Source organism: Tenacibaculum xiamenense (genome assembly GCF_964513065.1).
GTDB lineage: Bacteria > Bacteroidota > Bacteroidia > Flavobacteriales > Flavobacteriaceae > Polaribacter > Polaribacter xiamenense.
Genome location: NZ_CAZEQU010000005.1, coordinates 57,672 through 115,342 on the forward strand (window position 1 = coordinate 57,672; position 57,671 = coordinate 115,342).

General features: G+C 33.0%; 37 protein-coding genes and 1 pseudogene (2 of these 38 cut by a window edge). 19 read left to right on the top strand and 19 right to left on the bottom strand.

Annotated features, from left to right (window positions below):
- The 9 genes from ACKTTV_RS00760 to ACKTTV_RS00800 form a co-directional block, all read right to left on the bottom strand.
- Positions 1-3,699 carry the 5' portion of an amino acid adenylation domain-containing protein gene (locus ACKTTV_RS00760; RefSeq protein WP_408028892.1) on the bottom strand. Its footprint begins 6,948 nt before the window's first position, so the window shows 3,699 of its 10,647 coding nt (coding positions 1-3,699); the start codon lies at positions 3,697-3,699; its stop codon lies off the left edge, out of view.
- A 6-nt stretch (positions 3,700-3,705) separates the two neighbouring features.
- Positions 3,706-10,251: an amino acid adenylation domain-containing protein gene (locus ACKTTV_RS00765; RefSeq protein WP_408028893.1), complete on the bottom strand. Its 6,546-nt coding sequence runs from the start codon at positions 10,249-10,251 to the stop codon at positions 3,706-3,708.
- A 12-nt stretch (positions 10,252-10,263) separates the two neighbouring features.
- A complete protein-coding gene (locus ACKTTV_RS00770) occupies positions 10,264-16,722 on the bottom strand; it encodes an amino acid adenylation domain-containing protein (protein WP_408028894.1) in 6,459 nt (2,152 codons plus the stop codon).
- Positions 16,723-17,438: 716 nt separating this feature from the next.
- Entirely contained in the window at positions 17,439-18,716 is a 1,278-nt protein-coding gene (locus tag ACKTTV_RS00775) for an alginate export family protein (RefSeq protein WP_408028895.1), read from the bottom strand.
- A 31-nt stretch (positions 18,717-18,747) separates the two neighbouring features.
- Positions 18,748-19,566, bottom strand: a complete 819-nt coding sequence (locus ACKTTV_RS00780) for an ABC transporter ATP-binding protein (protein WP_408028896.1) — start codon at positions 19,564-19,566, stop codon at positions 18,748-18,750.
- A 10-nt stretch (positions 19,567-19,576) separates the two neighbouring features.
- The gene (locus tag ACKTTV_RS00785) at positions 19,577-20,413 is read right to left on the bottom strand and encodes an ABC transporter ATP-binding protein (protein ID WP_408028897.1); all 837 of its coding nucleotides are present in this window, start codon (positions 20,411-20,413) and stop codon (positions 19,577-19,579) included.
- Positions 20,414-20,431: 18 nt separating this feature from the next.
- Complete coding sequence (locus ACKTTV_RS00790; RefSeq protein WP_408028898.1) at positions 20,432-21,541, bottom strand: ABC transporter permease; 1,110 nt, start codon at positions 21,539-21,541, stop codon at positions 20,432-20,434.
- Positions 21,542-21,599: 58 nt separating this feature from the next.
- The gene (locus ACKTTV_RS00795; RefSeq protein ID WP_408028899.1) at positions 21,600-23,000 is read right to left on the bottom strand and encodes a CmpA/NrtA family ABC transporter substrate-binding protein; all 1,401 of its coding nucleotides are present in this window, start codon (positions 22,998-23,000) and stop codon (positions 21,600-21,602) included.
- Between the two features lie 360 nt (positions 23,001-23,360).
- Positions 23,361-24,077: a Crp/Fnr family transcriptional regulator gene (locus ACKTTV_RS00800; protein ID WP_408028900.1), complete on the bottom strand. Its 717-nt coding sequence runs from the start codon at positions 24,075-24,077 to the stop codon at positions 23,361-23,363.
- Between the two features lie 179 nt (positions 24,078-24,256).
- Here ACKTTV_RS00800 and nirB point away from each other — a divergent pair, with 179 nt between their 5' ends.
- The 7 genes from nirB (at position 24,257) to ACKTTV_RS00835 (ending at position 35,464) form a co-directional block, all read left to right on the top strand.
- Positions 24,257-26,782 carry a nitrite reductase large subunit NirB gene (gene nirB / locus ACKTTV_RS00805; RefSeq protein ID WP_408028901.1) on the top strand — a complete coding sequence of 842 codons (2,526 nt, stop codon included), beginning with the start codon at positions 24,257-24,259 and terminating at the stop codon, positions 26,780-26,782.
- Positions 26,783-26,806: 24 nt separating this feature from the next.
- Positions 26,807-27,184, top strand: a complete 378-nt coding sequence (gene nirD, locus ACKTTV_RS00810) for a nitrite reductase small subunit NirD (RefSeq protein ID WP_408028902.1) — start codon at positions 26,807-26,809, stop codon at positions 27,182-27,184.
- A 20-nt stretch (positions 27,185-27,204) separates the two neighbouring features.
- Positions 27,205-27,792 (top strand): DUF4202 domain-containing protein, encoded by a 588-nt coding sequence (locus tag ACKTTV_RS00815; protein ID WP_408028903.1) that lies wholly within the window; start codon positions 27,205-27,207, stop codon positions 27,790-27,792.
- The gene (locus ACKTTV_RS00820) at positions 27,782-29,608 is read left to right on the top strand and encodes a PAS domain-containing sensor histidine kinase (protein ID WP_408028904.1); all 1,827 of its coding nucleotides are present in this window, start codon (positions 27,782-27,784) and stop codon (positions 29,606-29,608) included. The genes ACKTTV_RS00815 and ACKTTV_RS00820 overlap by 11 nt, the downstream gene beginning before the upstream one ends.
- A gap of 66 nt (positions 29,609-29,674) precedes the next feature.
- Positions 29,675-30,322 (top strand): response regulator, encoded by a 648-nt coding sequence (locus ACKTTV_RS00825; protein WP_408028905.1) that lies wholly within the window; start codon positions 29,675-29,677, stop codon positions 30,320-30,322.
- 190 nt (positions 30,323-30,512) lie between these two features.
- On the top strand, positions 30,513-34,034 hold the full coding sequence (locus ACKTTV_RS00830; protein WP_408028906.1) for a molybdopterin-dependent oxidoreductase: 3,522 nt from the start codon (positions 30,513-30,515) through the stop codon (positions 34,032-34,034).
- Positions 34,034-35,464, top strand: coding sequence for a rubredoxin (locus ACKTTV_RS00835; protein WP_408028907.1), 1,431 nt, complete (start codon positions 34,034-34,036; stop codon positions 35,462-35,464). The genes ACKTTV_RS00830 and ACKTTV_RS00835 overlap by 1 nt, the downstream gene beginning before the upstream one ends.
- Positions 35,465-35,486: 22 nt before the next feature.
- Here ACKTTV_RS00835 and ACKTTV_RS00840 read toward each other — a convergent pair whose 3' ends face one another.
- Together ACKTTV_RS00840 and cobA are read right to left on the bottom strand one after the other, a co-directional pair.
- Positions 35,487-36,077 carry a precorrin-2 dehydrogenase/sirohydrochlorin ferrochelatase family protein gene (locus tag ACKTTV_RS00840; RefSeq protein ID WP_408028908.1) on the bottom strand — a complete coding sequence of 197 codons (591 nt, stop codon included), beginning with the start codon at positions 36,075-36,077 and terminating at the stop codon, positions 35,487-35,489.
- Positions 36,070-36,882, bottom strand: coding sequence for a uroporphyrinogen-III C-methyltransferase (gene cobA, locus ACKTTV_RS00845; protein ID WP_408028909.1), 813 nt, complete (start codon positions 36,880-36,882; stop codon positions 36,070-36,072). Before cobA ends, ACKTTV_RS00840 begins: the two co-directional genes overlap by 8 nt.
- A 465-nt stretch (positions 36,883-37,347) precedes the next feature.
- Between cobA and ACKTTV_RS00850 the strand changes: the two genes are divergently transcribed.
- From ACKTTV_RS00850 to ACKTTV_RS00880, 7 genes are all read left to right on the top strand, one after another.
- Positions 37,348-38,925 carry a vitamin K epoxide reductase family protein gene (locus ACKTTV_RS00850; protein ID WP_408028910.1) on the top strand — a complete coding sequence of 526 codons (1,578 nt, stop codon included), beginning with the start codon at positions 37,348-37,350 and terminating at the stop codon, positions 38,923-38,925.
- Between the two features lie 114 nt (positions 38,926-39,039).
- Entirely contained in the window at positions 39,040-39,231 is a 192-nt protein-coding gene (locus ACKTTV_RS00855; protein WP_408028911.1) for a hypothetical protein, read from the top strand.
- 91 nt (positions 39,232-39,322) lie between these two features.
- Positions 39,323-39,499 carry a hypothetical protein gene (locus ACKTTV_RS00860; RefSeq protein ID WP_408028912.1) on the top strand — a complete coding sequence of 59 codons (177 nt, stop codon included), beginning with the start codon at positions 39,323-39,325 and terminating at the stop codon, positions 39,497-39,499.
- 75 nt (positions 39,500-39,574) lie between these two features.
- Positions 39,575-39,751 carry a hypothetical protein gene (locus ACKTTV_RS00865; RefSeq protein ID WP_408028913.1) on the top strand — a complete coding sequence of 59 codons (177 nt, stop codon included), beginning with the start codon at positions 39,575-39,577 and terminating at the stop codon, positions 39,749-39,751.
- A gap of 25 nt (positions 39,752-39,776) precedes the next feature.
- Entirely contained in the window at positions 39,777-41,963 is a 2,187-nt protein-coding gene (locus ACKTTV_RS00870) for a peptidase domain-containing ABC transporter (RefSeq protein ID WP_408028914.1), read from the top strand.
- A 59-nt stretch (positions 41,964-42,022) separates the two neighbouring features.
- Complete coding sequence (locus ACKTTV_RS00875) at positions 42,023-43,312, top strand: HlyD family secretion protein (RefSeq protein WP_408028915.1); 1,290 nt, start codon at positions 42,023-42,025, stop codon at positions 43,310-43,312.
- A gap of 454 nt (positions 43,313-43,766) precedes the next feature.
- Positions 43,767-43,931: a hypothetical protein gene (locus ACKTTV_RS00880; protein ID WP_408028916.1), complete on the top strand. Its 165-nt coding sequence runs from the start codon at positions 43,767-43,769 to the stop codon at positions 43,929-43,931.
- A gap of 59 nt (positions 43,932-43,990) precedes the next feature.
- Here ACKTTV_RS00880 and ACKTTV_RS00885 read toward each other — a convergent pair whose 3' ends face one another.
- The 4 genes from ACKTTV_RS00885 to pabB all read right to left on the bottom strand — a co-directional run bounded on the left by ACKTTV_RS00885 (position 43,991) and on the right by pabB (position 49,530).
- The gene (locus ACKTTV_RS00885; RefSeq protein ID WP_408028917.1) at positions 43,991-45,967 is read right to left on the bottom strand and encodes a protein-disulfide reductase DsbD family protein; all 1,977 of its coding nucleotides are present in this window, start codon (positions 45,965-45,967) and stop codon (positions 43,991-43,993) included.
- Positions 45,968-45,978: 11 nt separating this feature from the next.
- Positions 45,979-47,304, bottom strand: a complete 1,326-nt coding sequence (gene tilS / locus ACKTTV_RS00890; protein WP_408028918.1) for a tRNA lysidine(34) synthetase TilS — start codon at positions 47,302-47,304, stop codon at positions 45,979-45,981.
- A 5-nt stretch (positions 47,305-47,309) separates the two neighbouring features.
- Positions 47,310-48,131, bottom strand: coding sequence for an alpha/beta hydrolase (locus tag ACKTTV_RS00895; protein WP_408028919.1), 822 nt, complete (start codon positions 48,129-48,131; stop codon positions 47,310-47,312).
- 82 nt (positions 48,132-48,213) lie between these two features.
- Positions 48,214-49,530 carry an aminodeoxychorismate synthase component I gene (gene pabB / locus ACKTTV_RS00900; RefSeq protein WP_408028920.1) on the bottom strand — a complete coding sequence of 439 codons (1,317 nt, stop codon included), beginning with the start codon at positions 49,528-49,530 and terminating at the stop codon, positions 48,214-48,216.
- 102 nt (positions 49,531-49,632) lie between these two features.
- Here pabB and ACKTTV_RS00905 point away from each other — a divergent pair, with 102 nt between their 5' ends.
- From ACKTTV_RS00905 to ACKTTV_RS00920, 4 genes are read left to right on the top strand one after another with little or no spacing between them, the layout of a single operon-like run.
- Positions 49,633-50,859, top strand: a complete 1,227-nt coding sequence (locus ACKTTV_RS00905; protein WP_408028921.1) for an Nramp family divalent metal transporter — start codon at positions 49,633-49,635, stop codon at positions 50,857-50,859.
- Positions 50,859-51,602, top strand: a complete 744-nt coding sequence (gene pxpA / locus ACKTTV_RS00910; protein ID WP_408028922.1) for a 5-oxoprolinase subunit PxpA — start codon at positions 50,859-50,861, stop codon at positions 51,600-51,602. The genes ACKTTV_RS00905 and pxpA overlap by 1 nt, the downstream gene beginning before the upstream one ends.
- Before the next feature lie 2 nt (positions 51,603-51,604).
- The gene (gene pxpB / locus ACKTTV_RS00915) at positions 51,605-52,333 is read left to right on the top strand and encodes a 5-oxoprolinase subunit PxpB (RefSeq protein ID WP_408028923.1); all 729 of its coding nucleotides are present in this window, start codon (positions 51,605-51,607) and stop codon (positions 52,331-52,333) included.
- Positions 52,330-53,181, top strand: coding sequence for a 5-oxoprolinase subunit C family protein (locus tag ACKTTV_RS00920; RefSeq protein WP_408028924.1), 852 nt, complete (start codon positions 52,330-52,332; stop codon positions 53,179-53,181). Before pxpB ends, ACKTTV_RS00920 begins: the two co-directional genes overlap by 4 nt.
- A 2-nt stretch (positions 53,182-53,183) precedes the next feature.
- Here ACKTTV_RS00920 and ACKTTV_RS00925 read toward each other — a convergent pair whose 3' ends face one another.
- The 3 genes from ACKTTV_RS00925 to ACKTTV_RS00935 are packed head-to-tail and all read right to left on the bottom strand — an operon-like array spanning position 53,184 to position 56,100.
- A complete protein-coding gene (locus ACKTTV_RS00925) occupies positions 53,184-53,756 on the bottom strand; it encodes a hypothetical protein (RefSeq protein WP_408028925.1) in 573 nt (190 codons plus the stop codon).
- Between the two features lie 7 nt (positions 53,757-53,763).
- A complete protein-coding gene (locus ACKTTV_RS00930) occupies positions 53,764-54,402 on the bottom strand; it encodes a hypothetical protein (RefSeq protein WP_408028926.1) in 639 nt (212 codons plus the stop codon).
- Positions 54,403-54,426: 24 nt separating this feature from the next.
- Complete coding sequence (locus ACKTTV_RS00935; protein ID WP_408028927.1) at positions 54,427-56,100, bottom strand: hypothetical protein; 1,674 nt, start codon at positions 56,098-56,100, stop codon at positions 54,427-54,429.
- Positions 56,101-56,433: 333 nt separating this feature from the next.
- Here ACKTTV_RS00935 and ACKTTV_RS00940 point away from each other — a divergent pair.
- Positions 56,434-56,685, top strand: a pseudogene (locus ACKTTV_RS00940) (allophanate hydrolase subunit 2 family protein); the annotation flags it as partial.
- 50 nt (positions 56,686-56,735) lie between these two features.
- Here ACKTTV_RS00940 and ACKTTV_RS00945 read toward each other — a convergent pair.
- Positions 56,736-57,671: the 3' portion of a sodium-translocating pyrophosphatase gene (locus tag ACKTTV_RS00945; protein WP_408028928.1), read on the bottom strand. Its footprint extends 1,458 nt past the window's final position; the window shows 936 of its 2,394 coding nt (coding positions 1,459-2,394); the start codon falls outside the window, past its right edge; it ends in the stop codon at positions 56,736-56,738.

The following is a 57,671-nucleotide window of genomic DNA, read 5'->3' on the forward strand; positions in this document are numbered from 1 at the left end:
AACAGCGTGTGGTAAACCTTCGCTTATAATAGATGTACGTAAAACATCATGACGGTTAACCACAAACTGTAACGCACTTATAAATGATGAGCGTTTTTCTTTGCTTGGAAATGATAATAAATGAGGTAAAATATAAGGGTCTCCTTCTTCTTCACTACTTAATAAATAATGAAAATAAATTCCTTCTTGTAAAGGAGCTAAGGGGTATATGTCTTGAATATTAGTAACTCCTCCTTCAACAGTATTTACAACTCTATCGATATCTTCCTGTTTAAAATCCAGCAGTGGGACCATTGAAGGAATAATACGTTCTGTAGTTGTGGTAATTCCATTTGCAGGTACTTTATATACCAACTCAGATGATAATAACTTTTCATTAACTCCTGCAATTGTTGGATTTAAAAAAATATCCCGGACTTCTATATGGTATCCTATTTTTTGCAAACGAGATATTAATTGAATAACCAATAAACTATGACCTCCTAACTCAAAGAAATTATCATGAATCCCAACTTTATTTACTCCTAACAAGTCTTGCCAAATAACAGCTAACTCTTCTTCTGTTTCGTTTCGAGGAGCAACATATTCCTTTGCAGATAATGTAGATAGCTCTATTTCAGGGAGGGATTTTTTATCTAATTTACCATTTGCTGTTAATGGCATCTCTTCCAACTCAACCCATAATAAAGGAATCATATATTGTGGTAAGCTTTCCTTTAATTGAGCTTCTATAGCTTCTTTATTTAACTCTCCTTCAATAACTACATAACCAACTAAACGCTTATTTCCTTGTACATCCTCTTTTGCCAAAACACAAGATTGATGTATTGATTCTATATTAGATAATGCTTTTTCTATCTCACCTAGCTCTATACGATAACCTCTTATTTTTACTTGATTATCTGCTCTTCCGACAAATTCAATGTTTCCATCAGGTAGCCATCTCGCCAAATCTCCTGTTTTATATATTGTATTACCTTCTTTAAACGGATTAGCTATAAACTTCTCTTTGGTTAGTTTTTCCCTATTTAAATATCCTCTAGCAACTCCTTTTCCGCTTACACATAATTCACCCACAACTCCAACAGGAACTAAGTTCATTCCTAAGTCGGTTATGTATATTTGCATGTTATCAATTGGCTTACCAATAGGAATTTTGGCTAAAGTGGTATCAACTACTTTGTAATTGGATGCTACTACAGTTGCTTCAGTAGGTCCGTAGTTATTATAGATTGTAAGGTCCGTAGCTTTATTTACAACCAAAGCATCACCTCCTGTTAAAATAGTTACATCAGGCAAACTAATACCTTCTTCTATAAAACTTTTACATAGTAGAGTAGGAATGTAGGCATGCGTAATTGCGTGTTCTTTTAAAAATCTTGTTAAGAAATTCAAATCGTATCTATCTTTTCTAGATATAGGGTATAAACTAGCTCCAGAAATTAAGTATGGGTATATTTCCCATATACTGGCGTCAAAACCAATACCAGCAAATAAAGTTCCTCTACTTGATTCGCTTACCGAATATTCTGATTGATGCCAAAAGCATAGGTTAACCAGGTTTTTATGTTCAACCATAACCCCTTTGGGTTTACCTGTACTTCCTGATGTATAAATAATATACGCGAGCTCTTTATTTGATAGAATGTTGTTTAGTTTCTTGGAACTAAAACTAGCAATAGTGTCCCAGTCTCTATCTAATAAGATTTTGGTAATATCTTCATTCCCCGTTAGTGTTTCTTTATTAACGGCTGTACTAGTTAATACTAGATTGATATTGGCATCATCTAGCATATAGTTGATACGATCTTGTGGATATTCGGGGTCAATGGGAACATAAGCCGCTCCTGATTTTAACACCCCAAGAATTCCTACGATCATTTCGGTACTCCGCTCTAGACAAACACCTACTAAAGTGCCTGATTTAACATCAAGGCTTTGTAAATAACTTCCTAATTGATTTGAGCGTTTATCCAGCTCGTTATATGTTAATACTTCATTTTCATAAACTACGGCAATAGCTTCAGGTGTTTTTATTACTTGTTCTGAAAATAAGTCTATCAATGTTTTGCCTGTTGAATAAGAGACTTCAGTTTTATTAAAATCTTCTAATAATTCAACTTCTTCCTTTTTAGTTAACATTGATAATTCACCAATAGGCTGAGTTATATCATCAACTATGCTATCTAATAATTGCTTATAATGCTCCATCATACGATGCATCGTTTCTTCTTTGAATAATGAAGCACGATAGGCTATGCTTAAATAGAATCTTGATTCTCTTTCAATAACACTTAAAGTTAAATCGAACTGTACCGATGCTTCAGAAGTTTCATATTCCGAAATTGAAAGTCCTTCCTCTTCTTCTGGAATTACCTCATGTGTGTACATCTCACTCCTTTTTGAATCACTACCATTATTTTGATAGTCAAACATTACTTGGAATAAAGGTGTTATACTCATATCTCTATCAGTAACTACACTATCAACAACTTTCTCAAAGGGAACCAATTGATTATCGTAACTCTTTAAAGTTGTTTGTTTGACTTGATTTAAGAATTCTTTAAAACTAGGGTTACCACTCAAATCACTTCGTAAGGCTAAGGTGTTGACAAAGAATCCCATCATCTCTTCTAATTCAGCCTGCGTTCGATTTGCTATAGGTGTTCCTACACAAATATCTTCTTGGCCACTATATCGGTATAATAACACCTTAAAAACAGACAACAAGAACATAAACGATGTTACTTTCTCTTGGTTGAAAAGAAGGCTAAGAGATTTATTCAAATTTTCATCTAATTCTAAATGAACTTCCTTTCCTCTATTATTCTGTACTGTTGTACGTGCATAATCTATGGGTAGCGTTAAGTTACTAACACCTTTTAGTTTCTCTTTCCAATATGATAATTGTCCCTCAAGAATGTTTTTTTCAAAATAACTACGTTGCCATATAGCATAATCAGAATATTGTAAATTCAGTTCTGGAAGACGAAAATCTTCTTCTGATGCCAAAATATCATATATTTCAACAAATTCATTTGTTAAAATTCCTGAAGACCAACCGTCACTTGCAATATGATGGAAAACAAAAGCCAATACATATTCATCTTCCCCTAAATCATATAAACAAGAACGAAACATATAATCTTTAGATAAATCGAAAGGAATACTAATGAAAGCATCTATTTCTGACTCTAAATCTGTTTCTCTGGAAATAAGTGCTTTACTTAATGACCAATTATCTTCGGAAAGAATTTTTTGATAACCAATACCGTTTTCTTCATAAATAACTGTCCGCAATACTTCATGACGACCAACGATTGTTTTTAGAGTTTGTTCTAATATTGGTATGTCTAAATCTGCTTTTAAACGGATAATACTAGGGATATGATATTCTTCACTACTTCCTTGTAGTTGGTCGATAAACCACAATCGTTCTTGACCAAAGGATAACGGGATATGCTCTAGTTTTTCTTTATTGTATGGCGTAATTTTTTCTAATAACTGCTCTGAAACACTATCATTTTCAAATGATCTTAAATAATCAATTATCAAATCTTTATTAGATCTTATTTCTGCAAGTATTTCTGGATCAATTTCAGAATTCGCCTTAATATTTAATGAACCATCTTTTAAAACTAATTTTATCCCTTCTTTATAAAGTTTTCGAAAGAAAGTTGTAATGTTTATAGTTTCCATAGCTGGTTAAATTTCAATATTTATACTATATTCTTTCTCTTCATTTTCAAGACTATGCTCTTTGTGCTCTAAATAACCGGCTATTTCATCAATGGAAGTAAACTTAAAAATGTTTTGAATAGCAATTTCAACTTCTAGTTCTCTTCTGATCATTGAAACCAAGCGCGTGGCTAACAAACTATGCCCTCCTAATTCGAAGAAATTATCATGAATACCTATCTTTTCTATTCCTAATAGTTCTTGCCAAATAGCAACTAGCTTTTCTTCCATTTCATTTCTTGGAGCTACATATTCAATTGTAGATAGCATGGTTCCATCTGGAGCTGGTAAAGATTTTTTAGCGATCTTCCCATTATTAGTTAAAGGCATTTCTTCTAGCTCAACCCATAAAATAGGAATCATATAATCTGGTAAAAGTTCACTTAATTCCTCTTGAATTATTTCTTTATCGAACTCTCCATTAGGAACTACATATCCAACTAAATGTTTGTTCCCGTGCGAGCCTTCTTTTGCCAACACACAACTGCTTTGGACACAAGATATTCCCGATAAAACATTCTCGATCTCTCCTAATTCAATTCGATACCCTCGAATTTTTACCTGATCATCTTTTCTTCCTAAAAATTCAATATTTCCATCAGGTAACCATCTTGCTAAATCTCCTGTTTTATATATTCTGTCCCCTACTTTAAATGGGTTGGTTATAAACTTTTCTTTGGTTAGCTCTTCTCGATTTAAATATCCTCTTGCAACTCCAATTCCTCCTATACATAACTCTCCTGTTACTCCAATAGGTAGTAATTCGTTAGTTTCATTTAAAATATAAATATGTGTATTGTCAATTGGCTTTCCAATAGGTACTAAGTCTTTTACTTCTCCATGAAATGTGGTTGCACAAATACTGGCTTCGGTTGGGCCATATGCATTTATATAATTGTACTGCTTTGAAAATGTTTTTGCCACACTTAAAGGAATTGCTTCTCCTCCTGTAACTAGTGTAGTTAAGCCTTCTAAATCTTCAACTTCTAATAATTGTAAAAATGCCGGTGGTAATGTTGTAAATGTGATCTTGTTTTCTTGAATAAATTCTTTGAAAAGCGAAGTATCTGATTTTCTTTCTTCTTCTATAATACACAAACTAGCACCACTTAAAAGTGAGATTCCCATTTCCCAGATAGAAGCATCAAATGAGGGATTAGCGAATTGTAAGCAGTTTGAATCAGGAGTGATTGCAAAAGAAGCTATTTGAGATAGTATGGTATTCACAACACTAACATGTTCTATCATCACTCCTTTAGGTTTTCCAGTGCTTCCAGAAGTATAGATAATATAAGCTAAATTGTTAGGTTTTATATCAATGTTGGGTGCCTTGGTTGGATAATCCTTACTATTTTCTTCAAACAGATTTAAAACCAAGTCATCGATTATAAAAATACTTTCACTATCTGTACGTATGTATTCTTTTCGTTCTTCAGGGTAGAATATATCTATAGGAACATAAGTTCCACCTACTTTTAATATTGCTAAGAAAGAAACCACTAACCAGTCACTTCGTTCTAAAGATACTCCAATCGGATTTTCGCTACTTATGGTATAATTAGTTAATAAGTAGTTTGCCAGTTGATTCGATAAATCATCTAACTCTTGGTAGGTTAATTTCTTGTTATCGTAAACCAATGCTATATTTTCTGGTGCATTTACAACTTGTTCATTAAAAATATCAACAAGTGTTTTGTCTTTAGGATGAGCAATGGCATTGTTATTAAAAACTTCTAATAATTGAACTTCCTCTTCTTTTGATAGCATTGATATATCTTCAAGAGTTTTTCCATTATTTAGACCCTCAATAAGTTGATTTAAAATCAAATGCATGTACGTAAGAATTCGGTCTGGTTCAATACTTGGATCCATTTGAGCCGATACCCCAAAATTATCACCAAAATCATCAACATTTAAGTTGAATGGATAGTTAGTACGTTCATGACCTCCAATAAAAGTGCCTCCCATGCTAGAATTACCAATATTTTCTTCCTCGGATGAATCGTGAGAATGACGGAAGTTTAATAAGGCACTGAAGAATGGAACTTCGTTAGAAATACCGCTCCAGTTTTGTATTGCAGATAAAGGAGTTTGTTCAAAGGGTAATAGACCGTTTAGCTGCTTCTTAACTTCTTGAATATATTCTAATATTGTTCCTTTGAGCTCTATGAAAAATGGTAGTGTATTTATAAACAGTCCTAATGAATTTTCCGCGCCTAAAGAGCCTTGTAAACGTCCAGAAAATAACGACCCAAATAACGCATAATTACTATTGCTACATTTGGCTACTACCAATCCGTAAGCAGCATGGAATAAAACCGCCGGACTCATTCCTAGTTCAATACTAATACTGCGAATTTCTCTACTTAACTCTGATGATAAAACTATTTCAGAATCTTTAATGTCGCTACCATTTCCTCGAATATCAGACAAACCAAAAGGATAAGAAGGTTCTTCAATGTTAGCAAGTAATTCTTTGAAATACGATTCGCTATCATTAGTTTCTTGTAGGTGTAATGTATGACCTATGAACTCTCGATATAAAACAGGCTTGGTAAGACTATCTTTATTTCCTGATAAATATTCTTCTATCTCAAACATAATCTTCTCCAAACCAACATGGTCCATTACCAAGTGGTGTTGGCTAATGATTAAATAGTAGTTGTCTGTTGCCGGATCATCGGCAGACTTTAATTCCATTAATGGTGATCTAGTTACATCTAACCATTGACTTCCAGGAGCCATTAATAACTCTAATTCTGATAAAACATCTTTTGATTCGTTTATATCTAAATGGTCAACCGTTAACGTAACTTCCCTTAGTACTACTTGAACAGCACTAGGAAGTCCTGCACTAATAACACAAGTACGCAATACATCATGGCGATTTGTTACAAATTGTAATGCGTCAATAAAAGTATCGCGTTGTTCTTTATCAGAGAAGGATAATAAATGTGGTAAAACATATGGGTCCCCATGTTCTTTATCACTCATTAAATAATGGAAATAAATACCTTCTTGTAACGGAGATAAAGGATACATGTCTTCAATATTTGACACACCACCTTCTATTTGAGAAACTGCTAAATCCAAATCTTCTTGATCAAAATCTAACAATGGAACCATTGAAGGAATAATACGCTCTGTAGAAGTTGTAATTCCATTTTCTGGAACTTTATACAATGAGTCAAGTGAAACTACTCTTTCTCCAATTCCAGCCACAGTAGCATCGGTGAATACGTCTTTTATTTCAATATGTAAACCTGTTTTTTGTATGCGTGAAATAAGCTGAACAACTAATAAGCTATGCCCTCCTAATTCAAAAAAGTTATCATAAACTCCCACTTTATCCAAGCCTAATAACTCTTCCCAAATTGTTACTATTTCCTTTTCAGTCTCATTTCTTGGAGCCACATATTCTCTTCTTAATAAGAGTGATTCATCTATTTCAGGTAATGATTTTTTGTCAATTTTTCCATTAACTGTTAATGGCATTTCTTCCAATTCAATCCAAAGCATAGGAATCATATATTCTGGTAGAATTTCCTTTAATTCGGCTTGTAGTGCTTCTTTATCAAATTCTCCTTCTGAAACTACATAAGCAACTAAACTATTACCTCTAGCATCTTCCTTAACTAATACACAACATTGATTTACTGCATCTAAAGAAGATAAAGATTTTTCTATTTCTCCTAATTCAATACGATAACCGCGCACTTTTACTTGATTATCTTTTCGTCCTTTATATTCAATAGTTCCGTTGGGCAGCCAACGCGCTAAATCTCCTGTTTTATAAAGCACTTCTCCTTTCTTAAAAGGGTTGGTTATAAACTTTTCAGAAGTTAATGTTTCTCTATTTATATAACCATTGGTAACCCCGTTACCTCCTATATATAATTCTCCAAAGACACCTAATGGAACCAAATTATCATAAGAATCAACAATATAAGCTTCAACATTAGGCATTGGAGAACCAATGTTATTGCTGGTAAACTCTTTGATATCAGTTGCTACAATAGCATCAATAGTTATCTCTGTAGGTCCATAATGGTTGTTGATTTGAACATTTGGAAGGAGGTCCTGTATTTCAGAAACAAGTGAAGCTGTTAAAGATTCTCCTCCAATACATAATAGGTCTAGGCTTAAAGATTCAGATATTGTTGAGGTTAGTCCCGTTAGGAATATACTAAAGAAGCTAGGAGTTCCTTGTAAAACAGTAACCTTTTCAGATACTAAAAGTTGCAATAAAGAAGGAATGTCTTTACCTGTGTTTGTATTAGGTATTACAATGCGCTCACCTGTTATTAATGGAAGGAATAACTCTAATAAAGAAACGTCAAAAACATAATTGGTTAATAAACATGATCTTAAAACTTGATCTGGACCTAAAAGTTTTAATTCCCCTTGTAATGTAGAAAATAAATTGCCATGAGTTACTGCAACACCTTTAGGTTTTCCAGTACTACCCGAGGTATAAATAACATAGGCTAAATGATCTGTTGATGAGCTTACATTTGGTTTTTGTGTTGATTGTTCCGAAATAACTTCCCAATCATTATTTAACGAAATAATGTTGGTTTTATCTTGGTTTTCAAAAATTTCAATAGTACTTCCACTACTCACTACTAATTCAATACCCGTGTCCTCAAGTATATAATCTATACGGGCTTTAGGATAGTTTGGGGCAATTGGAACATAGGCACCTCCTGATTTTAGAATTCCTAAAATACCAACAATCATATCTGTTCCTTGTTCTAAACAAATCCCAACTAAACTATCCGGTTGCACACCTTGTGCTTTTAAGTAATGTGCTAATTGATTTGCCCGTTCGTTTAGTTCTTGGTATGTTAATGAACTAGATTCAAATACTGTGGCAATGGAATCTGGTGTGTTTTGAACTTGCGCTTCAAACAAATCAACTACGGTTTGTTTTGCTGGATATGAAACCTTTGTAGCGTTAAAAGCCTTTAATAACTGAATCTCTTCTTTTTCAGTTAACATAGGTAGATCATTAATCGGTAGTTCAACATTGCTTACTATGCTTTGTAGTAATTCCTGATAATGAACCATAAAACGACTCATCGTTTCTTTCTTAAATAATGCTTTGCAGTATGTTAAATTCAGTCCAATTAAATCTCCTTCAGAAGCATCCAAGGTAAGGTCAAATTCAGATTTATCATCTTCAAATTCATACCCTGAAACATCTACGTCTTCAATAGTTACTTTTGAACTTGGAGGGGTGTTTTCCAATGTAAACATTACTTGAAATAATGCACTAGTACTTGTATCTCGAGTTTTAACAACTCTGTCTACTACTTTTTCAAAAGGCGCCAACTGATGATCATAACTTTGTAGAGTAGTTTGCTTCACTTGACTTAAGAAATCAGTAAAACGGGGATTGTCACTTAAATCGCTTCTTAATACCAAGGTGTTTACAAAGAAACCGATCATTTCTTCTAAATCTGATTGGGTACGATTGGCAATAGGTGTTCCTATACAAATGTCTTGCTGTCCGCTATAACGAGATAATAAAACCTTAAAACCAGCTAATAATAGCATAAATAAGGTTACTTCTTCTTTTTTAGCTAATGCATAGAGTGAGCTTGATAATTCTTTATTTAACTCAATAAACATAGTAGCGCCAGCATTGCTTTGAATTGAAGGTCTAGGATAATCGAAAGGTAATGTCAAAGGACTAGAGTCTTTCAATTTTTCCTCCCAATAGGTTAATTGGTTCTCTAAAATCTCTTTTTCGAAATAATTACGTTGCCATAATGCATAATCCGAATATTGTAAATTCAATTCAGGGAAATGAAACTTTTGACCTGATTTTAAAGCGCTATAAATTGTTATAAATTCATTTGTTAAAATACCTGAAGACCAGCCATCACTGGCAATATGATGAAAAACACATGCCAGTACATATTTCTTTTCTCCCAAGTCGTATAAGCTACAACGAAGCATATAATCTTTAGATAAATCAAAAGAGATGTTCATAAAATCGTGAATCTCTTTTTCCAGATTTGTTTCTTCGGAAGTAATAACCTTTTGTAAGAACCAATCATTTACAGGCATTATTTTTTGATAACCAATACCTTCTTCCTTATAGATTACCGTCCGTAAAATTTCATGACGACTAACTATTGTTTTTAGCGTTTCTTCTAAGATTTCAATATCTAAGTCTCCTTCTAAACGGATTACTGTATTTATATGATATTCTTCACTACTACCATTCATTTGATGCAAGAACCATAGTCGTTCTTGACCAAAGGATAGTGGAATATGATCCAGTTCTTCTTTATTATAAGGTGTTATTTTTTCAAGTAAACTCTCCGAGGAAGTGTCATCTTCGTAGGCTTTTAGGTGGTTTATTATTAGTTCTTTATTGTTTCTAATTTCTGAAATTATTTCTGGATCAATTTCAGCATCTGCTTTAATATGTAATGATCCATCTTTTAAGACTAATTTTATTCTTTCTTTATAAAGTTTGCGAAAGAAAATTGTAATATCCATGTTCGGTTAGATTTATATTTCGATATTTATACTATATTCTTTTTTCTTGTATTTAAGGTTGTATTCCTTATGTTCTAGATAGCAAGCTATTTCATTTATGGTAGTGAATATGAAGACGTTTTGAATAGCAATTTCAACTTCTAATTCTTTACGAAGCATAGAAACAAAACGAGTAGCTAATAAACTATGACCTCCTAATTCAAAGAATTGATCATAAATGCCTATCTTTTCTATTCCTAATAACTCCTGCCAAATAGTTACTAACTTTTCTTCTATTTCATTTCTTGGAGGAACATATTCTTTAGTTGATAGTTCCGAAAAATTAGGGGAAGGCAATGATCTTTTATCTAATTTCCCATTAGCTGTTAAAGGCATCTCTTTTAATTCAACCCATAAGCTTGGAATCATATAATCGGGCAAACTCATTTTTAAATCTTCCCGTAATCTGTCTTTATTTAATTCTCCATTTGGAACAACATATCCTACTAAACATTTGTTTCCGTTTATATCATTTTTTGTTATAACACAGCAATTGGAAATATATGTATGTTTAAAAAGCACATTTTCAATTTCTCCTAATTCAATTCGATAACCACGAATTTTTACTTGATTGTCTCCTCTGCCTATGAACTCTATATTGCCATCTGGTAACCATCGAGCTAGGTCTCCTGTTTTATATAATCGCTCTTCTTTTTTAAAAGGATTCGATACAAATCTCTCTTCCGTTAATTCCGTGTTATTTAAATATTCTTGAGCCAATCCTAAACCTCCTATATAAAGCTCTCCTATAATACCTTTGGGAACTAGGTTTTTGGCACTGTCTAAAACATAAAATTGTGTATTATGTAGAGGCTTTCCGATAGGGACATTAGAGATAGATGATAAACTTGTTAAATCTTTAGCTTCATAATACGAACTATCTATAGTTGCTTCCGTTAAACCATAGCTGTTAGTGATTCTTATTTCGTTACCGAATCTTTCATACAATCGTTTGTAGTCATTCATGTGACAAACATCTGATCCTAATAAGATTTGCTTAACCCATGAATACGTTAAGTTATTTTCATAGATATAATCCATCAAAGGAACACCCAAAGCAGGTGTGGTTTCTATCAGAGAGATTCGATGACGCTTGATAAGTTTGTACAATGCAGCTAAATCAAAACGAAGATTGTCTGGACAAATGATCATTTGCCCTCCAAATAATAATGATTTGCATAAATCACCTATAAAAACATCAAAAGCATAACTCGCTATTTGGAGTAGGTTGGTATGTTCGTCAACCTCAAACACTTTTTTCCAACTTAAGGCAATGTTCGTAAGTCCTAAATAATTCACAACTACACCTTTGGGTTTCCCTGTAGTACCAGAAGTATAAATTATATAAGCTTTATCATCTGGTGTTGTAATTCTACTTAGTTTATCAATGGGCTCTTTTTCTATAGCTTTATCATCTTTATCTAATAGAATTCTCTTAAAATTTTCTGTTGAGACTAATAACTCATTAACAATACTATCAGTGATGATAAGGCTCAATGTAGAATCTTTGATAATATATTCAATACGGTCGGAAGGATAACGAGTGTCAATGGGTACGTAGGTTTTTCCAGATTTCAATATTCCTAAAACACTAACAATTAAGTTAATATTCCGCTGAATAAATACGCCCACTAGGTTGTTATCTGTCTTATAATTATTGGCTATATAATGTGCCAGTTGATTTGACTTATTGTCTAGTTCTTTATATGTGATAGAAGTATTATTAAAAACAACCGCTATGTTATTCGGTGTTTTTGTAACCTGTAACTCAAAGAAATCTACAATGGTTTTATCTAAGGGAAGTTTTAGATGTGTATTGTTAAAAACATTTAATAGCTGATCTTTTTCTGTCTCAGGTAAAATTGAAATGCTATTAACTGGTATGTTTTTTTTCGATTTTAATCCTTCTAATAATTGAACTAGAGCTTCTTGCATAAGTGCAATTACTCTATCGGCTTCAATTTCTTCATCAACTTGAACTTTTAAGCCAAAATCAACACCATAATCATCTATATCAATGGAGAATGGATAATTAGAATGTTCCTGATTTTCTATAAAATCAAGCCCTAAATCAATAAGGCGATCGTTTTCTCTTTCTTTTTCAATAGGGGAGGAAGTGTGACGGAAGTTTAATATTGCGCTAAAAAAAGGGATGTCGTTAGAGATATCACTCCAGCCTTGAACTGATGATATTGAAGTTTGTTCATAGGATAATAATTCTCCTAATTTCTTTCTAACTTCATTAACATATTCAAGTGTATTCCCCTTTAATTTTATAAAAAATGGTAAGGTATTGATGAATAATCCTAATGAATCAGTAGCTTGTAAAGAACCTTGTAATCGTCCAGAAAATAAAGAGCCAAACAAAGCATAATCACTATTACTACATTTACCTACAAGTAATCCAAATGCTGCGTGAAATAGAACAGCAGGACTCATTCCTAATTCAAGGCAAACCCTACGGATTTCTTTATTTATGTTGGAAGGTAAAACAATTTCAGAATCTCTTAAAGTACTACCATTACCTCTAATATCTGATAAGCCGAATGGATAGGTAGGGTCTTCAATGCCTGATAATAACTGTTTAAAGTAAAACTCACTATCGTTTGTTTCTTGTAAATGTAACGTGTGACCTATAAAATTTCTATATAAAGCAGGCTTAGGAAGGGAGTTTTTATTCCCTGATAAATATTCTTTAACTTCTAAAGTAATCTTTTCTATACCAACATGATCTAGCACCAAGTGATGCCCTAGTAAAATTAAATAAAAGGCGTTGTTTTCGAGATCATTTACTGTTTGTAAGGTTAGTAAGGGTGTTTTAGAAAGATCAATCCATTGATTACCTGGAGCCGTTAATAACTTTAATTCGGATAACGTGTCTTTAGAGTTATCTAAAATCAATTCTTCAACTGATAAATTAACTTTTTTAAGTACTACTTGAACGGGTTTTGGCAACCCTTTACTTAAAAAGCATGTCCGCAAAACATCATGCCGATTTACAACAAATTGAACAGCATTTATAAAGGAAGCTCTCTTTTCTTTATTGTTAAAAGACAATAATATTGGAGTTACATATGGATCGCCAAGGTTTTCACCATTTATTAAATGTTGAAAATAAATTCCTTCCTGCAAGGGTGATAGAGGATATATATCTTGGATATTAGAAACTCCACTAGGGATATTTCGAACGATTCTATCGATATCTTCTTGTTCAAAATTTAAAAGAGGTACCATTGATGGAGTGATATACCGTGTATCTTCTATAATACCGTTGGCAGGAACTTCATATTTTGTTTTTAATGAGATTAGACTCTCGCCAATTCCAGCAATAGTGGCTTTCGAAAAAACATCCTTTACCGTAACGTGATAATCGTTTTTTTGTAATTGATCTATTAATTTTACAACCAATAAACTATGTCCGCCTAATTCAAAAAAGTTGTCATAGATTCCTATTTTCTCTATGCCTAACAGCTGTTGCCAAATGCTTACTAACTGTTTCTCTATTTCATTTCTCGGCTCTACAAAGGTTTTACTAGATAATATAGTTTCATTAGGTTCTGGTAAGTTTTTTTTATCCACCTTACCATTGGCAGTTAAAGGCATCTTTTCTAATTCAACCCATAATGTTGGAACCATATAATAAGGTAAACTTTCCTTTAAAAAAGATTCTGTAGCTTCCTTGTCAAAATTTCCTTCCGAAACAACGTATCCAATCAAACTTTTATTTCCATTGATATCATCTTTTGTTACAATACAGCAATTGGAAATAGATGTATGTTTAAAAAGTTCATTTTCAATTTCTCCTAGTTCAATTCGATAACCACGAATTTTTACCTGAGAATCTCCTCTACCTATAAAATCTATATCCCCATCTGGTAACCATCTGGCTAAATCACCTGTTTTGTATAATCGATCACTGCCTTTAAATGGATTCGGAACAAATTTTTCTTGGGTTAAAGCACTATTATTTAAATATTCTTTAGCCAATCCTAAACCTCCTATATACAGTTCTCCTATAACACCTTTTGGAACTAAGTTTTTAGAGGTGTCCAGTACATAAAACCGCGTGTTATGTAAAGGTTTTCCTATCGGAACATTGGGTAAAGAGGATAACTCAGATACATCTGAAGCTTCATAATACGAACTATCAATTGTTGCTTCGGTTACACCATAACTGTTTGTAATTCTAATGCTATTTCCAAATCTTTCGTACAAGCGCCTAAAGTCATTCATGTAGCAAACATCTGATCCTATAATAACTTGTTTAATCCATGAATACTCTAAGTTGTTTTCATAGATGTAATCCATTAATGGAATTGCTAAAGCAGGAGTAGTCTCTATAAGGGAAATTCGATGACGCTCAATAAGTTTATGTAGAGCTGCTAAATCAAAACGAAGATCGTCAGGGCAAATAACCATTTTACCTCCAAATAACAATGTTTTACATAGATCACCTATGAAAACATCGAAAGCATAACTCGCCAGTTGGAGTAAGCTGGTATATTCATCAACTTCAAATGATTTTTTCCAACTAAAAGCAATGTTTGTAACTCCTAAATGATTTACCACAACACCTTTTGGTTTTCCCGTAGTACCTGAAGTATAAATTATATAAGCTTTATCATTTGGAGTTGTAGTTATATCTAATTTATCAAAAGGTTCTTTCTCTATTGCTTCCCAATCTTTATCTAATAAAACTCTCTGAAAGTTTTCTGTTGATATTAATAATTCATTAGAAAGACTATCAGTAATTATAAAACCTAAAGTTGAGTCTTGAATAATATGTTTAACGCGATGGGAAGGATAACGCGTATCAATAGGAACAAAGGTTTTTCCCGATTTTAAAATACCCAAAACACTAACGATTAAGTCAATGTTCCGCTGAATAAATACACCTATAAGATCATTCTTACCATTATAATTATTGGCTATATAATGAGCTAGTTGGTTTGACTTATTGTCTAGTTCTTTATAGGTGATAAAAGTATCCTCATAAGCAACTGCAATAGCATTGGGTGTTTTTATAGCTTGACATTCAAATAAATCTACGATTGTTTTATCTAAGGGAAATTCAATTTTTGTATCATTAAAAGTGGCTAATAATTGATCTTCCTCCTTCTTAGTTAAAATTGAAATATTTTGGATTGGGTTTGTTAACCCATTTTCAAATTGTCTTAAAATAAATAATAACCGCTCTACGAACTCCTCTATCTCTGTTTTTTCGAAATATTCTTGAAGGAAATCAATATTTAGTATTAATGAAGAATCTTCTCCATAATCACACCAACGTATTGATAAAGGGTCTTCTAAATCTGTGATGGGAGACATGTGTTTTATTGCTACATGCAAGCCCGAGGACAATGATTTTGCAAAGGGAAAAGGTTCGTAGTTTATGATAATATCAAAAATCTGTTGCCGGTTTTCCGATAACAATTTTAAAGACCTATTTAAATGAGAAATTGGATATTTTCTATGTCTATAATCATTCCGCTGTATTTGCTTTAGCTCAGATATAAAATCTAACAAAACTTTGTCAGGCTTATATTCTCCTTTGAACGGAAGAATGCTCGAAAACATTCCTAGTGTTTTCCGTTCTTCACGACTTACTCTGTTATGTATAGGAATACCGAAACTAAAAACTTCTTGATCTGTAGTTTTTCCATAATACACTAGCAATGCAGCCAAGGTAAATTGAGATAAATTAGCCTTCGTCTTTTTTGTTAAACGGTTGAATAGGGCTTGATCGGATTTTGAAATATGCATTGAGAACCGACACCCCTCAGTTTTGCTATTTTTTTTATTGTAATTAATTACCGGTTTAGGAATGCTACTAAATTTCTCTTTCCAGTAATTTGCATCTTTAATGTATTGTTGTGATTCTAAATAATCGTTGCTTTTTTTTGCAATATTGAAGTAAGAAGGGTAATTATTTGATACAGGCTTGTCGGCGTTATTAAGTCTTCGGTCATATTCCTCTGTAACATAGTTTACGATGAGAGCGGTACCAAATCCATCATATACTAAATGATGATTATAACTATACCACCAATGAAGATTTTCCTTTATTTTTATAAGTGAATGCTTGTACAACTTTTCTTGTTTTAAATCAAAAGCTGTATCAATTTCTTGCTGCATCCATTCTTTTGCTTTCTGTTCAGGATCAAGTTCGTTGGAAAAGTCGATTTCATTTAAAAAAACTTCCTCATGCTTGCCAACGTACAATAAAGGCTCATACCCCGTGAAATCATATTTTAAGTTATAAGTGTCAAATGCCATTGATAAACTGGCAACAACACTTTTGAATAGAGCTGTGTCAAGGTTTCCTGTAAGAACAACATATCCGCCCATATTATACATAGGGCTTTGAGGGTTTACCAATTGACCATAGTAAACCTCTAATTGTGCTAAATGCAACTTCTCTTTTGAAATCATGTAGTTTAGTAAGTTACTTTTGAATAAGATTTTAAAATGGAAGAGATACGCATCGGATAGTGATATCAAATATTTGATTTAATATCAGTGATGCTTTTTGATAGAATTTTTCTTATCGATGTATTGCAAAAGCGTAATATTTCTTGCAATGCACTATAGTTAAATACAAAATTTAACTGAAGCTATAAAAATCAGCTAACCAGTTTCCTTATAGTTTTGTAGGATAAATGATTTGATATCTCTTTAGATGAGATTAATGATGATTTTATATGCTGGAAAATTGATAATAAATGTTTCTAAAAAAGTTAAGTTTTATTGTAATAAAAAACTGTTAGGATGTGTTGGAGTCTTAACCTTTATAATATTTTTTGTAAAAATAAAGTGGAAAAAATAGAATTTGAATACGGCTTCGCCCTTACCAATCACATTATGGTCTTCTTCTAAATCTTATTGAGTAATTTTGGGGTAAATATAGAAAAAAAAGGTAATAAATATCACTTAATTTTTAATTTAAAGATAATTTAATTTCCAGTTATTGCGTGAGCAACGATTTGAAAAGTGGAAAATCAAAAAACAAGAGAAGAGGTCGAGGGGTGCATGAAAAGCTTAAGTAATAATGAATGATATCTTGTTATTATTAGTCGTGCTTTAAGAGTAAGTATGATAATTGGGGAATTGAGATTAAGTTGTATGGTTGTTAATGATAATTGTTTTGTTTATTTAAAAGAACTAAAAAGTTTTGGTTTTATGACTAACATTACCCAAGCCCAACTTTGACTATCCGATGCTGAATTTTCGGAAACTCCTTTTAATTCGTACATACCATCGCTGGCAAACATTTGAGAATAACCGCCAACAACAGTAAACCCTTTAAAGCCTTTTTTAAAGACTAAATCAATCTCTGTTCCTAGTGATTTTTCTCCACTTGGTAATTCTTGATGTCCACTGAAGTTTAATGCTTTTACCATGATACTTGACTTTTTCCCTAGATTAAAACTTGCACTAGCATGAATATCAATTAACCCCACAGAATTTGCATGGTTTCCAACATAAAAGTAATCCATGAGTCCGTTGAATTTATGATTGGTTCCATAAAGAGGGAAAAAGGCAGCAGAATCATCTTTTGCTCCGCTAATGCTTTCAATACCTAATCCTAAACCTATTTTGTCAGAAGCCTTGTAGTTGAACTCCAGTCCGAGTAAATTAGCTCCTTGTACCTCCACTGAGCCTTGACGTTCACCAGTTTGGAAATAAGCATTCGCTGAGATTCCAAGTTTTCCTTTTTTATAGTTTAAGTGTGTTCCTATGGTTTGTAAATTGTTCGTTCCATCAGGAGTTACTCCGTCTTGTTCATACTTTTGGAATCCATTATTCATGACTAATAAACTACCAGAAAAGTGATTCCATTTTTTTGATAAATGTAGCATTTGCATGGTTTTATACGAGAAAAAACCTGTTGTATTGTACGCATTACCCGTATTGGTAAAACCGGTAGGATTATCATAGTCTTGGTTATAAGCGAAGGCTGCATCAATAGCAAGTTGATCTTTTTGATACTTTATTAAAGCTGCATCGTGATTTCTTCCTTGTTGAGCCCAATCCAAACCACCCAGTATCCTTTGGTCATCATAAGATAGTATTTGTCGTCCTATTTTTGTTGAAAAGCCTTGTCCTAGGTCTATGGCAGCCCAAGCCTGAAAAATGGCAAATGAATCGTTTTGATCATCTGGTAAAATTTGTCGATTTTCTCCCCATACCATCACATCTTGAAGACTTAAGTAAAAGTCGTAAGAATCGGTTTTGAATCCGGCATTTAGTCGAGCTCTTGTAGAGATTCCAAATCCTAGATCTTGATTGGTGTCAATTAAAGTTCCAAAGCCGTGTCTGGCTTCTGCTCTAGGTCTGAATTCACCAGTTAAAGTAAATTGAGCACTTGAATATTGGAGGGTTATTACTGTTATAAAAATGTAAATTAAAGATCTTTTGTTAAGCATAGTTTTGATTTTTGTTTGTTAATTGGGAATCCTAATGTTCTAAAAAGTCGATTAAATGTTTTCGGTAGCGGTAATAGTCGTCATGTTCTAAAATCACTTTTCTCGATCTTGGTCTTTCAAAGTCGATATTTAAAACATCGCCTATTTTTGCTTTAGGACCACTGGTCATCATTACTACGCGATCCGCTAAAAAAATGGCTTCATCAACATCATGAGTAATCATCACTGCAGTAATTTTTTCTTTATTCCATATTTCAATAAGAATGTCTTGTAGTTCTCCTCTTGTTAGAGAATCTAACATTCCAAAAGGTTCATCTAGAAGTAACACTTTTGGTTTAATAGCAAATGCTCTTGCTATTCCTACACGTTGTTGCATTCCTTGAGAAAGGTCAGAAGCCTTTTTATCAAATGCATCTTCTAACCCAACTTTTTGTAAATAGTATTTCGCAATATCATGACGCTGTTTTTTCGTAGCATGCGGAAAAACTTTATTTACTCCGAGTAACACATTCTGTAAAGAAGTCATCCAAGGCATTAAACTCGGAGCTTGGAATATGACACCTCTATCTGGACCTGGTCCTTGAATAGGTTTTCCTAAAACAGCTATTTTACCATCAGTAATTGGGTTCAGTCCTGCGATCATGGAAAGCATTGTTGTTTTACCACAACCAGAATGTCCAATTATTGTTACAAACTCTTCTTTTAATATTTGAAGATTTAAGTTTTCTAAAACAACATAATCACCTGTTGGTGTAGGATATACCTTTTTTAGGTTGCTTAGGTCTAGCATAACTTCAGTTTGAGTACTGTCAGGAATACTAGCTTTCTTTGGTTTTAATAAATCTATCATCTTATTTGTTTTATAGGAAAGTAGCAGGAGCTAAATCAGGAAGTTCAAAGGCTTCTTTAATTTCCGATTTTCTTTCGTTACCAATATCCATGAGATATTCGATAATGCTATTACGTGTTTTCATGTAATTCGGATTATCGTTGAGTTTTGTTTTATCTCGAGGTCTTTCAATATCAATTTTAAACTCTGGACCTAGTGTTGCGTTTGGACCAGGACGTAACGGAATAATCCTATCTGCCATGTATATTCCTTCGTCAACATCATTAGTAATCAACAATGCGGTACGTTGATCTTTCTCCCAGATTTTTAAAATTTGATCTTGCAAATTTCCTCTAGTTAAAGCATCTAAAGCACCTAAGGGTTCGTCCATGATAATCATGTCAGGCTTCATAGCTAAGGCTCTAGCAACGGCTACACGTTGACGCATTCCTCCAGAGAGTTCTTGAGGAAGTTTATTTAAAGCATGTGAAAGCCCTACCATTTCTATATAATGCATGGATTTACGCTTCCAAACTGATTTTTTTCGTTTCGGAAAGGCTTCTTTAACCGCCATTAGTACATTTTGTTCTACCGTTAACCAAGGCAGCAAAGAGTAGTTTTGAAATATAACTCCTCGTTCATGACTAGTTTCAGTAACCATTTTTTCTTTAAATAGAATTTCCCCACTTGTTGGTTGTAATAAACCATTAATAAGATTTACTAAGGTGGTTTTTCCACTTCCCGTAAAGCCTACGATTGCTACAAATTCTCCTTCTTCTATAGATAAATTTATGTTTGATAATACTTCTGTAGCATTAGTTCCTTCTCCATATGTTTTGCAAACATTCTTTAATTCTAAATACGCCATAATTTTAAATTTGAAAGATTAAATAGCACTTGTTTTATTGAAGGATACAGAGTTTTGTATCAGTAGCATAAATCGATCTAATAGAAATCCGATAATTCCAATAACAAACATGGCTACGATAATTTTAGCGTTGGAATCATTAGCACCATTTTGGAATTCTTCCCAAACAAATAATCCAAGTCCTGGGCTTTGAGCTAGTAATTCAATAGCAATCAACACCATCCAAGCTACAGACAAAGTGATTTTTAAGCCTGTAAAAATTAATGGTAAAGAAGATGGAAGTATAATTTTAATGATTTTTTGAAAATTCCCTAATTTTAAAACCTTAGCAACATTGATATAATCTTTATCAACTGTTGAAACTCCCATAGCAGTGTTGACAAGTGTTGCCCACATTGAACATAAACCAACACTTATAAACGATATAGTGAATGAGCTGTCTTCACTTGAGTCTATCAATAGAGTTTTTACAATCATGAACACCAATAAATACCATACAACTGGAGATACTGGTTTAAAAATTTGAATAAACCAATTGAATGCGCTTTTCAGACTTGGGCTAAGTCCTATGAAAATACCTAAAGGAACAGCAACAAAAAACGCTAAAAGAAACCCTGCAAAAACGGTTTTTAAACTCCTGATTATTTGATCAAGAAAAGAAGGGCGTCCAGTGTATACAATCGGAGCTTTACCTTCGGCGATTCTCTTTTCGTTTAGAGCGGCTGTTTTTTCTTTGAAGGCTGATTTGTCAGCGCTTATAATACTATGATCTCTTAATAAAGAAATAAACGATTCCCAAACTTTTGCGGGTGAAGGCAAAGTATTTGGTTGACAACTTAAGTCTCCAGACGCAATACATACTTTCATTGCTTTCGCTGCTTCTTGACCTTGATCGTTCAATGCTTTTTGAATTTTAAAATCTGCTTCAATATTATATAAAGCTTTAGAACCTAAATGCCATGCTCCAAAGAATATCAAAATAGAAGTGATTGGAATGATAGCTTTGAATACAAATGCACGTAAAGTTGCTTTTTGAAGCTTTATAGATACTTGTTTTTTAATAAAGCTAAAGAGGTTTGTACCATTATTTTTTGGCATTTTACCTGCCGTTGTTACGATTGATTTCATCTTTTTATTTTTTATAATTCATAAAGAATTAGAGAAACGAGTTAATATGTTGAATCCGTTATAGCTCTCCTTGTGGTGCGCTTTCTTTATTCCCTATTTTGAAACTATTTATATATCCAATCGGATCTTTAGCATCGTATGCTTTACCATCGATAAAATCCGCAGTGGGACTTTTGTAACCATCTGTATCAGGAATATCAGAAGCAGGAATTGCTCCTTCTTTAACTAAAAGACTTGCTGCTTTTCTCCAAATATCAGGTCTGTAAATGTTTTTAATAGTTTCAGAATACCAGTCTTGAGGTTTTGATTCAGGTATTTGTCCCCATCTTCTCATTTGTGTTAAAAACCATATTCCATCTGAGTAAAAAGGGTAGGTTGCGTTGTATTTGTAAAATACATTGAAATCAGGCATCTCTCTTTTGTCTCCTTTTTCGAATTCGAAAGTCCCTGTCATAGAGTTGGCTAATACAATTTCATCCGCACCTACATATTGAGACATAGATAAAATTTTAACAGCTTCCTTTCTGTTTGCCGGATTGTCTAACCATTTACCAGCTTTGATAAGAGCTTTTGTAACAGCGATTGCTGTATTTGGGTTTTCCTCAACAAACTTCTCAGTCATCACAAAAACCTTTTCAGGATTGTTTTTCCAAATATCATAGTTCGTAGTAACTGGAACTCCAATACCTTTGAATACGGCCTGTTGGTTCCAAGGCTCACCTACACAATATCCATAAATAGTTCCTGCTTCCAGAGTAGCTGGCATTTGTGGTGGAGGCGTAACAGATAATAGTACCTCGGCATCAATCTGTCCTTGAACATTATCCTTGGTGTACATACCTGGATGTATGCCAGCAGCGGCCAACCAATATCTAATCTCATAATTATGAGTAGATACTGGAAATACCATTCCCATTTTAAATGCTTTTCCTGAATTCTTGTAGTCTTCAATAACAGGTTTTAGAGCGTCGGCTTTTATTGGGTGTATTGGTTTGCCATTTTCTCCTTTCGGAATATTTGGTTTCATTTTTGACCAAACGTCATTGGAAACAGTAATTCCATTACCGTTTAAATCCATTGAGAAAGGTGTAACGAGTTTTGCCTGACGTCCAAATCCTGCTCCAGCTGCAATGGGTTGACCAGCTAACATATGAGATCCATCCAATTGACCGTCAATAACACGATCAAGAACATTTTTCCAATTAGATTGTGCTTCTACAGAAACAAAAAGTCCTTCATCTTCAAAAAAACCTTTTTCCTTTGCAATGGCTAAAGGTGCCATATCAGTTAGTTTAATAAAACCAAATGTTAACTGTGGTTTTTCAATAGTTAATTGTTTCGAAACATTTGAAGGTTCGTTTACTGCGATATTTTTAGTTGTATCTTTTTTGCTTTTTGAACAAGAAGTCATAAGAATGACTCCAATTGCTGCGATTAAATGTAGGTTCAGTATTTTCATAAGTATAAAATTTATGTCTTTAGCTATCTTAACTTTACTTATTATTTAAGTTGAGTTATATTTTTAAGTATTAATACTTAATTTTTTACAAATTTATACGTATTTATAAAGCTGAACTATGTTCTCGGAAGGTGTGATTGGTGTTTTTATTCCAGTAAAAAACTGTTATTTGACAGTTTTTTGAGTTAATGTCTTGTTTAATAGCGTTGTTAATGTTTTCTAGATACTCGAGTGTAAAGAGGAGCTATGTTTTTATGAATAAAGAGAACCACTCAAGTCTAGGGAGCAGGAGTGTTTTAGAATTAAGTGTAGTGTTGAAGGGAGTCCTTTTTAAAAGATATATTAAAGGTATTAATGACTCTAGGTGTCTAGGAAGAAATTGTGCTCGATAATTTCTTTTTTCAGCAAATCAACATTGGGTATTTTTAGTAGTTTTCCATTTGCTTCAACAAGTCCCTCGCTTTTTAACTGTGATATAATTTTTATTACTTGTTCGTTGTTAGTCCCCGAATAATCACCGATTTCTTTTCGGCTTAGTTTTATATTAATATAGCCTTTTTTATTGACTCCAAATTTTCTGTTGAGGTATAATAAGGAGTCTATAACCTTTTCTCTTACGGTCATTTGGGCAAATGCTTTTACTTTATTTTCTGAACGATTGAGTTCCTCAGCATAGAATAGCATCAAATCATAAGTGAGTGATGGAAAATCTTTCAACATGCGCTCCATTATTGAGTTTGTTAAATTGCACAATAAGCAATCATCAATAGCAACTGCTGATATACCATATTTATTACTAGTGCCGAAACCTCTGTGCCCAATCATTTCTCCCTCACCTACAAATCGTAAAATTTGTTCTTTACCGTAAATACCTGTTTTTAAAACTTTCGCTTTACCACTGCAGATAAAAAACAAACCATTTACAGGAGCTCCTTCCATTAAAAATTGTTGCCCTTTTTTACAAAAGATGATATTTATATCTTCTACAATAGTATCTAAGTACTCTCTGCTGATATTGTCGTTTATAAGTTTGATTTTTAGTAATTGATCTAAATAGTCATGTGGTGAAATTAGCATTTACCCTGTGTTTTAATGTTTGTGATTACCGCTATTTGTTATAATGAATAAGCATTATTAAAACGGCATATAATCTCTTTTTTAAGTGTTTAAAATGTAAAATTACGTAAAAAAACTTAAAAAATTATTTGAAAATAAGTATTAATACTTACTTTTACAGAAAATAATACTTAATTATCATGAAAAAAGTAGTTATCGTAGGAAATGGAATGGTTGGGTATAAATTCTGTGAGAAATTTATCGAGAAGGGTAAGAATAAAGATTTTAAACTTACTGTTTTTGGTGAAGAAAAAAGACCTGCGTATGATCGTGTGCATCTTAGTAGCTTTTTTGAGAATCAGGATGCAAAGTCTTTAGAGATGGCTCCCGAAAGTTGGTATGCAGAAAATAATATCGAACTAATAACTAGTGAACGTGTTACCGATATTCATCGTTCTACCAAGACTATAACTACAGCATCAGATAGAAAGTATTCTTATGATTATTTAGTACTAGCAACAGGCTCCGTTCCTTTTGTGCCTAATATTTCAGGTGTTGAAAAGAACGGAGTTTTTGTATATCGAACTATTGAAGATTTGGAAGGAATGATGGAGTATGCAAATAGTTTGGTGAAAAGGAAAGAGAATCCTAGAGCAGCAATATTAGGAGGTGGATTGCTAGGGTTAGAAGCAGGTAAAGCAGCTATTGATATGGGAATGGAAACACATGTTGTTGAGTTTGCACCGAAATTAATGCCAAGGCAATTGGATTTAAGAGGAAGCCAAGTTTTAAAACTGAAGTTAGAGTCAATTGGTTTAAAAATTCATTTGAATAAAGCAACGAGTCAAATTTTAGGAGAAGAAGCTATTACCGGAATGCAGTTTGGAGAGGAGGAGAAATTGGATGTTGATATGTTAATTATATCAGCGGGAATAAGGCCTAGAGATGAGTTAGCAAAAACATGTGATTTAGAAATGGGAACTCGAGGTGGTATCGTTGTAAATAACAGAATGCAAACATCTGATCCTTCAATCTATGCTATTGGGGAGGTAGCACTTTACAATCAAATGATTTATGGGTTGGTGGCTCCTGGGTATGATATGGCTGAAGTAGCGGTTAATCAGATAATAGGAATTGAAAATGCGCTGATGTCAAGTTCCATTGATATGTCAACAAAACTGAAGCTAATTGGAGTGGATGTTGCTAGTTTTGGAGATCCTTTTATGCCTCCTTCAAAAGGACATTCCATTATTTTTGAGAATAAAACAGAATACTTATACAAGAGAATTAATGTGAGTCTTGATGGCAAAAAGTTATTAGGAGGAATTCTTATAGGTGATGCTTCCGATTATAATATGCTGCATCAAATGTATTTGAATGAAATGAAAATTCCTGAAGATGCTTCGAAGCTTATTTTACCAGTAAACGATGGTGATTCGTCTTTTGGAAGTGTTTTAGATTTACCCGATGAAGCTCAAATATGTTCTTGTGAAAATGTTTCCAAAGCGACTATTTGTAATGCTATAAAAAATGAGACCTGTCAATCACTGAATGATGTCATAACACATACGAAAGCCAGTACGAGTTGTGGAGGGTGCAAACCAATGGTTACCGATTTGGTAAATGAAACATTACAGTCACTTGGGAAAGAAGTTAAAAATACCATTTGCGAGCATTTTGATTATACACGACAAGAATTGTATGGAATTATTAAGGCTAAAAAGCTGACATCCTTTAATGATGTATTGGATGCTTGTGGTTCGGGTGATGGGTGTGAAGTTTGTAAGCCTTTGGTAGCCTCACTTTTAGCGAGTATCTATAACGATACGGCAAATAAAGAATACGTAATTCAAGATTCAAATGATCGATTCTTGGCAAATATTCAACGTAATGGAACCTACTCAGTTGTGCCGAGAATTCCAGGAGGAGAGATTACTCCTGAAAAACTTATTGTGATCGGTGAAGTAGGTAAGAAATACAATTTATACACTAAAATTACAGGAGGTCAACGAATTGATTTATTTGGAGCTGAACTGAATGATTTACCTGCAATTTGGAAGGAATTGATTGATGCTGGATTTGAAAGTGGACATGCTTATGGGAAATCGTTAAGAACTGTAAAAAGTTGTGTAGGATCCACTTGGTGTAGATACGGTCTTGATGAAAGCGTGAGTTTCGCTATTGAATTGGAAAACCGATATAGAGGTTTAAGATCTCCACATAAATTGAAAGGTGGGGTTTCGGGATGTATTAGAGAATGCGCAGAGGCAAGAGGAAAGGATTTTGGAGTGATTGCTGTTGAAGGTGGCTGGAATTTATATGTATGCGGAAATGGAGGAGCAACTCCTAAGCATGCCTTGCTTTTAGCCGAGCAGATAGATAATCAGACAGTTATAAAATACTTAGACAGATTTTTGATGTACTACATCCAAACTGCGGCGCCATTAACACGAACTGCTGCTTGGCTAGGGAAATTAGATGGTGGAATTGAGCAGCTAAAGAAAGTGGTGGTAGAGGATAGCTTAAATATTGGAGAGGATTTAGAGAATGAAATGCAATTTTTGGTGGATGCTTATGAATGTGAATGGAAACAAGTTGTTGAAAGTGAAGAGGCAAAAAGTCGTTTTAAACATTTCTTGAATTCAGAAGATAGAGACGATAATTTGACTTTTGTTCCATTGCGTGAACAGAAAATGCCAAAGCACTGGGCAGTTAGCGAAGGTTAAATCAACGATAAAATAAGTTAGAAGATGGAAGCAATTTTAGAAACATATAAAACGGTATTAACAGAACAAACAAACATTTGGTATAAGGTAGGGAGAACAGATGAATTTCCAGAAGATGGAGGTCTTTGTATCAAGTACAAAGAGAAGCAGATAGCTGTTTATAATTTTACCAGAAAGAACAAATGGTATGCTTGTCAAAACTTATGTCCTCATAAACTAGAAATGGTACTTTCTCGAGGAATGATAGGCGATCAAGAAGGAATTCCTAAAGTGGCTTGTCCAATGCATAAGAAAACTTTTTCTTTGGAAACAGGAGAGAATCTTAATGGTGATCTACCCGAAATAGCTGTATACCCAGTGCAAATAAAAGATAACTTTGTGTATATTGGGTTTTCTGAATAACATTAATATAACCGTAAGCCGTGCAAACAAAATTCAACAAAGCCATAGAAATTATCGATACCCATAATGCTGAAGATCCGAATAAAACAACATTCGAAGGAGAATCAATAGCGAAAGAGCTACTGTATTCTCAAAGGATGACAGCGAAGCTTTTGGAGGTCGAACCGAAGGCATCAGAGGAATTACAGCTTGCGATTAGAGCACAACATATTTGTCGTTGGAAAATTGAAAGAAGTAGTTATCCAATGGACCGTGTTGGATATTTTAAATGGAGAAATGATTTAAAGAAGATGCATTCTGAAATAGCTAGTGATATTCTTCATGAAGTTGGATATGAAGAAGATTTTATCAAAAGAGTCTCTTTTTTGATTCAGAAGAAGTCTTTGAAAAAGGATGAAGAATCACAAATGTTAGAAGATGTTGTTTGTTTAGTTTTTCTTGAAAATTACTTAGAAGAATTTATGAGTAAGCATACTGATGAAAAAGTGGTCGATATTTTGCAGAAAACATGGAAAAAAATGTCTTCTATCGGTCATGACTTAGCATTTCAAATTACTCTGTCGGAGAGAGCAGGTAGGTTAGTAAAAACAGCACTCAATGGAGCTTAACAAAACTTCTGAAGTTAAATTACATATTGACCAAGATGTTTTTAAAAAATTAAAGCGATTATATTTAATTGCTATTTCTACTATTGCAGTATCTATTGTTGTAAGTCAGTTTATTATTCGTGACTTTTTAAATGATCAGCAAAATGATTCGGCTGTAATTAATATTGCTGGTAGACAAAGGATGTTGAGCCAAAAGCTCACGAAAGAAGCCGTCTTGATCTCTCATGAGGAAGATTATGATGAAAGAGTTTTACTCGGAAATACGCTGAAAAACACCTTAAATCTTTGGATAGAATCTCACCAACAATTGAAAAATAGGAGTCTCGATTCGGAACTTTCAGGAGTTAATAGTCAAGAGGTTTCTGAAATGTTTCAAGCAATTACCCCTTTTTATGAAAAGATAGTCAAGGCTTCCAAGGAAATAATTTTAGCTACAAAAAAGAAAGATAATTCTCAAGATATTCAACTACATACCGATGTTGCTATTGTCAGGAAAAACGAAAGTGATTTTCTTATTTTGATGGATAAAATCGTAAATCAATACGATTTAGAGGCAGATAAAAAGGTAGCTGCTCTAAGGAATTTAGAGCTGTTAATAATGATTATTACCTTAATGTTGCTTTTGGGAGAATTGGTTTTTATTTTTTGGCCTTCCGCTAAGTTTGTAAAAAAGGTAATAGCAAAATTATTGCGTTCTGAATCGGACGCTTTGAAGCTTGCAGCTGATGCTGATTTACTTAGAGAACAAAATGAAAATTCAGTATACGAACTACGAAAATTGAATGATTTAATAGATAAAACATTGCTTTTTGCCAGAGTAAAAACTGACGGTACTGTGATCCATGTGGGAGATAAGTTTTCTCAGTTTTTCAAAATGTCTAAGTTTTCAAAGGGATTGTATTTCTCTGAAATCATTTCCACTGTTAAATCAGAAAGAGAAACCATAGATACGATTTTAGCTTCAAATAATAACAGGTCGGGATGGCAAGGAGAGGTTAAAGTAACCAAAAATAATAACGAAGATGCATGGTTGGAAATGCATATAATTCCTTTTAAAGGAAATTATGAAAAGTCTGAGTTTTTAATAGTCGCTTCAGATATAACAAAACGAAAAAGAGCACAAATCGATCTCGAAAACCTTACGAATGAACGCTATGAGGAGAAAATGAATCAACAGAAGGTAATCACGAGTAAGATTATAGAAAATCAAGAAAAGGAACAGGATCGTATTGCAAAAGATATGCATGACGGAATTGGTCAAATGCTTACTGGGTTAAAGTATAATTTGGAAAGTATCAATCCAGAGCATGTTGATAAAACTAGTACCAAAATCGAATACTTAAAAGAGTTGGTAGTCAATATTATTAAAGGAGTTAGAACGGCTACCTTTAATCTTACCCCTCCTGAACTTGGTGACTACGGTGTGGTTCCTGCCTTAGTGAAGCTAACAAAAGAACTAAACAAATATACAGATAAAGAGGTGGTCTTCTATAACAAAACTAATTTTGATATGCGATTAGACTCTTTGGTTGAAATTAATATTTATAGAGTAGTTCAAGAGGCTGTCAATAATGCTATTAAGTATGCAGGGTCGAGCCATATTATTGTGGCTGTTTCTCATAGCGAAAAATTGTTAAGTATTATTATTGATGATAATGGTACTGGGTTTAACACCGATGAAGTGAAGGGTAAAAATGTGTCCGAAGGAATGGGAATGATATTTATGAAAGAACGCATGAAATATGTAAATGGACGAATATTTATCAATTCTTCAAAAGAAAACGGAACGAGAATCACTTTGAACATCCCAATTTAAATTACGTATTTTTACTTCAAATAAATAAGTACTTTTGTAAAGTAATATTATAACTACCGTAAGCATATGGATATTATTCTTGTTGATGATCATATATTAGTTAGAGATGGAATCAAGTCTATTTTAAAAGAAGAAGATGGACTTAATGTTATCGATGAGGCTTCTAATGGTTTGGAAGCTTTGGAGATTTTAAAAGACAAGGTTCCAGATATACTTATTGTGGATATAAAGATGCCAAAAATGAGTGGTATTGAAGTGGTCAGGGAGATTAAGAAAGCTACTATAAATGTTAGAACCATGATGCTTTCAATGCATGATTCTGAAGAATATGTATTAGATGCTATTGAAGCTGGTGCGGATGGATACTTATTAAAAGGATCGAGTAAAGATGAGTTTGTAAAGGCTTTGCATACAATTGCTTCGGGAGGAAAATACTTCACGGGAGATGTTTCCTCGATTATCATAAATAATTTAGGAAAAGAAAGAAATAAGAAAAAGCTCATAAAGGATAAGGATGATAATGTGTATCATTTGACCAAAAGAGAAAAGCAAATTCTTAAGTTAATATTGTCTGGAAAAAGTAATAAAGAAATTGCTACTGAACTTGAAGTAAGTAAAAGAACAACGGAAGTTCATCGTTTTAATTTAATGAAAAAGTTGAAAGTTAAGAACTTAACAGAGTTGTCGAATAAAGCAGCAGAGCTAAATCTGTAATTGAGTATTTGAATACCTCAAAAATACCCACCTTTTTTTTCATTTTAAATACTTTAAAGTATCGTATTTAAGGATTTGATAAAAGTTTGATTATCAGTTTTATTATTTTGTTTGGATACGTAAAAAATACTTAGATATACTTATTTTTACTACTTATAAATGGGGGAGTAACAAATAAATAATAAGTGTTTTGCAGCAAAATGAAATAAAAACTACCTGTTCATATTGCGGTGTCGGTTGTGGAATTGTCGTAAAAAAAGATGCAAGCAATAATTTAAAAGTGGAAGGTGATAAAGACCATCCTGTTAATAAAGGGATGCTTTGTTCAAAAGGAATGAATTTGCATTATGTGGCAAAAGATACTTCCGACCGTCTTTTATATCCAGAAATGAAATGGAGTAAAAATCATCCTCTTGAAAGGGTTTCTTGGGATGTGGCTCTTAATCGTACTGCGAGTGTTTTTAAAACAATGATTCGAAAATACGGACCTGATAGTGTCGGGTTTTATGTGTCGGGTCAATGTCTTACGGAGGAGTACTACATCGCAAACAAACTAACAAAAGGATTTTTAGGAACTAATAATATCGATACAAATTCCAGACTTTGTATGAGTTCTGCTGTAGTTGGTTATAAAAAAACGTTTGGTGAAGATTCGGTGCCTATTTCTTATGATGATATTGAGTTAGCGGATTGTTTTCTTATTTCAGGAGCGAATCCTGCATGGTGCCATCCTATTTTGTTTAGAAGAATTGAAAAGCACAAAAGTGAAAATCCGAATGTTAAAATAATTTCTGTCGATCCAAGGAAAACGGATACGGCTAACTTTGCTGATTTACACTTACAGATTTTTCCTGGAACGGATATCATTCTGAATAATGCTATCGGGAAAAGACTGATTGATAAAAGAAAAATTGATAAGAACTTTATAAAGAACCACACGGAACATTTTGAAGAGTATAAAAAACATGTTCAAAAAACATCGCTAAAAAAGGCTGCTGAACTTTGTGGTATTATGGTTGATGAAATCAAGAAAGCAGCTGATCTTATCGGAAATGCAAAAGGCTTTATTAGTATGTGGGCAATGGGATTAAATCAGAGTTCTGTGGGTACATATAAGAACTATTCTTTACTTAATTTATCATTAATAACAGGACATATTGGTAAGCCTGGTTCTGGTCCCTTTTCACTTACAGGTCAGCCAAATGCGATGGGAGGAAGAGAAGTCGGTGGAATGGCTAATTTATTGGCAGTTCATAAGAATTTATTCAATGAAAAGGATAGGGAGGATGTACAGGCATTCTGGAATTCTGGAAAAATATCTGATAAACCTGGTTTTACAGCAACTGAAATGTTTGATGCCTTGGAAAGTGGCAAAATGAAAGCAATATGGATTGTTTGTACAAATCCTATGGTAAGCATGCCGAATGCAAATAAAATAGAAAAAGCACTGAAAAAAGCAAAGTTTGTTGTTGTTCAGGATATTTCAAAAAATGCGGATACGTTAGAGCATGCAGACTTAATTCTTCCAGCTGCTTCATGGTTAGAGAAGGAAGGAACCATGACAAATTCTGAAAGAAGGATTTCGTATTTGCCAAAAGCAATTGAAGCTCCAGGAGAAGCGAGACCTGATGTTGAAATTCTATGTGATTTTGCCAATAAAATGGGGTTTGATGGTTTTAATTATAATTCAACCAGTGAAATATACAAGGAGTATGCGCTAATGACAAAAGGAACCAATATTGATGTTTCGTATTTGGATTATCAACGTTTAAAACATGAAGGCACGTTTCAATGGCCAGTGCCCGCTTTCAGGCATAAAGGAACGCCTCGTTTATTTGAAGATAAAGTTTTCTTCACACCTTCTAAAAAAGCAATTTTTAATATTCCCAAGGTTGTTGAAAATACTTCGAAGCCTCCAAATACCGAATTCCCTTTAATCTTGACTACAGGTAGAATCAGGGATCAATGGCATACGATGACGAAAACTGGAAAAGTGTCGAGGTTAAAAACACACTATGCCAATCCTGTATTAGAAATTAATGAAACCAATGCGTATTCTAGGAATATTAAAGAAGGAGATGTTGTCGAGGTAAAAAGTGAGAACGGCGTTGTAAGAGTGAGAGCGAAGGTAACAAACAACGTAAAGTATGATGTCGTTTTTTTACCAATGCACTGGGGAAAACAGCTCGAAAATGATTTAAACCGAGCGAATAATTTAACCAATACGTTGGTGGATCCGATTTCAAAGGAACCAGATTTTAAATACACAAGAGTTTCGGTTGCTAAGTACAAAAAAGCAAAAGAGAAAATAGTTGTTGTTGGGGCTGGAGCGGCTGCTTTTAGGTTCGTTCAGAATTATAGAGATCACAACGAAACAGATGAAATTCTGGTATTCTCAAAAGAGTTAAATCCGTTTTACAATCGTGTTTTGTTACCTGAATATGTAACTGAAGAGCTTTCTTGGGAGCAACTTCAAAAGATAAAAGAATTAGAACTTAAAAAGCTTAAAATAGATCTTTATGACGGTACGGTGATAGAGAGTATTGATCGAGTTCACAAAATAGTTACGGATAGTAATGGTAAAAAGCATAGTTATGATAAGTTAATACTAGCAACAGGAAGTAGGGCTTTTGTGCCAAAAGATGTTCAATTGGATCAATCAGGCAGATTCACCATTCGAAGTAAAGAAGATGCCGATCGCTTTAAAAACCACCTTGAGTCTTCTAAAGTTCCAGTGCATAATCAGCATGTGACTATCGTAGGAGGTGGCTTGTTAGGATTGGAGTTAGCGGCTGCTTTAAAACATAGAAATATCGATATTACACTTGTTCAAAGATCATCTCGATTAATGGAACGACAGTTGGATGAGATTTCTGGAAAGTTACTAGCCTTGCATGTTGAAGAATTGGGGGTTCAGGTATACTTTTCAAATGAGGTAAGTACTGTTTTTGATGGAGAAAGCGATAAAGAGCTTGAGATTACTTTAAAGAGTGGTAAAACATTTTCTTCAAATGCTATTGTATACGCTATTGGAACACGTCCTAATATTGAAATAGGAAAAGCTGCTGGGTTAGTTTGCGGTCGCGGTATTAAGGTAAATCAATACTTACAATCTTCTGATCCAAACATATTTGCCATTGGTGAAATCGCTGAGTTTAAAAACAAACTATTAGGAATTACTTCAGCAGCTGAAGAACAGGCGGCCATCTTGGCAAATTTCATTTTAGGAGATATCAGTAGTATTTATAAGGGATCAGTAGCGATGAATATTTTGAAGTTTAGCGATTTGGATTTATGCAGTATTGGAGATATAATACTTCCTGAAAATAAAGAGGGCTATGAAGAGATTGTTTTTACAGATATGAGCAAACGATATTATAAGAAATGCATTATTAAAGATGATTTGCTGATAGGGGCGATCATGGTTGGAGATAAGAATGAATTTGCTGAGTTTAAAAGTTTAATTGAAGGTAAAATTGAGCTGTCTGATAAGCGCAATTTGTTATTAAGAAATACTTCGAATGCTCAGCCTGTAAAAGGAAAATTAATTTGCTCATGTAGTCAGGTTGGTGAAGGTAATTTAGCCGAAGCCGTTAAAAATGGATGTAATAGCTTTTCAGATTTATGTAAAGAAACAGGAGCTGGTCTTGGGTGTGGAAGTTGCAAAACAGAAGTTAGGGAGATATTTAACAGAGAAAAACAATTGGCGTAATGACTCAGTTATCAAGATTAATTATAAAAGGAGGTGTTCTTTCACCATCGGAATTGAAAGAGATTTGTGAAACTTCAGAAGAATTGGGGTTCGAGACGATTTCTTTCGGTTCTAGGCAAGATATTTTATTTCCAGAGGAACGTACTATTACTTTAACGGAAGTGGCAGGATTTGAGGTAGTGAATGAAGAAAATGCGAAAGCTGAGAATATCATGTCGTCGTATGTATGTGCCGATATATTTTCAAGTACTCCTTGGTTAACCAGTGATAAATATTTATACGTTTTAGAGCAATTTAGATATGCTTCCGAATTAAAAATAAATATTACAGATCCTAAGCAGCGATTGGTTCCTTTATTTACTGGACATCTTAATTTTATAGCATCACCTCATGAGGATTATTGGTATTTGTATGTTAGGCTTCCTTATTGGAACGACATTGAAATATATCCGGCTTTAATTTATAGCTGGGATATGGAAAAAGTAGCCAGAATTATTGAAGATTTATTAAAAGAAGAACTCGATACTATTGATTTGGTTTTTGATTTGGTAAATCATAGTATGGATACAAATAATCGAACGATCGATGAACCTTTACAAGTTCCATTTCATCCATTCCCATATTATGAAGGAATGAATCGAATAGGAAATGATAAGTATTGGTTAGGGCTGTATTGGAGAAATAATAAATATGATTTAGCCTTTTTAAAGGCAATGTGTGATTTGTGCTTTGAATGTAAAATTGGAAAAATATCAATTACTCCGTGGAAGTCTTTCATAGTAAAAGATATTCCTAGTAATACAAAACTTGATTGGGAGAAGTTTTTGGGGAGATTTGGGATTAATGTTAGGCATTCCATGTTAGAACTAAATTGGCATATTCCAGTTGGGAATTCTGAGGCATTGGAACTAAAAAAGTACCTAGTACGCAATTTTGATAAGAATGATATTAGTACCTATGGTTTAACTTTTGGGATAACCGATTATGCAAAAACTTCTTATTATTTCACCTCTATTGTTATTGAAAAAAATGAAGTTCCAGAAGAGTTAAAGGAGTTCAATATGAGAAGCACTTATAATTTATTGTATGCTAAGAATTTTGATCCAAATACCAGAGAGTACCTTACCAATGTAAGGGAAGTCGATAAAGAAGAATTACCAGATTTGTTAATTGAATTAAGTAGGTTGTACTTTGAGCAGTTAGGATCTGAAAAAGAAGTGGAATATACCAAAGTAGAAGAAAGTAACGAGGAGGTTGAAGTATATCAATGTAAGCATTGTCAATCGGTATATGAAGAGCAGTATGGTGATAAAGCACAAGATATCCCTCCAAACACACCTTTTGAAAACTTGGATGAAAATTACAAATGCCCGTTGTGTGAGTCGAGTAAGGATAGTTTTGAGAAAATAGTACTCAAAAAAATAAACTAAAAGAGGTCTACTGCAATAGGTGTTATTTTTTCTTGAGTTTTTTTATAAGTGGTTTTGTTATTTCGTTCATAGCTGCGACTTTACTTTCAAAATCTCCTTTTAATGTTTTACGATATTCGTTTAGGTTCATCACCATTTCATTAACGTTTTCAGGAATCACATCTTCAAGAAACTGTCTTAAACGTTTGGCAGTTGTTGGAGAGTTTCCATTGGTTGATATTGCTATTTTTACTTGTCCTTTGGTAACGATACTTCCCATATAAAAATCACATTGATCAGGGGTGTCAGCAATATTTACTAGAAGATTCTTGGCTTTTGCTTCTTTGTTAACCTGTAAGTTCACTTCCAAGTTGTCTGTACATCCTATTACAAAGTGTCTGTTTTCTAAGTCAGAGATGTCGTAGGCTTTTTTAGTAAGTTTTACGTTAGGGAACTTACTTGCAAAACTTTCAAGTTCTTGTAGAAACTCTATAGAAACGATTTCAACATTTGCGTTAGGACTTGACTTTAACAAAAAGGACAGTTTTTCTAGTCCAACATTACCTCCTCCCACAATTAAGATATTTAGTGCATTAACTTTTAAGAATATGGGGTACAATTCATTTTTACTCATATTGTGGTTCGATATTTAAGTTTTGATATACGAATTCATCTTCGAGAAAGCACTGGTTGACGCAGTTAACTACAGACTCATAGCTCTTTACAACCTCACCAATAATGATAACAGCAGGAGTTGAGATTTGCTCTTCATTTGCTATGTTTTCAATAGTCTCAATTGTTCCCGTAATATGTTTTTCTTCACTCTTAGTACCATTTTGAACAATAGCAATTGGATAGTTACTTCTGTTATTTGATTTATAAATGGAAATGATTTGACTCAGTTTACTCATTCCCATTAAAATGACTACTGTAGCTTTTGATGTAGCGGCAGATTCTATGTCTTTCGAGATTTCACCATTAGAAGTTGTCCCAGTGATTACCCAAAAACTTTCTGTAAAACCTCGTTGAGTAACAGGAATTCCAATACTTCCCGGAGCAGCAATTGCAGATGAGATACCAGGCACAACAGATGTTTTTATTCCGTGAGATTCTAAAAAAGTAATCTCCTCCTTTCCTCGTCCAAATACAAAAGGATCACCTCCTTTTAATCGTACTACATAGTTGTATTCTATAGCACACCTTAATAAAAGTGTATTGATTTCATCTTGAGAATAAGAATGGTAGCCTTTTCGTTTTCCAACGAAAAATTTTTCGGCATTTTCAGCATATTCCAAAATAGATGTATCGATTAAAGAATCGTACAATACAACTTTCGCTTTTTTTAATTCTTTGATTGCTTTTAATGTTAGCAATTCAGGATCTCCTGGACCTGCTCCTACCAAAACTACCGTTGGTTCTTTTGCGTATAAATTCATCATAAAAGAAAAATTTAATAACGTTTTTCTATTTATTCTAAGTAGTTGGTTCAGTTTTAGTTTGGTGAGTTGTATAAAGATAATAGAATACTAGGGGAAATAATAGTCCAATGACGATTTTTACGCATATTTAAAATTCAGTGTTTAATAATTATTTAATTACCAAAATAGGTATTGAATTTTCAATAAATAGTAATTTATTCTGGTTTTATGTTTTGGCTTTTTACTCTTTAAGATTAGATGAGATGAAGAGCTTGTCTTAATGGGGATTTTGGTTCTTTAATTGAGAGATATGAGTTGTATTTCTGTTTGACTTTATGGATGTTAGAGGATTTTACATGTGTTTATTTTATGATAAATTAGTTATTATGATATAAAAATTATGAAAAGAATAACAATTTTTTGAATGGAACGTATTATATTTAGGAATTCTGAAGAAAAAGCTAATACTTATTAAACTATACCAAATTGAAAAAATCGCTCAATTTTTTAGTTTCACTACTACTAAAAAAAAATAAAATACCGTTTGACAAGGATGAGTTAAACTTCCAAATAGAAAGCCATCCTTCCTATCCAAGTTTACATGCAATTACAGGAGTTCTCGATCATTTTAATATTGAAAATGTAGCGGCTGAAGTTCCTGCAACAGAAGAAATATTAGAACAATTACCTGAAGTCTTTTTGGCTCAAGTTAAATCTCCGGAAAATGGAGAAGAACTTGTTGTGGTTGAAAGAACAGCAGATCTTGTAACAGTAATCAATATCGAAGGAAAAAAGAAAACACAAAGTTCAAAAGATTTTCTAGAAGTATTTACTGGAATCATAGTTGCTGTTGAAAAGACAGATGCAATTCAAACAGTTTCAAAATCTAATAATAAGCCTTTGAAATATGCAGCTTATGCATTCTTGTTTGGATTTTTAGGACTTTTGATTTTTAGAAATTACAGCAATGTTTTAGGGGTGTTTCATCTATTACTTTCTGGAATCGGATTTATTATTAGTGTTGCTATTTTGAAGCAAGAATTTGGTTTGCAAAGTTCAATTGGAGAAGCCTTTTGTTCTGGTACAGATGACAAGAAAGATTGCGATGCTGTACTAACATCAAAAGGGGCTGAAATTATTAAAGGGTTTAAATTAAGTGATTTTAGTATTGTCTATTTTGGAGTCATGGTACTTTTTACCTTAGCTCAAATAGGTAATCCGAATTTAGCTTTACTTATTACCTACGCCTCTATACCCGTTACTATATATTCTGTTTATTATCAATATGCGGTTTTAAAGAAATGGTGCTTGTTATGTTTGAGCATTGTAGGTGTTTTATGGTTACAAGCAGGGATAGCGTTTTTTATGACGCCTCAGTTTTCTTTAGATCTTAATAGCACGTTACTTTTCGGAATAATTTCATTGGCGTTACTAGTTAGTTGGACTCAATTAAGACCAATATTAAATGAAGTAATTGAGTTACGAAAGGAAAAGGTTAAATCTACTAAATTCAAAAGAAACTTTGGATTGTTTCAGAGTTTATTAAATAAATCGGCTAGTTTAAATACTACGATAAAGGATAGTCAAGAAATTGTATTTGGAAATACTGATGCCAATTTAGAGTTAGTTGTTATAACAAATCCGTTTTGTGGTCATTGTAAACCTGTTCATAAACATATTGAAGAAATATTACAGAAGTATCCAGATGCTGTTAAAGTAAGGATAAGGTTCAACGTGAATACCAATGATGTTGAAAGCGATTTAGTTAAAATAACAAGTAGTCTTATTCAAATATACCATGAAAGAGGTAAAGAGACTTGTTTAGTAGCAATGCAAGAGATTTATGAGGGAGGGAATGTTAAGATATGGCTGAAAAATTGGGGTACTCAAAAAGCTGTATTCGTTGAAGAATTAGAGAGAGAAAAAGATTGGTGTCAGGAAAATGCTATAAACTTTACTCCTGAAATTCTTGTAAACGGGAAATCATTTCCAAAAGAATATGATCGATCAGATTTAGTATTCTTTATAGAGGAGCTTGAGGAACAATCGGCAGTTACAAATTAGTAAAATACATCTGGCTCAATGAGGCAGAAATAAAAAGATTCTTTCGCGAGGAATAGACACATGGGGTGAGTGTCTTTAATGTTCATCCAGTAAACTAACCAAATTATATTAATTATGAAAAAAAGCATATTAAGCTTGGGGAAAGCATTGCCCCGAGATGTGCAAAAGACCGTTCAGGGAGGGTTTGGATTTGTATGTCCAGGAGCCTATCCTAATCATGAAAGTACATGTCCTAGAGGGACGTACCCTTTTCCCGATCCTAGAGTGGGGCATTCGATATGTTGTGAAGAACAGTTCCCGTATTAAAATAGGTGAATTGACTTTAACAGAATAATATAGACACATAGGTGAGTGTCTCAAATAATCACCTATTTAACCAAACTTAATTATATTAATTATGAAAAAAAACATATCAAACTTGGGTAAAGTACTAACTCCAGAGACACAAAGGAGTATTCAAGGAGGATTTGGAGAACCTTATTGCTACATTAATCCTTTGGATGAATGTAGAAGGGGTTATCATCCACATCCAGATCCTATGATAGGACATGCGGCATGTTGTAAACAATGGTAATAATTTTATAAAATATAGACACATGTGGTGAGTGTCTCTAATGTTCACCCAATAACTAACCAAATTATATTAATTATGAAAAAAAACATATCAAACCTAGGTAAATTATTAACCTCAGATAACCAAAAGAGTATTCAAGGTGGAGGAGATGTTGTATGTAGAGCGGGTTATTTTAATATTGAAGAAACTTGTAGAAGAGGACATTATCCACATCCAGTATGGGGACCTTCTATTTGTTGTAGAGCATACTAAACAATTGTAATTAAGATTATATTTTTTGAAAAAATTTCCGAACTATAAACAAACTGAAGCAAAAGACTGCGGACCAACATGTATTAAGATAATCGCAAAGCATTTTGGTAAAACCATAAATACACAACAACTTCGTGATTTAAGTGAAACTACACGTGAAGGTAGCAGTTTGTTAGGATTAAGTGAAGCTGTAGAGTCCATTGGAATAAAGTCTCTGGGTATTAAACTGGCGTTTAACAAACTAAAAGAGGCTCCATTACCTTGTATTTTGCATTGGAACAAAAACCACTATGTGGTTCTATATAAAATAAAAAGAGATACTGTTTATATTTCTGATCCAGCACATGGATTGATTAATTATTCCAAAGATGAGTTCATTCAGAATTGGATAGGTAATAATGCTGACGAAACCACTGAAGAAGGAATCGCTCTTTTAGTAGAGCCAACGCCTAAATTTTACAGTGAAGAGTTTGATCAAGATCAAAAATTTGGATTTTCGTTTATATTTAAATACTTAATAAAGTATAAAAAGTTTATAGTTCAGCTTATTATTGGTCTTTTAGCTGGAAGTTTATTACAACTTATACTGCCCTTTTTAACACAAAGTGTGGTAGATGTTGGTATTAAAAATCAGGATATTAATTTCGTATATCTTATTTTATTTGCTCAGCTGTTTTTGTTTTTAGGAAAAGCATCTTTAGAAATTATTCGAAGTTGGATATTGTTACATCTAAGTACAAGAATAAATATTTCGTTGATTTCAGACTTCTTTATCAAATTAATGAAATTACCTATTTCTTATTTTGATGTTAGAATGACAGGAGATTTATTACAAAGAATAAATGATCATAAACGTATTGAAAGAATACTTACTACGTCGTCTCTAACGGTGTTGTTTTCGTTTTTTAACCTTATTATTTTTAGTATCGTTCTTGCTTATTATAGCATGCAAATCTTTGGTGTTTTTGTTCTGGGAAGTGTTTTATACTTCGGATGGGTTCTTTTCTTCTTTAAAAAGAGAAAAGAATTAGATTACAAAAGGTTTTCGCAAGTAAGTGAAGAGCAGAGTAAGGTAATAGAGTTGATTAATGGAATGCAAGAGATTAAGCTTCACAATGCCGAGAAGCGAATGCGTTGGAATTGGGAATATGTTCAAGCTCGATTGTTTAAAGTTGCTACCAAGAGTTTGGCGTTAGAGCAAACTCAAAGTGTAGGATCAAATTTTATCAATGAGTTAAAGAATATGTTTATTACAATTCTATCAGCTAAATTGGTAATTGATGGGCAGATTACCTTAGGGATGATGATGGCAATAAGTTATATTGTTGGTCAGCTGAATGGTCCAATTGTTCAGCTGATTAACTTTATGAGAGATGTTCAAGATGCTCAAATATCATTGGACAGATTGGGTGAAATTCATAATATGGAAGAGGAGGAAGATTATACTGAAGAAAAAGTAAGAGTCATTCCTGAAAATGTTCCAATAAATCTTAAAAATATTACTTTTAGATATACTGGAGGGCTAGAACCAGTTATTAAGAATTTATCACTTGAAATTCCTGAAAATAAAACAACCGCGATCGTTGGGGTTAGTGGTAGTGGTAAAACTACTTTAATGAAATTGCTACTTGGTTTTTACAAAACTGATGGTGGTGATATTACAGTTGGTAACTTCAATTTAAAAAGTATTTCTCAACAAGAATGGAGAAGAAATTGTGGAGTGGTAATGCAGGAAGGTTATGTGTTTAATGATACAATTGCCAAAAATATTGCTGTAGGAGAAGATTATGTAGATAAAGAGAAACTGAATCATGCTATTAACGTTGCCAATATAAGAGATTATATTGATGGATTACCTTTAGGTTATAATACAAAAATAGGAAGTGAAGGTAGTGGTTTGAGTACAGGTCAAAAGCAACGACTATTTATTGCTCGAGCAGTGTATAAAAATCCGAAGTTTTTGTTTTTTGACGAGGCGACAAGTGCTTTAGATGCTAACAATGAAAAGGTTATTATGCAAAATTTGAATAAATTTTTCGCTAATAAAACTGCAGTTGTTATTGCTCACCGATTGAGTACAGTAAAAAATGCACATCAAATAGTAGTGCTTGATAAAGGTAAAATTATTGAAAAAGGAAATCATGAAGAGCTAACTAAGCTGAAAGGAAGTTATTACCATTTAGTTAAGAATCAATTGAACTTAGGAAAGTAAGGTTGCTTAAGAAGAGAAAGGATACGAAATATTAATGCAAAGTAATAGAATAAGATTTTATGCCAGAGAATAATTCTGATATTGAAATAAGAAGTGAAGAAGTACAAGAAATACTTAGTTATGTTCCTAACTGGATGATCCGTTGGGGAAATACGCTTTTACTTTTGTTAATAGTGATGTTGTTGTTTATTTCGTGGTTTGTGAAGTATCCTGATGTAATTTCAACTCAGGTAATGGTAACTACGTCATCTCCTCCAGAAAAGATCTATGCAAAATCAGGAGGTCAGTTTGAGGTTTTTTTGACTACAGAGGGACAGAAAGTGAAAAGTGGAGATGTATTAGCAGTAATTGATAATAGTTCTATATATCATGATGTTTTATTGTTGAAAAGTGTTGTAGATACGATCCCTACTAATCAAGAGGTATTTAAATTTCCTATAGAGAGGTTACCACCATTAATTTTGGGTGATATTACAACTAGTTTTTCTCAATTTGAAAATGATTACTCCGAATATGTCTTAAATGAAAAATTAACTCCATATAAGTCAGAAACTTTTGCAAATAGAATGTCTGTTATCGAGGCTAAGGTTAGATTACAAAACCTTTTGTCTCAAAAAGAGCTCAATAAGAAAGAACTTGAATATAAAGTGGTAGATGTTGAGAGAAGTAGAAAAATGTTTGAAGAGGGAGTTATTTCTGAAAAGGACAAAGAACAAAAAGAGATAGAATATCTTCAGGCAAAGCGTGCATACAAGAGTTTAGAAAGCTCTATTTCTCAGATGAGAGAGTTAATTAATAATTCAGCAAAGAATTTGGAAGGCACTTCCATTAAAAAAACGCAGAATGATACACGTTTAAAAAAGAAAGCTATTCAGTCATTTCTTTATCTTAAAAAAGCTATTAAAGACTGGGAAAAAGCCTATGCGTTGAAGTCATCGATCAATGGTGAAGTTTCTTTTTTATCTTTTTGGAATAAAAACCAAACGGTAAAGGCTGGGGATTTAATTTTTACAATTATTCCAGGCAAAAGTGAAGCGTTTATAGGGAAAATTAAAGCACCTGCGGCGAATTCAGGTAAAATTAAAAAAGGACAGAAAGTTCAAATCAAACTCTTCAATTATCCTTCGGATGAGTTTGGTGAATTAAATGGTAAAGTTAAATCTATTTCTCCGGTTCCAGATGCAGAAGGTAAGTATTTAATAGATGTTTTATTGCCAAAGGAATTAGTTACTACATATGATAAGAAAATAGACTTCAAACAGGAAATGCAAGGAAGTGCAGATATTGTTACTGAAGATCTCAGGCTTATTGAAAGGTTTTTCTACCAGCTTAAAAAGATTATTAAATAGCGGTAATGAAATTTTAAATTTATTCTACTCTTGAATTTATAACAAATCGGATTTTGTCTCGTCAAAATTATTTATGAAATATTTAATATTTTTTTGGCTTTTTTGAAGTAACAATTAAATGATCTTATCGTTTAACTATTGTTGTCCAAATTAACATAGATAGTTATGTTATGTAACTAGCAAAAAAATCTATTATGCATGCTTTTATAATGCTTCAAAGTAGTTTGGAGGTATGTAATATTCAGATTAAGAAAATCCGAATTTCTAAGTTAGAAAAGATTTTTTCCAAGAAGTAATCGATAAAAAATATTTGAAGGGGATTTAGATTGACGTTAGAGTGCTGGAAATCTAATATATTTCACTTCTTAAAGAACTAACCATAAAAAATAGACATAAACCTAGAATGTCTCTAAAGGGTCTAGGTGAAAATTAACTTACATTAAAACTTTTCATTATGAAAAACCAAATTTCTAGTTTAGGAAAACTACTAAAAAAGTCAGAGCAAGTAACAATTAACGGAGGAAGAAAACAATGTAAACCGCGTTGGAGTGAAGTATGTCTTGATTGGGGAAGACATTGTTCAGAAAGTGAATGTGCTTTCGGTGGTCCAATAGATTAGCACAAAAAAATAAAATGCCTCCATATGGAGGCATTTTTTATATATAAATAATTCAATTATTATTTTATTTCTTTAAAACGGTCTACACTTGTTTTTAGCCACTTTTCATAAGTTTCCTTATCAGTGTATTGTTCTGGTGAGTTCAATACCTCTAAGTCTGGGCTTAAAGCAACATAGAACGGTTGTGATGCAATTTTAAAGTTAGCCGTTTGTAATGTAGCCCACTTATCTCCATAGGTTCTAATTCTCTTCAATTTACCATTTGGTTTGATGTAATCAAACTGCTCTTCTTTTGGAAGCATTCTTTGATGATCATCAACGTAAAGAGAAATAATAACAAACTCGTTACTTAAAATTTTGTAAACATCTGGTTGACTCCAAATATTCTCTTCCATTTTTCTACAGTTTACACATGCCCATCCAGTAAAGTCTAAAATAACAGGCTTGTTAACTTCTCTTGCATGTGCAAGACCTTCATCAATATCTTTAAAACATTCTAGATTTAAAGGACATTGATTATCTCCTTGCTTATAGATACTATGGAATTTAGGTGGAGCAAATCCACTCAATAATTTACTTTGATCCCAAGTTGGTTTTTGTAAAACTCCAGGAGCTAAATACACGGCAACTCCTAAAATCATAAGTCCTATTAAAACTCTGAACATTGAAACCTTACCGTATTTTTTACCGATAAATCCGAATAAGTAAAGAGCCATTAATAAAGCTAATAACGCCCATATTCCGATAAATACTTCTCTTTTAAGAATATTCCAGTGTCCAACTAAGTCAGCATTTGATAAGAATTTAAATGCTAGTGCTAATTCTAAGAATCCTAATGTTACTTTAACTGTGTTTAACCAGCTACCCGATCTTGGTAATTTAGCCATCCATTTAGGGAAGTTAGCAAAAACAGCAAATGGTAAAGCTAAGGCAAGTCCAAATCCTACCATTCCAGAAGTTAATAACATTGCTCCTCCATCAGAAGATAATGATCCCGCTAGTAACGAACCTAAAATTGGTCCAGTACATGAGAAAGATACAATAGCTAATGTTAAGGCCATGAAGAAAATACCTAAAACACCTCCAATACCAGAAGCACTATCTGCTTTATTCGTCCATGATGATGGTAATGTTAATTCATATAATCCGAAGAATGAACCAGCAAAGAACACCAATACAACAAAGAAGAAAATATTTAACCAAATATTGGTTGATATATTATTTAATATTTCAGGATCTAATGTGTCTAAGAAATGGAATGGTAAACTTAATAAACCATAGATAAGAACGATAAAGAAACCATACAATATAGCATTTCCTGAACTTTGAACTTTTTTCTCATTTTTCTTCGTAAAGAAAGAAACAGTCAATGGAATCATTGGAAATACACATGGAGTTAAGAAAGCTAATAAACCTCCAACAAATCCAAGTAAGAATATGTTTAAAAGACTACTGTCTTTTTTATCGGTTTCCTCAGAAGCTTCACTCTTTAACATTACTTCATTCTTTAAATCTAATTTTAAAGATTCAGATAATGATTTACTTCTATCATCAATCTCAGTTACTGTTTGAACCACTTCTCCTCCTTTTAAAGAAAAGGCAAAAGTAAAGTCTTCATCAAAAGGTAAACAATACTCTTTACAAACTTGAGCATCAAGATTAAGTGTGATTTTTGTTAATGTAGTGTCTTGAACAGTAATACGTTGTATAAGTGTTGCCTCATCTACGAAAAAGATTTCATCTTTTCCCCAAATTTCACTGAATTCAGTTTCTGTTTCACTCTCGGTAGCTTTTCCAACTAACGTATAACCAGCTTCTCCTTCCGCAGGAGAAATAGTCATAGGCAAAGAAGCATCCTCTGGGTTGTATTGAGAGTATAAATGCCAATCTTCGGCAATAGAAATCTCGAAGATCAAATCATATTCTGTGTCTGATACTTTTTTAACTGTAGGATTTACCTCTAAAGGCGCGTCATCAGTCTGGGAGAAAGTAACAAAACCTATAAAAAACAAAATCAGAGTAATGAGTTTTTTCATTCTATAATAGTTTACAGGGGTTGATATATACATATTTGTAAAATACTGGCTGAACCTTCTAAAGGCAAAAATCTACGATCTTGCCTTCTACCAATAATCCAAATTACTTCATTTTTATTGGAACAAAGCAACCATGTATTTTGTTTTTCTACTAATGATAATTTCTCGTCTTTTAAATATTTACTAACCTTCTTTTTCCCTTTCATTCCTTTGGGATAAATTAGGTCTCCGGCTTTGCATTTTCGCACAGTCAGGGGGTAATTTAGTAAATTTTTATCAACATAAATAGAATTTTTATCTAAACATGCTGTTTTTTGAACGTTTTTAAATAACAAACTTATAGGCTCTGAGATAGTTAGAGTGTCGCTGTTGATAGCAAACTTCTGGGATTCAGGGGATGTAAGTTTATAAGGTGGTAAAAGTAATAAAAATTCTCTGTCTTTTAGTAAAGTATGTGATTTTGTTGTAATTAATTTGCCGTTTTCAGCATTAACTAGTGCATTTACATCATTCCATTCTGTAAAACCATAAGGGTGAAGAATTTGATATAAATAGGCTTTTGGGTTAGATAGTTTTTTAAGTTTTTCAATGTTTATTTTTAGTGTATCTTCTTCTTTATCAGTTATTTCAGAGAAAACTTCTTTCGTTTTGTCTTCAATAATTTGCTGTCCTTGCTTTAAGTATTCAACAGTCTTTCCAAATGATTTTAATATGCTGGGATTCATTTCCTTTAAAATAGGAATAATAGTATGTCTAAGCTTATTTCTAAGGTATTTTGTCTCGGAATTACTGGCATCTTCCCTCCATAAAATGCTGTTTTCAGCTGCGTAAACGGCAATTTCTTCTCTTGAGAACTGCAAAAATGGTCGTAAAATGTAACCATTTTGTTGTGGAATTCCAGTCAAACCATCTATTCCACTTCCTCTTGAAAAGTTAATTAAAAACGTTTCTAAATTATCATCCGCATGATGAGCAGTGACAAGGTAATCAAGATTATGTTTTTTTATAAGTGACTCAAACCAGTTATATCTCAATTCTCGGGCCGCAATTTGGGTGGAGATTTTTTGTTTTAAAGCATACTCCGAAGTGTTGAACCTTGTTGTGTAGGTTTTAAGGTTTAGTTTTTTTCCTAGATTAATAACAAATTGCTCATCTTTATCGCTTTCTTCATTTCTGAGCTGAAAGTTACAATGAGCAAGTGAAACATTATATGAGAGTTTTTTTAATATGTGAGCAGCAACCACACTGTCAATCCCTCCTGAAATGGCAAGCAATATGTGTTTGTCATTTAAAAAGGGGAAATTTGAAGTTAAGTGCTGTGCAAGTTTTTGCTCCATTTAATTTATGTTTGTGCGTTTAACCAATGAGTGATATCGGTTAGTAGTTTTTCTTTACAGAGATCGTTTTGAAGCTCATGGTAACCCCCTTCATATAATTTAATAGTAGCCAAATCAGTATTCTTAGCAAATGCTTCCGAACCTTTATGATCTATAATTTTATCCTCAGTTCCATGTAGTATAAGCATGGGGATTTTTAATAAGGGCGCATTTGAAATAGCCCATTCCCCAGCATCAATAAAACTTAATGAGAAATTAGGACTCACTTTGTCATGAACCAACGGGTCTTCAATGTATTTTTGAACTTCGACTGGATCTCTAGAAATGTCATTAGGGTCTAATTCATTTCCCAACGTTATTGAAGGAGCAATTTTTTGCATGAACTTTCCTAAAGAAAGCTTCCAAGCTGGTGGCTCAAAGGCCAGTCTTAAAAAAGGACTTGTGGCAATTACTCCGTCTATATTATTCTTTCTTCTTAGTACATAATTGATAACAGCATTTCCACCCATGGAATGACCGTATAAAAAGATAGGAAGTTTTCCGAAAAACTCTTCAGCCTTTTTAACCAGTTCTGTGATACTATCTAACACGTACGAGTATCCTGGATTATGACCTCTTTTACCCTTTGTATTTCCATGACCAAAGTGATCAAAGGCAATAACTGCAAAATCACTTTTCACCAATTCTGAAGCAACATGTTCATAACGTCCTGAATGCTCTCCCATACCATGAATTATAACTACAATGCCCTTTGCTCTTTCAGGTTGCCAATATCGTCCAAAAAAAGTTGTTTTATGAAATGGGTAGGTAAAGTTTTCGCGTGTCATAGTAATCGATTAAATAGTTGGTTTACTTGTCTTTTTCAATGTAATTAAAATGAAAGGATTTATCAAATATTTTTAAAAAGACTTAAGAATTGAGTAGAACGTATTTCATTGCTTTCGCTTTTAACAAGCACTCTTCATATTCTTTTTCTGGCGTTGATTTTGCTGTAATGGCTCCACCAACAGAAAATGAAACATATTTGTTGTCTTCATTGTACAATATACTTCTTATAACGACATTAAGATCAAAGTCTCCATCAGGTGTAAAGTAACCAACAGTTCCTGAGTACAATCCTCGTTTACTTTCTTCCAGATTTTCAATTATTTCCATAGCAGAAATTTTAGGTGCACCGGTCATACTTCCCATTGGAAATGTTTCTCTAATAACATCTACTGGGTGAGTTGTTGGATCAACTGTAGATGTTATGGTTGAGATCATTTGATGAACTTGCTTGAATGAATATACTTTACATAACTCTTCCACCTTAACACTTCCTTTTTCAGCTGTTCGCGACAAGTCGTTTCTTACTAAATCTACAATCATAATGTTTTCTGATCGTTCTTTGTCATCTCTTGATAAGTCAAAGGCAATTTTTTCATCATCAATTTTGTTAATAAGTCTCTTAGCCGTTCCTTTAATTGGTTGAGATATTACTTTACTCCCCTCTTTTTTTATATATCGCTCAGGTGAAGCCGAAAGTAAATATTGGTTTTCGTTCCTAAAGAATGTGGCAAAAGGAGGTTCGGATATTTCATTTAAATGCGCGTAAATATCATAAGGGTCAATCATCGCATTTTCCACATAAAATTCTTGACAAAAATTGGCTTCGTAAATATCACCTCTATGAATATGTTCTAGAACTTTCGTAACCTTTTGATGGTATTCATCTTTATGGATTCTCAATTTAATCTTAACCGAATCGTTGTTTTTAGGCGCCCTTTTTTCGTAGTCAATAAGTGTTGGATTTGCTTGGTAAATCTCTTCGAAGTCTTCCTCTAATTCGTCATCAATCATTCTTAAATAATGGAATTCTACTGTGTTTCCTTTGATGAAAATTAATTTCTGAGGTTGAAAAAAGAACAAGTCAGGAAAATGAAGCCCATCAAAATTATTTGAATATAGCTGTTCAACATCATTTTTAACGTCATATGAAATATAACCAAATATATAGTCTTTTGTAAAAGATTGGTATTCCTTTAGCTTGTCAAAAGCATTATGATAATCTGTTTTTATAGACGTAAACTCTTCAACGGCTAGAGCACAATCGAAGGAATTGTATTTCTGATGATAATTATTAGAGTCTAACCAAACTGCAGTTTCGTATTGTTTCGACCAACCAAATAGCTTATGTTTAAACTCAATTGGGTTGTCTATTGAAAAATTTCGAATCACTCTTTGCATTGCGCAAAAATAAGAAACCCTTAGTAAACTTGAGTGTATGCGGAATGAAACTTAAATTACCTTGTTTCTTTTTACTACATTTATAGCTATAAACATCCTTTTATGATACAAAAATGGTTTAAAAATATCGGACCTGGAACACTTGTGGCTGCAGCCTTTATAGGACCGGGGACTGTTACTCTTTGTACTTTGGCTGGAGTTAATTTTGGAACAAATCTCTTATGGGCAATGTTATTGTCAATATTTGCGACGATAGTGCTACAGGAAATGGCAGCACGTTTAGGCATTGTTTCTCAAAAAGGGTTATCAGAAGTTTTACGCCATGAAATAGCAAAGCCTGGACTGAGAAATTTTATGATGGTTCTTATTTTGTCAGCAATTGTTATAGGTAATGCGGCCTATGAAGCTGGGAATATAAGTGGAGGTGTTTTAGGTTTAGAAACCGTATTAGGAAATGTCGTTATCGATTTCGGAAGTTTTTCATTGAATATTTTAAGTCTTTGTATTGGAATTATTGCTTTTGTGTTGTTATTTATTGGCAACTATAAAGTATTAGAAAAGATTTTAGTAGTGCTTGTTTTGTTAATGAGTGTATCCTTTGTGATTACAGCAATCATAACAAAGCCGAACCTTATAGCAATCTTTAAGGGAATGTTAGTTCCTTCATTTCCTGAAAATAGCTTATTCACGATTATTGGACTTATAGGAACAACAGTTGTTCCGTACAATCTATTTCTTCATGCTTCTTTGGTAAAGGAAAAATGGAAAAGTGATGAGGATTTATCTTATGCGAAAAAAGATACCTTCATTTCTATTGTACTAGGAGGTATGGTGTCAATGGCCATAATTATTTCTGCTGCTGGAATTCCTTCCGGGAGTATTAATAATGGTGCAGATTTGGCCTTAGGGCTTGAACCATTATATGGTGCTTTTGCCAAATACTTTTTGGCAATTGGATTGTTTGCTGCAGGAATTACCTCTGCAATTACTGCTCCACTTGCTGCCGCTTTTGTTGCGAAGGGGTGTTTGGGGTGGAAGGATGGTATGAAGTCTCTAAGGTTTAGATTCGTTTGGGGAGGCATTTTATTTTTAGGTGTGTTGTTTTCCTCAATAGGAATTAAACCAATCGAAATAATCAAGTTTGCACAGGTAGCCAATGGAATGTTATTGCCTATTATGGTAGGTGTTTTACTTTGGGTGATGAATAAGAAAACAGTTTTAGGGAAATATGGTAACACCAAACTTCAAAACTTTTTTGGTTTATGTATATTGGTAATAACAATATTTTTAGGGCTTCGTAGCATTTTAAAGGTTTTTAATATACTGTAATGATCATAGATATTAATTGTGATGTAGGAGAAGGAATAGGTAATGAAGCACAGTTGTTACCATTTATTTCTTCATGTAATATTGCTTGTGGAGGACACGCTGGTGATCTTCAAACTATTGACAAGGTAATTGAGTTAGCAAAGCAATATAAAGTAAAAATCGGTGCGCATCCATCGTTTCCTGATAAGGAAAACTTCGGTAGAAAGGTTATGGATATTTCTTCGAGTGAGTTAAAGGAAAGTCTTACAGATCAAGTGTCGATTTTAAAAGAAAGAGTAGAAAAATATGGAGGAAAATTACATCATGTAAAAGCGCATGGTGCTTTGTATAATCTTACCGCTACTGATAAAAAGATGGCAAAGCTAGTCGTTGATGTTGTTTTAAGATATTGTCCAGATAGTTTTTTATACGTTCCTTATCAATCTGAAATTTCTAAGGAAGCAATGCAAAAAGGGTTGCAAATTAAATATGAAGCGTTTGCCGATAGGAACTACAATTATGATTTGACATTGGTTTCGAGAAGCAAGGAGCAGGCTTTAATTTATAAAAAAGAAGAGGTGTTTTCTCATGTGTTAAATATGCTGAAAAATAATGAAGTAAAAACAATTACTGGTCAAAAAGTACCAATTGAAGCTGATACTTTTTGTATTCATGGAGATAGTAAAAATGCTGATGTTTTAGTAAAGTATTTATTTGAAGAATTTAAAGCTATAAATATTGAAATAGCTAAAATGATTGTTTAATATTGAAAATATTTCCAATTAAATATAAACGTTTCGGTGAAAAGGCAATTTTAATCGAATGGGAAAAAAGAGTTGATGAATCTATTTTAAATGATATCATTGATTTTAAAGATAAAATTATTGATTCTGAGCTTTTCAGCTTAAATGATTTGGTGGTTGGCTATCATTCTTTAACACTTATTTTTAAGAAAGAGTTGAACAATTATGAACAACTCCTTGAGGTTTTAGAAAAAGTTCGAGTAGAAGGTGTCGTTTCTAAAAGAAAAGAGAAAGTTCTTTGGAAAATACCTGTATGCTACGAAAGAAAATTCGGAATAGATTTAGAGGAAATGTCTGCAAGTAAAGATATGTCCATTGAAAATATAGTAACACTTCATACAGACACTGTTTATACAGTATTCTTCATTGGTTTTTTACCTGGTTTTCTTTATTTAGGAGGACTTGATCAAATACTTCATACCAATCGTAAAGCAAATCCAAGGTTAAAAGTTGCTAAAGGTTCCATTGCGATTGGAGGTAGTCAAACTGGAGTATATCCAATGGAAAGCCCTGGAGGTTGGAATATTATCGGAAGAACTCCCATTTCATTTTTTGACATGAATAAAACGAACCCATGTTTTGCGAAGTCTGGAGATCGCTTGCAGTTTTATTCTATAACTGAACATGAGTATATTGAAATTCAAAAAGAACTGGTTTCTAACGATTATAAATTAAAAAAGGAGTTCTTATGATCAAGGTAGTATCTCCAGGATTTTATGCCTCTATCCAAGACTTAGGAAGAAATGGCTATTGTGCAATAGGAGTTCCTGTTTCGGGAGTTATGGATTCCTATTCTGCAAAGTTAGCAAACATATTACTTGGAAATAATATAGATGATGCAGTTATAGAGGTTTTTTTTGGAGGTGTTCGATTGCAGTTTTTAGAAGATTGTTATTTGTGCATATCTGGGGCTGATTTTTCGGTTGAAATAAACAATGAATTAATAAAATTAAATGTTCCTTTTTTGGCTTCCAAAGGATCTGAATTACGCTTTGGTAAAAGAAAGTATGGAGCAAGGACCTATATAGGTGTGAAAGGAGGAGTGAATATTGAGACGGTATTGGGTAGCAGAAGTTGGTATTCAGGAATTACCCCAGTAATGAAGTTGGAAAAAGAAATGCTACTTCCAGTAAATACAGCTATAGATTACCAATTAGATATAGAAAGAGGAGTACTTAAGAGTCCTATGGATCATTTTGTAGCGGAGGAGGTTGAGTGTTTTAAAGGACCAGAGTTTGACTTATTGTCTGTGGAACAGAAGAAGATATTACTTTCTGAAAAATATACAATATCAGGTGATAATAGCAGGATGGGATATCGTTTACATGAAGAAGTATCTAATAATTTTGATTCAATGTTAACTTCATCGGTTTTACCAGGAACCGTGCAGTTAACACCCTCTGGTAAATTAGTGGTTTTGATGAGAGATTGTCAAGTTACAGGAGGATACCCACGCGTATTGCAGTTAAGTGAGGAAGGGATAAATCGTCTTGCACAAAAAACAACGAATGATGGAATTAGGTTCGTTTTTGTAAAATAACGCTAAGGTTTATTAGTGTTGTTTTTATGTAAAATAAAAAGGTTGCAAAATGAGATTAAAAAACAGGCAATAGAAACATAGGATGCCGAAAATAAAAGAATAAGTTGTAACCTGTTTTTTTGGATACTCTTTTTAGTCCAAATTTTTTCACTATTGCCATGAACATGTTTTAATATATCATCCCGATCTAATCTTAGACTTCCTTTTGCTTCAAGTTTAGATATGGGGTCGTTTTGGAGCCTTGTATCACCTATGATGACATCCTTATCCTCGTAAGGAAGTGTATTGTTTTCTCTGGAAAAAGAGTAGAGTAGAAAGGACGTACATGTAAGAATGAAAAAAATTAATGAAAAAATAAACCAAGTTTTTATTCGCTTGTTTCTAAATGAATAGAGTATAAAAAAAACAGCAACAACTGTAGAGAAAAAAACGATAAACTTCACATAAAATTCAACATCACTGTCACTTGATGTCCAGGAAGGTAAGGGAATTATAAAAGTTCCAGCAACTGAAATAATCCAAGTACTTAATAAAAGAACTTCTTTCCATATTTCTTTTAATTTGGCAACAAACATCGTCTATTTATTTTTCGAAGTAAAAAATATTATTTTCATCAGAACTAAAAATTTCTACATCCCTTAATTCACTTTTGTAGTTTCCTTTCTTTATCCATATTCTGTAATAACCTGGAGCCAAATAAGTTTCAGAATTGTTTGTTGGGTTGTTAAATGTAAATCGTTTCACATAATCATCATCATAAGAATATTGGGCATATGGATGATAGCCCTTTGAAGTCACAGTTTTAACCACTACTTTTATTTTACAATCAAGTCCTGGTTTTATTCCATAACTAAAAGACTTTAATTTTACCTTATAATCTTTTTGTACTTTACTTAAAATAGTAAGTAGTTCTTCTGTGCTTTTATTTTCTTTAGTGCAATTTTCTAAAGCTTTTTGAGCATCACTTAATGTATTAAGGTAGATAGTGTTAATATATTCGTCTTGATCGACTAGGTCGGTTAGCAAATCGAACAATCTTGTACTTGATTTATCCAATTCATTATAAGAGTTTATTAAAGGGATATGTTTCATTGGATACACTAATTCGGATAGTTTGGTTAATGTTTGCTGTGTTTCGAATGCTATTTTGTAAAAATTAGTTTCCTGAGAATACATGATTGAAGTAAAGAAAAAACAGTAGATGTAAAAAAGTCGTTTCATATTAGTTGAGTTTTTGTTATACTTTTAATTATATATTTCAATTTCTATTTCCCAAATATTGGTTTTTCTATTTTTTTCTAGATAAAGGTCTACATATATATTATTTAAGTTGTAGCTCACAGAGATTGAGTTTCCGTCGTTATCATCTTCCTTTTCATAGTTAGGAAGCGCTAGATCAAAAGCTTCGATTAGTGCTTTAAATTTATTAGAAGCATCTTCTTTCATTTTAAAGTATGGATATCGAATATAAATTTCATCGGAATAATCTTTCAAGGGAAGCTGATTGATATCTTTTATATTTTTAAAAACTTCAATACTGCAGTTTTTATCAAAACTTAAAGCAGTTTTGTATTCAATAAAAGCACCTTGATTTAGAGGATAATAATTGCCAATTCCAAAAGCAAGATCTTTTCTATTGTATTTTAAAGTCCTTATTATTTTTTTGATTTTACTACCTAATTTGTATTTAGTATTTGTTGCATTGGGGCTTGGGATAGCGGCTAAATAGTTAATTTCGTCTTTCGAAAGTTGAGTAGTTTCATCTTTAGAAAAAGAAGCTGACATAATATATTCATCAGAGTTAGCATGAGGGTAAACAATTCTAGGCATAGTCCCTTTTTTTAATGAAGTCAGTTCATCATAATCATTATCAAACTTATCCCAATTTAGTTTTCCCTTTATTGTTTTAATTTCTTTTGGTTTAATATGAAATGAATAAATTTTAGAATTTCTTTTATTTTGATATTTTTTCATTTGTGGATTATTCCTGTCGACATGAGATATATAGATCTCCATTGCTACGTCAATTGGTTTTTCTGAAATATTTAAATAATTAAACTCATAATCAACATATGGGTATTCTTGAGATTTATGCCAATGTATTTTAGGGGTTTGCTTATCTTTTAAAAGCACAATATTTTGAGCAACCTTTGGGTTGTAGTTCATTATTCTTTTGGCTACACGGTACGACCATTTAAAAATATTATCTTTCGAATTATCGAAATCCATACCTTTAAGAATTTTCTCTACTTCCTTTTGATAAGCCGAAGAAGTAATAAAGTATTGTTTTGCTATATGCGGATTCCTTTTAATATCCATGTCAATTGCTTTAGCAGCTCCTAAATTCATACCTTGTCGGATTAACATTAACCTATCTGTTTTTGAAGGATGTGTTCCAATACTACTTTCTTCTATACCAACATCAAGAATAAATTGAAAAACTTTATAAAAAGAGTCCATAATATTAATGTTCTCAGCCGATTTTTTAAGTTTGTCTAAATCGTCTATTAACATATGTCCAAAACAAAAACCTGCTAAAACATCAGCTTGCCCCTCCAATAACATTCTAAGTATTGGTCTATTTTGTAATTCTTTTTTCCCTTTGTACCAATTAAATTGAAATTGATGTGATACTTCGTGAGCTAGAAGTATTTGAATTAGAAAATTTCTTTCTAGTTGATTGAACTCTTTTGAAAATTTGTTGAGTTCTGATTTACTAAATATCACCTTCCTGCTGGCGAGGAGGGATTCCATTTTTCCTTCATCAACAATTTCTAGTTGTATGTCAAAATCAGGAAGAGCAATTAATCGTATTCTACTGAACTGTTCTCTAATATAAGAATCTAATACTTGAGAAGTTGTTTGGTTAATCAGAAAGATAAAAAAAGCAAGAAACAGGAAAATTCTTTTTCTTTTCATGGTTTTGTTAGTTTTGAGAATGGAAGATTTTTGGTTAGATGTCTTACATAATGTTAATTCAGAAGTTTTAGTTATTGATAATATGATGTTGGTCATATTACTATTTAGCTCAATTTCTAGAAAGGTTAAAGCTTTGTGTTTATTCTTATTTAAACAAAAAACAGGTACTATCTATGAATAGTTAACCTTTATGGAAATAGTAATCATTATATGGGTAAGATAATAAAGTGGAGATGGAAGTAAAGATACAAAATTATTATTAAATCGTTAGTTTTTAATTGTTTATAGATGCATGGGGCTGTGAGTAAAAGATAATAGCTTTCTGAAAAATATACAATATCAGGCGATAATAGCAGGATGGGATATCGATTACATGAAGAAGTGCCTAATAATTTTGATTCAATGTTAACTTCATCGGTTTTACCAAGAACCGTGCAGTTAACGCCCTCTGGTAAATTAGTGGTTTTGATGAGAGATTGCCAAGTAACAGGAGGATACCCACGTGTATTGCAGTTAAGCGAGGAAGCGAGAAATCGTCTTGCACAAAAAACAACGAATGATACGTTGCAATTTGTTATAAAATAAAAACCTCTAACAATCTGTTAGAGGTTTTCTAATGTATTATAAAGTTGTTGTTATTCTTTAGTAACTTGTTTCTTTATCTTTATTTCAGCGTTCTCAACTTCTTTAGAAAGTTCTTCAGCCTTCTTTTCAATTTCTTCAACAGTACCTTTTAACTCTTTGGTTTCAGTCACTGTTTTTCCATCTTTAGTGGTAGTTGTAGTAATAGTGGCCACAGCATCGTCTGAACTTGAAGCCTTAACTTTAACTTTTACTTCTTTTTTAATCTCTTGGTTTGTCGCATGATGTTCTCCAGAAGAATGTCCGCCTAAAATCGGAGCAATTACTAATCCAACTAAACAAGTTAACTTAATTAAAATGTTCATTGAAGGACCTGAAGTATCTTTAAACGGATCACCAACAGTATCACCAGTAACGGCAGCTTTATGAGCATCTGAACCCTTATAGGTCATTTCTCCGTTGATTTCAACACCAGCTTCAAATGATTTTTTTGCATTGTCCCAAGCACCTCCGGCATTGTTTTGGAAAATAGCCCACATAACACCAGAAACACATACTCCTGCCATATAACCACCCAAAGGTTCAGCTCCAAATACTAAACCAATAATAATTGGTGTAATAATGGTAATTAGTCCAGGTAGTAACATTTCTTTTAAGGCAGCTTTTGTCGAAATATCAACGCATTTCGCATATTCTGGCGTTCCAGTTCCTTCCATAATTCCAGGAATTTCTCTAAACTGTCTACGAACTTCGTGAACCATTTCCATGGCAGCTTTTCCTACAGATTGCATCGCTAAAGCAGAGAAAATAACAGGAATCATACCTCCGATAAATAAAGCAGCTAAAACATCAGCTTTAAAAATGTTAATTCCATCGATACCGGTAAATGTAACATAGGCAGCAAATAGAGCTAAAGCAGTTAAAGCCGCAGAAGCAATAGCAAATCCTTTACCTACAGCAGCGGTTGTATTTCCAACAGAATCTAAAAT

What these genes read in the sequence shown, in the direction of transcription:
- ACKTTV_RS00800 (WP_408028900.1), bottom strand. Translation starts at nt 24,077, where the DNA reads ATGCTAATTTCACCACATGACTATTTAGATCAATTACTAAAAATCAAA.
- tilS (WP_408028918.1), bottom strand. Translation starts at nt 47,304, where the DNA reads ATGGAGCAAAAACTTGCACAGCACTTAACTTCAAATTTCCCCTTTTTA.
- ACKTTV_RS00775 (WP_408028895.1), bottom strand. Translation starts at nt 18,716, where the DNA reads ATGCTTAACAAAAGATCTTTAATTTACATTTTTATAACAGTAATAACC.
- ACKTTV_RS00895 (WP_408028919.1), bottom strand. Translation starts at nt 48,131, where the DNA reads ATGACACGCGAAAACTTTACCTACCCATTTCATAAAACAACTTTTTTT.
- ACKTTV_RS00785 (WP_408028897.1), bottom strand. Translation starts at nt 20,413, where the DNA reads ATGGCGTATTTAGAATTAAAGAATGTTTGCAAAACATATGGAGAAGGA.
- ACKTTV_RS00875 (WP_408028915.1), top strand. Translation starts at nt 42,023, where the DNA reads ATGCCAGAGAATAATTCTGATATTGAAATAAGAAGTGAAGAAGTACAA.
- ACKTTV_RS00840 (WP_408028908.1), bottom strand. Translation starts at nt 36,077, where the DNA reads ATGAGTAAAAATGAATTGTACCCCATATTCTTAAAAGTTAATGCACTA.
- ACKTTV_RS00765 (WP_408028893.1), bottom strand. Translation starts at nt 10,251, where the DNA reads ATGGATATTACAATTTTCTTTCGCAAACTTTATAAAGAAAGAATAAAA.
- ACKTTV_RS00905 (WP_408028921.1), top strand. Translation starts at nt 49,633, where the DNA reads ATGATACAAAAATGGTTTAAAAATATCGGACCTGGAACACTTGTGGCT.
- ACKTTV_RS00935 (WP_408028927.1), bottom strand. Translation starts at nt 56,100, where the DNA reads ATGAAAAGAAAAAGAATTTTCCTGTTTCTTGCTTTTTTTATCTTTCTG.
- ACKTTV_RS00820 (WP_408028904.1), top strand. Translation starts at nt 27,782, where the DNA reads ATGGAGCTTAACAAAACTTCTGAAGTTAAATTACATATTGACCAAGAT.
- ACKTTV_RS00880 (WP_408028916.1), top strand. Translation starts at nt 43,767, where the DNA reads ATGAAAAACCAAATTTCTAGTTTAGGAAAACTACTAAAAAAGTCAGAG.
- ACKTTV_RS00770 (WP_408028894.1), bottom strand. Translation starts at nt 16,722, where the DNA reads ATGATTTCAAAAGAGAAGTTGCATTTAGCACAATTAGAGGTTTACTAT.
- ACKTTV_RS00825 (WP_408028905.1), top strand. Translation starts at nt 29,675, where the DNA reads ATGGATATTATTCTTGTTGATGATCATATATTAGTTAGAGATGGAATC.
- ACKTTV_RS00920 (WP_408028924.1), top strand. Translation starts at nt 52,330, where the DNA reads ATGATCAAGGTAGTATCTCCAGGATTTTATGCCTCTATCCAAGACTTA.
- ACKTTV_RS00795 (WP_408028899.1), bottom strand. Translation starts at nt 23,000, where the DNA reads ATGAAAATACTGAACCTACATTTAATCGCAGCAATTGGAGTCATTCTT.
- pabB (WP_408028920.1), bottom strand. Translation starts at nt 49,530, where the DNA reads ATGCAAAGAGTGATTCGAAATTTTTCAATAGACAACCCAATTGAGTTT.
- ACKTTV_RS00930 (WP_408028926.1), bottom strand. Translation starts at nt 54,402, where the DNA reads ATGAAACGACTTTTTTACATCTACTGTTTTTTCTTTACTTCAATCATG.
- ACKTTV_RS00865 (WP_408028913.1), top strand. Translation starts at nt 39,575, where the DNA reads ATGAAAAAAAACATATCAAACCTAGGTAAATTATTAACCTCAGATAAC.
- nirB (WP_408028901.1), top strand. Translation starts at nt 24,257, where the DNA reads ATGAAAAAAGTAGTTATCGTAGGAAATGGAATGGTTGGGTATAAATTC.
- pxpA (WP_408028922.1), top strand. Translation starts at nt 50,859, where the DNA reads ATGATCATAGATATTAATTGTGATGTAGGAGAAGGAATAGGTAATGAA.
- ACKTTV_RS00855 (WP_408028911.1), top strand. Translation starts at nt 39,040, where the DNA reads ATGAAAAAAAGCATATTAAGCTTGGGGAAAGCATTGCCCCGAGATGTG.
- ACKTTV_RS00835 (WP_408028907.1), top strand. Translation starts at nt 34,034, where the DNA reads ATGACTCAGTTATCAAGATTAATTATAAAAGGAGGTGTTCTTTCACCA.
- cobA (WP_408028909.1), bottom strand. Translation starts at nt 36,882, where the DNA reads ATGATGAATTTATACGCAAAAGAACCAACGGTAGTTTTGGTAGGAGCA.
- ACKTTV_RS00780 (WP_408028896.1), bottom strand. Translation starts at nt 19,566, where the DNA reads ATGATAGATTTATTAAAACCAAAGAAAGCTAGTATTCCTGACAGTACT.
- ACKTTV_RS00860 (WP_408028912.1), top strand. Translation starts at nt 39,323, where the DNA reads ATGAAAAAAAACATATCAAACTTGGGTAAAGTACTAACTCCAGAGACA.
- nirD (WP_408028902.1), top strand. Translation starts at nt 26,807, where the DNA reads ATGGAAGCAATTTTAGAAACATATAAAACGGTATTAACAGAACAAACA.
- ACKTTV_RS00885 (WP_408028917.1), bottom strand. Translation starts at nt 45,967, where the DNA reads ATGAAAAAACTCATTACTCTGATTTTGTTTTTTATAGGTTTTGTTACT.
- ACKTTV_RS00925 (WP_408028925.1), bottom strand. Translation starts at nt 53,756, where the DNA reads ATGTTTGTTGCCAAATTAAAAGAAATATGGAAAGAAGTTCTTTTATTA.
- ACKTTV_RS00790 (WP_408028898.1), bottom strand. Translation starts at nt 21,541, where the DNA reads ATGAAATCAATCGTAACAACGGCAGGTAAAATGCCAAAAAATAATGGT.